Source organism: Nocardiopsis sp. CC223A (genome assembly GCF_030766825.1).
In the GTDB taxonomy this organism is placed as follows: domain Bacteria; phylum Actinomycetota; class Actinomycetes; order Streptosporangiales; family Streptosporangiaceae; genus Nocardiopsis.
This window is the reverse complement of the sequence record NZ_JASFDV010000038.1, coordinates 1-57671: the sequence shown is the minus strand read 5'-3', so window position 1 is coordinate 57671 and position 57671 is coordinate 1. Positions and strand designations below refer to the sequence as shown.

General features: G+C 73.5%; 52 protein-coding genes, 1 pseudogene and 1 riboswitch (1 of these 54 running past the window's edge). Of the genes and pseudogenes, 9 read left to right on the top strand and 44 right to left on the bottom strand.

Features of this window, described 5'->3' with window-relative positions:
- The 5 genes from QJS33_RS16800 to QJS33_RS16780 form a co-directional block, all read right to left on the bottom strand.
- Positions 1–678, bottom strand: the 5' portion of a protein-coding gene (locus tag QJS33_RS16800; RefSeq protein WP_306368930.1) for an RluA family pseudouridine synthase. Its footprint begins 249 nt before the window's first position; 678 of the gene's 927 nt are visible here — the first part of the coding sequence; it begins with the start codon at positions 676–678; its stop codon lies beyond the left edge, outside the window.
- Entirely contained in the window at positions 675–1337 is a 663-nt protein-coding gene (gene lspA, locus QJS33_RS16795; RefSeq protein WP_306368929.1) for a signal peptidase II, read from the bottom strand. Before lspA ends, QJS33_RS16800 begins: the two co-directional genes overlap by 4 nt.
- 29 nt (positions 1338–1366) lie before the next feature.
- Positions 1367–1777: a TraR/DksA C4-type zinc finger protein gene (locus tag QJS33_RS16790; RefSeq protein ID WP_306368928.1), complete on the bottom strand. Its 411-nt coding sequence runs from the start codon at positions 1775–1777 to the stop codon at positions 1367–1369.
- Between the two features lie 147 nt (positions 1778–1924).
- Positions 1925–2473, bottom strand: a complete 549-nt coding sequence (locus tag QJS33_RS16785; protein WP_306368927.1) for a GNAT family N-acetyltransferase — start codon at positions 2471–2473, stop codon at positions 1925–1927.
- On the bottom strand, positions 2470–2730 hold the full coding sequence (locus tag QJS33_RS16780; RefSeq protein ID WP_220562492.1) for a hypothetical protein: 261 nt from the start codon (positions 2728–2730) through the stop codon (positions 2470–2472). The genes QJS33_RS16785 and QJS33_RS16780 overlap by 4 nt, the downstream gene beginning before the upstream one ends.
- A gap of 365 nt (positions 2731–3095) precedes the next feature.
- Between QJS33_RS16780 and ileS the strand changes: the two genes are divergently transcribed.
- The gene (gene ileS, locus QJS33_RS16775) at positions 3096–6299 is read left to right on the top strand and encodes an isoleucine--tRNA ligase (protein ID WP_306368926.1); all 3204 of its coding nucleotides are present in this window, start codon (positions 3096–3098) and stop codon (positions 6297–6299) included.
- Positions 6300–6355: 56 nt separating this feature from the next.
- Here ileS and QJS33_RS16770 read toward each other — a convergent pair whose 3' ends face one another.
- From QJS33_RS16770 to QJS33_RS16700, 15 genes are all read right to left on the bottom strand, one after another.
- Entirely contained in the window at positions 6356–7909 is a 1554-nt protein-coding gene (locus QJS33_RS16770) for a hypothetical protein (RefSeq protein WP_306368925.1), read from the bottom strand.
- 64 nt (positions 7910–7973) lie between these two features.
- Entirely contained in the window at positions 7974–8822 is an 849-nt protein-coding gene (locus QJS33_RS16765; protein ID WP_306368934.1) for a DivIVA domain-containing protein, read from the bottom strand.
- 131 nt (positions 8823–8953) lie between these two features.
- Positions 8954–9253, bottom strand: a complete 300-nt coding sequence (locus QJS33_RS16760) for a YggT family protein (RefSeq protein WP_220562495.1) — start codon at positions 9251–9253, stop codon at positions 8954–8956.
- Positions 9254–9290: 37 nt separating this feature from the next.
- Positions 9291–9821, bottom strand: coding sequence for a cell division protein SepF (locus QJS33_RS16755; RefSeq protein WP_306368924.1), 531 nt, complete (start codon positions 9819–9821; stop codon positions 9291–9293).
- Positions 9822–9956: 135 nt separating this feature from the next.
- Entirely contained in the window at positions 9957–10682 is a 726-nt protein-coding gene (locus QJS33_RS16750) for a YggS family pyridoxal phosphate-dependent enzyme (RefSeq protein WP_306368923.1), read from the bottom strand.
- A 51-nt stretch (positions 10683–10733) separates the two neighbouring features.
- Positions 10734–11459 (bottom strand): peptidoglycan editing factor PgeF, encoded by a 726-nt coding sequence (gene pgeF / locus QJS33_RS16745; RefSeq protein ID WP_306368922.1) that lies wholly within the window; start codon positions 11457–11459, stop codon positions 10734–10736.
- A gap of 133 nt (positions 11460–11592) precedes the next feature.
- Positions 11593–13038, bottom strand: coding sequence for a cell division protein FtsZ (gene ftsZ / locus QJS33_RS16740; protein WP_306368921.1), 1446 nt, complete (start codon positions 13036–13038; stop codon positions 11593–11595).
- A 493-nt stretch (positions 13039–13531) separates the two neighbouring features.
- Entirely contained in the window at positions 13532–14299 is a 768-nt protein-coding gene (locus tag QJS33_RS16735) for a cell division protein FtsQ/DivIB (protein WP_306368920.1), read from the bottom strand.
- Positions 14300–14314: 15 nt separating this feature from the next.
- Positions 14315–15811, bottom strand: coding sequence for a UDP-N-acetylmuramate--L-alanine ligase (murC, locus tag QJS33_RS16730; protein WP_306368919.1), 1497 nt, complete (start codon positions 15809–15811; stop codon positions 14315–14317).
- Positions 15808–16968: an undecaprenyldiphospho-muramoylpentapeptide beta-N-acetylglucosaminyltransferase gene (murG, locus tag QJS33_RS16725; RefSeq protein WP_306368918.1), complete on the bottom strand. Its 1161-nt coding sequence runs from the start codon at positions 16966–16968 to the stop codon at positions 15808–15810. The genes murC and murG overlap by 4 nt, the downstream gene beginning before the upstream one ends.
- Positions 16965–18389 carry a putative lipid II flippase FtsW gene (gene ftsW, locus QJS33_RS16720; protein ID WP_306368917.1) on the bottom strand — a complete coding sequence of 475 codons (1425 nt, stop codon included), beginning with the start codon at positions 18387–18389 and terminating at the stop codon, positions 16965–16967. The genes murG and ftsW overlap by 4 nt, the downstream gene beginning before the upstream one ends.
- 167 nt (positions 18390–18556) lie before the next feature.
- A complete protein-coding gene (gene murD / locus QJS33_RS16715; RefSeq protein ID WP_306368916.1) occupies positions 18557–19993 on the bottom strand; it encodes a UDP-N-acetylmuramoyl-L-alanine--D-glutamate ligase in 1437 nt (478 codons plus the stop codon).
- Positions 19994–19999: 6 nt separating this feature from the next.
- Positions 20000–21073, bottom strand: coding sequence for a phospho-N-acetylmuramoyl-pentapeptide-transferase (gene mraY / locus QJS33_RS16710; protein WP_220562504.1), 1074 nt, complete (start codon positions 21071–21073; stop codon positions 20000–20002).
- On the bottom strand, positions 21070–22512 hold the full coding sequence (murF, locus tag QJS33_RS16705; RefSeq protein WP_306368915.1) for a UDP-N-acetylmuramoyl-tripeptide--D-alanyl-D-alanine ligase: 1443 nt from the start codon (positions 22510–22512) through the stop codon (positions 21070–21072). Before murF ends, mraY begins: the two co-directional genes overlap by 4 nt.
- A gap of 328 nt (positions 22513–22840) precedes the next feature.
- Positions 22841–24502 (bottom strand): UDP-N-acetylmuramoyl-L-alanyl-D-glutamate--2,6-diaminopimelate ligase, encoded by a 1662-nt coding sequence (locus QJS33_RS16700; RefSeq protein WP_306368914.1) that lies wholly within the window; start codon positions 24500–24502, stop codon positions 22841–22843.
- Between the two features lie 105 nt (positions 24503–24607).
- Here QJS33_RS16700 and mmuM point away from each other — a divergent pair, with 105 nt between their 5' ends.
- The gene (mmuM, locus tag QJS33_RS16695) at positions 24608–25537 is read left to right on the top strand and encodes a homocysteine S-methyltransferase (RefSeq protein ID WP_306368913.1); all 930 of its coding nucleotides are present in this window, start codon (positions 24608–24610) and stop codon (positions 25535–25537) included.
- A 13-nt stretch (positions 25538–25550) separates the two neighbouring features.
- Here mmuM and QJS33_RS16690 read toward each other — a convergent pair whose 3' ends face one another.
- The 4 genes from QJS33_RS16690 to mraZ form a co-directional block, all read right to left on the bottom strand.
- On the bottom strand, positions 25551–27515 hold the full coding sequence (locus QJS33_RS16690) for a penicillin-binding protein 2 (RefSeq protein WP_306368912.1): 1965 nt from the start codon (positions 27513–27515) through the stop codon (positions 25551–25553).
- Positions 27512–27934: a hypothetical protein gene (locus tag QJS33_RS16685; protein ID WP_306368911.1), complete on the bottom strand. Its 423-nt coding sequence runs from the start codon at positions 27932–27934 to the stop codon at positions 27512–27514. The genes QJS33_RS16690 and QJS33_RS16685 overlap by 4 nt, the downstream gene beginning before the upstream one ends.
- Positions 27935–27943: 9 nt before the next feature.
- Positions 27944–28984 (bottom strand): 16S rRNA (cytosine(1402)-N(4))-methyltransferase RsmH, encoded by a 1041-nt coding sequence (gene rsmH, locus QJS33_RS16680; RefSeq protein ID WP_306368910.1) that lies wholly within the window; start codon positions 28982–28984, stop codon positions 27944–27946.
- A 272-nt stretch (positions 28985–29256) separates the two neighbouring features.
- Positions 29257–29688 (bottom strand): division/cell wall cluster transcriptional repressor MraZ, encoded by a 432-nt coding sequence (gene mraZ / locus QJS33_RS16675; RefSeq protein WP_306368909.1) that lies wholly within the window; start codon positions 29686–29688, stop codon positions 29257–29259.
- Between the two features lie 433 nt (positions 29689–30121).
- Between mraZ and QJS33_RS16670 the strand changes: the two genes are divergently transcribed.
- The 3 genes from QJS33_RS16670 to QJS33_RS16660 are packed head-to-tail and all read left to right on the top strand — an operon-like array spanning position 30122 to position 34663.
- A complete protein-coding gene (locus QJS33_RS16670; RefSeq protein ID WP_306368908.1) occupies positions 30122–31114 on the top strand; it encodes a MoxR family ATPase in 993 nt (330 codons plus the stop codon).
- Positions 31115–31160: 46 nt separating this feature from the next.
- Positions 31161–32354, top strand: coding sequence for a DUF58 domain-containing protein (locus tag QJS33_RS16665; protein WP_306368907.1), 1194 nt, complete (start codon positions 31161–31163; stop codon positions 32352–32354).
- A complete protein-coding gene (locus QJS33_RS16660; protein WP_306368906.1) occupies positions 32351–34663 on the top strand; it encodes a transglutaminaseTgpA domain-containing protein in 2313 nt (770 codons plus the stop codon). Before QJS33_RS16665 ends, QJS33_RS16660 begins: the two co-directional genes overlap by 4 nt.
- Before the next feature lie 324 nt (positions 34664–34987).
- Here the strand turns inward: QJS33_RS16660 and QJS33_RS16655 are convergent, their stop codons facing one another.
- From QJS33_RS16655 to QJS33_RS16605, 11 genes are all read right to left on the bottom strand, one after another.
- Complete coding sequence (locus tag QJS33_RS16655) at positions 34988–35395, bottom strand: DUF3040 domain-containing protein (protein ID WP_306368905.1); 408 nt, start codon at positions 35393–35395, stop codon at positions 34988–34990.
- A 243-nt stretch (positions 35396–35638) separates the two neighbouring features.
- Positions 35639–36925, bottom strand: coding sequence for a DNA polymerase IV (dinB, locus tag QJS33_RS16650; RefSeq protein WP_306368904.1), 1287 nt, complete (start codon positions 36923–36925; stop codon positions 35639–35641).
- Positions 36926–36957: 32 nt separating this feature from the next.
- The gene (locus QJS33_RS16645; protein ID WP_306368903.1) at positions 36958–37746 is read right to left on the bottom strand and encodes a methyltransferase domain-containing protein; all 789 of its coding nucleotides are present in this window, start codon (positions 37744–37746) and stop codon (positions 36958–36960) included.
- Between the two features lie 67 nt (positions 37747–37813).
- Positions 37814–38227, bottom strand: a complete 414-nt coding sequence (gene nusB / locus QJS33_RS16640) for a transcription antitermination factor NusB (protein ID WP_306368902.1) — start codon at positions 38225–38227, stop codon at positions 37814–37816.
- The gene (gene efp, locus QJS33_RS16635) at positions 38227–38787 is read right to left on the bottom strand and encodes an elongation factor P (RefSeq protein ID WP_306368901.1); all 561 of its coding nucleotides are present in this window, start codon (positions 38785–38787) and stop codon (positions 38227–38229) included. The genes nusB and efp overlap by 1 nt, the downstream gene beginning before the upstream one ends.
- Positions 38788–38927: 140 nt before the next feature.
- On the bottom strand, positions 38928–40028 hold the full coding sequence (aroB, locus tag QJS33_RS16630; RefSeq protein WP_306368900.1) for a 3-dehydroquinate synthase: 1101 nt from the start codon (positions 40026–40028) through the stop codon (positions 38928–38930).
- Complete coding sequence (locus QJS33_RS16625) at positions 40025–40546, bottom strand: shikimate kinase (protein ID WP_306368899.1); 522 nt, start codon at positions 40544–40546, stop codon at positions 40025–40027. The genes aroB and QJS33_RS16625 overlap by 4 nt, the downstream gene beginning before the upstream one ends.
- Positions 40547–40605: 59 nt before the next feature.
- Entirely contained in the window at positions 40606–41787 is a 1182-nt protein-coding gene (aroC, locus tag QJS33_RS16620) for a chorismate synthase (protein WP_306368898.1), read from the bottom strand.
- A 45-nt stretch (positions 41788–41832) separates the two neighbouring features.
- A complete protein-coding gene (locus QJS33_RS16615; RefSeq protein WP_306368897.1) occupies positions 41833–42768 on the bottom strand; it encodes an A24 family peptidase in 936 nt (311 codons plus the stop codon).
- A gap of 370 nt (positions 42769–43138) precedes the next feature.
- A complete protein-coding gene (locus QJS33_RS16610; protein WP_306368896.1) occupies positions 43139–43855 on the bottom strand; it encodes an SseB family protein in 717 nt (238 codons plus the stop codon).
- A 48-nt stretch (positions 43856–43903) separates the two neighbouring features.
- Positions 43904–44413, bottom strand: coding sequence for a MarR family winged helix-turn-helix transcriptional regulator (locus tag QJS33_RS16605; RefSeq protein ID WP_306368895.1), 510 nt, complete (start codon positions 44411–44413; stop codon positions 43904–43906).
- A 148-nt stretch (positions 44414–44561) separates the two neighbouring features.
- On the opposite strand from QJS33_RS16605, the gene QJS33_RS16600 reads away from it, so the two are divergent.
- The 4 genes from QJS33_RS16600 (at position 44562) to QJS33_RS16585 (ending at position 49857) form a co-directional block, all read left to right on the top strand.
- The gene (locus QJS33_RS16600; protein WP_306368894.1) at positions 44562–45104 is read left to right on the top strand and encodes a YceI family protein; all 543 of its coding nucleotides are present in this window, start codon (positions 44562–44564) and stop codon (positions 45102–45104) included.
- 535 nt (positions 45105–45639) lie between these two features.
- Positions 45640–45942 (top strand): DUF2470 domain-containing protein, encoded by a 303-nt coding sequence (locus QJS33_RS16595; protein ID WP_306368893.1) that lies wholly within the window; start codon positions 45640–45642, stop codon positions 45940–45942.
- Positions 45943–46151: 209 nt separating this feature from the next.
- Positions 46152–48875 carry a serine/threonine protein kinase gene (locus QJS33_RS16590; RefSeq protein WP_306368892.1) on the top strand — a complete coding sequence of 908 codons (2724 nt, stop codon included), beginning with the start codon at positions 46152–46154 and terminating at the stop codon, positions 48873–48875.
- Positions 48876–48921: 46 nt separating this feature from the next.
- Positions 48922–49857, top strand: a complete 936-nt coding sequence (locus QJS33_RS16585; RefSeq protein WP_306368891.1) for an aldose 1-epimerase family protein — start codon at positions 48922–48924, stop codon at positions 49855–49857.
- Here QJS33_RS16585 and QJS33_RS16580 read toward each other — a convergent pair.
- From QJS33_RS16580 to QJS33_RS16540, 9 genes and pseudogenes are all read right to left on the bottom strand, one after another.
- Entirely contained in the window at positions 49854–50423 is a 570-nt protein-coding gene (locus tag QJS33_RS16580) for a nucleotidyltransferase family protein (protein WP_306368933.1), read from the bottom strand. The genes QJS33_RS16585 and QJS33_RS16580 overlap by 4 nt on opposite strands.
- 155 nt (positions 50424–50578) lie before the next feature.
- Positions 50579–51739, bottom strand: coding sequence for an XdhC/CoxI family protein (locus QJS33_RS16575; RefSeq protein WP_306368890.1), 1161 nt, complete (start codon positions 51737–51739; stop codon positions 50579–50581).
- Between the two features lie 151 nt (positions 51740–51890).
- The gene (locus QJS33_RS16570; protein WP_306368889.1) at positions 51891–52352 is read right to left on the bottom strand and encodes a PH domain-containing protein; all 462 of its coding nucleotides are present in this window, start codon (positions 52350–52352) and stop codon (positions 51891–51893) included.
- 44 nt (positions 52353–52396) lie between these two features.
- On the bottom strand, positions 52397–52870 hold the full coding sequence (gene ribH, locus QJS33_RS16565; RefSeq protein WP_306368888.1) for a 6,7-dimethyl-8-ribityllumazine synthase: 474 nt from the start codon (positions 52868–52870) through the stop codon (positions 52397–52399).
- A gap of 35 nt (positions 52871–52905) precedes the next feature.
- Positions 52906–54195 carry a bifunctional 3,4-dihydroxy-2-butanone-4-phosphate synthase/GTP cyclohydrolase II gene (locus QJS33_RS16560; protein ID WP_306368887.1) on the bottom strand — a complete coding sequence of 430 codons (1290 nt, stop codon included), beginning with the start codon at positions 54193–54195 and terminating at the stop codon, positions 52906–52908.
- A gap of 68 nt (positions 54196–54263) precedes the next feature.
- Positions 54264–54902, bottom strand: coding sequence for a riboflavin synthase (locus tag QJS33_RS16555; RefSeq protein ID WP_306368886.1), 639 nt, complete (start codon positions 54900–54902; stop codon positions 54264–54266).
- Between the two features lie 114 nt (positions 54903–55016).
- Positions 55017–55147, bottom strand: a riboswitch (FMN riboswitch).
- A 73-nt stretch (positions 55148–55220) separates the two neighbouring features.
- A complete protein-coding gene (locus QJS33_RS16550) occupies positions 55221–56267 on the bottom strand; it encodes a phosphatase PAP2 family protein (RefSeq protein WP_306368885.1) in 1047 nt (348 codons plus the stop codon).
- Positions 56268–56436: 169 nt separating this feature from the next.
- Positions 56437–57105 carry a ribulose-phosphate 3-epimerase gene (gene rpe / locus QJS33_RS16545; protein ID WP_306368884.1) on the bottom strand — a complete coding sequence of 223 codons (669 nt, stop codon included), beginning with the start codon at positions 57103–57105 and terminating at the stop codon, positions 56437–56439.
- 167 nt (positions 57106–57272) lie between these two features.
- Positions 57273–57671, bottom strand: a pseudogene (locus QJS33_RS16540) (rRNA cytosine-C5-methyltransferase); the annotation flags it as partial.

Sequence of the window (57671 nt, the reverse complement as noted above, 5' to 3'; positions counted from 1 at the left end):
CAGCAGGCTGGCGGCCCGGAAGGCCTCCTGGGTGTCGTAGTGGGTGACCGAGGGGCGCCCGCCCGCGACCACGGCCCAGCGGCCGTCGCCCGCCGGGTGGCGGTCGATGGGCGCGTCGACGGTGCCGCGCAGCGGGTCCGGGTGGCCCTGGACGAGGGTGTGGTAGCGCTTGTCCACCGTGCGCTCCTTGAAGGCGCGCTTGAGGACGCTGTAGGCGGTCTCGCTCTTGGCGACCACCATCAGCCCGGTGGTGTTGGCGTCCAGGCGGTGCACGATGCCCTGGCGCTCGGCGGCGCCGCTGGTGGCCACCTGGATCCCGGCGGCCAGCAGGCCCTCCAGGACGCTGGGCCCGGTCCAGCCGACGGTGGGGTGGGCGACGACCCCGACGGGCTTGTCGACCACGATGATGTCGGCGTCCTCGTGGACGATCCGCATGCCCGGAACGGGCTCGGGACGCGGCACGGGGGCGGTGGGCGGCGGCGGGAGGGTGATCTCCAGCCAGGCGCCGGCCTGGACGCGGTCGGACTTGCCCGCCTCGGAACCGTCGACCAGGACGCTGCCGTCGAGGATGAGCTCGGCGGCACGGGTGCGGGACAGTCCGAACAGGCGGGCGATCGCCGAGTCGAGCCGGTCGCCCTCCAGGCCGTCGGGCACGGGCAGGCTGCGGGTGTCGCTCACTGGCCCTTCCCTTCGGTGGTGGTGTCGTCGTCGGGGCGGTCGCCGGAGCCGCTCTCGGGAGCGTCCTCGGCGGCGGTGTCCTGGGTGCCGGTGTCCTCGGTGGCCGGTTCCCCGGCTTCCGCGGCCCTCTCGTCGGGGTCGGACGCCTTGTCGTCGGAGACGACGCTGCCGTCCAGCTCCACGCCCTTGAAGGTCAGCAGGACGACCAGGCAGGCGCCGACCACCACACAGGAGTCGGCGATGTTGAACACCGGGAAGCTCATCACCTTGATGAAGTCGACGACGGCGCCGTGCATCGGCTCCGCGCCGCGGAAGATGCGGTCCACCAGGTTCCCGGCGGCGCCGCCCATCATCAGGCCGAGGGTGACCGCCCACCAGACGCTGCGCACCCGCAGGCCGAGGTAGGCGATCGCGCACACCACGACGATGGCGATGGTGGAGAACACCCAGGTGTGGTCGGTGCCCATGGAGAACGCGGCACCGGTGTTGTACACCAGCGTGAACTGCACGATCTCGCCGATGACGTCGAGCCGTTCGCCCTCCCGGAAGGTCGCCAGGACCCATTCCTTGGTGAGGAGGTCGGCCCCGACGGCGGCGAGCGCGACGAGCACCAGCAGCAGGTAGCGGCGCGGGCGGGCCCCCGTACGGGCGGTGGTCATGTTGCTGTCCCCGGAGGGCTCTACCTCAGTCAGCGACGCTCCTCGCGCTGTTTGCAGGAGACGCACAGGGTGGCCCGCGGGAACGCCTGGAGGCGTTCCTTGCCGATGGGCCGTCCGCATGAGTCGCAGACCCCGTAGGTTCCCGCGTCCATCCGTTCGATCGCCCGCTCGCTCGCGGCGAGCAGGTCACGAGTATTGTAGGCCAACGCCAACTCGTGTTCGCGTTCGAAGGCCTTGGCCCCGGTGTCGGCGGGGTCGTCCCCGGCCCCGTCGACGGGGTCCCCCAGCCGTTCGGCGACCTGCTCCTCGACCTGTCGGATCTCCCTGCGTGCGGCGGCGATGTCGTCGTCCAGGCGTTCGCGGACCTGCGCGAGCTCCTGCCGGGTCCAGGGCTCCTCGCCGGGCAGCACCGGCATGGCCGTCGTCTCGGTGGCCTTCATCGCACTCAACCTCCCGACCGTGCGACCCCGCCCGTACCCCGCCGACCTGCGGGATCACCCCCGTGGGCGAAAGCCGCGAGTGGTGCCGGGAAGCCTAGGCGAGCCCCGCCCCCTTGGCAACGACCCGGGCCCGGGCGGGGCACGTGTTCACAGGTCGCGCCGGTACAGGACGGCGGGCACGGTGAGGGCTCCGCCCAGGATCGGGGTGGGGGTGACCGCGCCGGTGTCCCGCCACCCGGTTGCGGTGTAGAAGCGGCGGGCACGGGCGTTGCCCTCCAGTACCCACAGGACGCCGTGGCCGGTGCCGCCGGCGGTCATGGCGGCCAGGGTCTCCTCCCACAGCCGACGGTTGACGCCGGTGCCCCACACCCCGGGAAGGGAGTAGAAGGTCTCCAGGTCGGCGACGGTGCGGTCGGCGTCGTCGGGGTCGGTGCCGGGGACGAACCCGCTGTAGGCGACGACGCCGTCGGGCCCCTCGGCCACCAGGCAGCCCGCGCCGGGGAGGGTCAGGGCGCCGCCCAGCCTCCGCGCCCAGATCCCGGCCAGGCGGTCGGCGTCCAGGTTCGCCAGGTGCTCCCGGGCGATGAGGCCGTGATAGGCGGCGTGCCAGGAGGCGACGTGGACGGCGGCGATGGCGGGGGCGTCGGCGGGGACCGCTCGGCGGATGCGCGGGGGAACCCCGTTCCCGGCGGTCATTCGGCGGCGGCGAAGCCGCCGTAGTCCTCGGCCAGCGCCGCCAGGTGGGGTTCGTCGAACACCGCCGGGCCGCCGTGCGGGCCGGTGCGCACCTCGATCACCCAGTCGGCGTCCTCGGCGTCGTCCTCCCCCGCCAGCATGTCCCGGTGCACCAGGCACGGCTCGTAGCCCTGTTCCAGGAGCTGTTCGGCCAGTTCCTCGGCATCGTCCCGGTCCGCAAGCGTCACCAGGACGGTGCCGCGCACGTTCTCCGCCACCCGCCTCCGCCCTCCGCGTCGAAAAAGCGCGAGGCGCCGCCCCCCGCTGCGTTATCCTGTGCCCAGGTGTCGATGGGGACGAGTAGTGCCGGCCCCGACCGGACGGACACAGCTTAGAAGCGGTCGATGCGTCCGAGCGACCCGGGGGTGGTGGGAGCCCGGGGGTACGACCGGCACGAAGATCACCCCGGAACCGCCGGAAGAACAGGGCCAGCGCCCCCAGTAGAACCGGCAGACGTGAACGAAGCGGGACCCGTCCCGGCCGCCCTCGCGCGAGCCGGACCGGCGGTGTCCAAGGAGGGTGGTACCGCGGGGCCCGTGCCTCGTCCCTCCGTCAGGAACGACCCTGATGGAAAGGTACGACGGTGGCCAACGAGTCCCGGCCGAGCGCGTCCCGCGCACTCCCCCAGCTGCCCGCGCAGATCGACCTGCCCGCGATGGAGCGCGAGATCCTCGACCGCTGGTCGAAGGAGAACGTCTTCCAGCGCTCCCTCGACCAGACCCGCGGCGGCCCCAACTGGGTGTTCTACGAGGGCCCGCCCACCGCGAACGGCCAGCCCGGCGTGCACCACGTCGAGGCCCGCGCGTTCAAGGACGTCTTCCCGCGCTTTCGCACCATGCGCGGCTACCACGTCGACCGCAAGGCCGGGTGGGACTGCCACGGCCTGCCCGTCGAGGTGGCCGTGGAGAAGGAGCTGGGCCTGTCCGGCAAGAAGGACATCGAGTCCTTCGGCATCGCCGAGTTCAACGCCCGCTGCCGCGAGTCCGTGCTCCGCAACGTCGACGCGTTCACCGCGATGACCGAGCGCATGGGCTACTGGGTGAACATGGACGACGCCTACCGCACCATGGACCCCCAGTACGTGGAGTCGGTGTGGTGGGCGCTCAAGCAGATCTGGGAGAAGGGCCTGCTGGTCCGCGACTTCCGGATCAGCCCCTACTGCCCGCGCTGCGGCACCACCCTGTCCGACCACGAGCTGGCCCAGGGCTACGAGACCGTCACCGACCCGTCGGTGTACGTGCGCTTCCCGGTGACGTCGGGGCCGCTGGCCTCCCCCGAGCACCCCACCTCCCTGCTGGTGTGGACGACCACCCCGTGGACCCTGGTGTCCAACACGGCGGTGGCGGTCCACCCCGACGTGGAGTACGTGGTGGCCACCGACGGGAACGAGCGGCTGGTGCTGGCGCGGCCGCTGTTCGAGAAGGTCCTGGGCGAGGGCTGGGAGCTGACCGGGGAGTCCTTCGAGGGCGACGAGATGGAGCGGTGGACCTACCAGCGCCCCTTCGGCCTGGTGGAGTTCGACGAGCCGGCCCACTACGTGGTGCTCGCCGACTACGTCACCGTCGAGGACGGCACCGGCCTGGTGCACCAGTCGCCCGCGTTCGGCGCCGACGACATGGCGGTGTGCCGCGCCTACGGGCTGCCGCTGGTCAACCCGGTCCGCCCGGACGGCACCTTCGAGGCCGACCTGGACCTGGTCGGCGGGGTGTTCTTCAAGGACGCCGACAAGACGCTGGTGCGCGACCTCAAGGACCGGGGCCTGCTGTTCCGGCACCTGAGCTACGAGCACTCCTACCCGCACTGCTGGCGCTGCCACACGGCGCTGCTGTACTACGCGGTGCCGTCCTGGTACATCCGCACCACCGCGGTCAAGGACGAGCTGCTGGCGCAGAACCAGGCCACCAACTGGGTGCCGGAGAACGTCAAGGAGGGCCGCTTCGGCGAGTGGCTGCGCAACAACGTCGACTGGGCGCTGTCGCGCAACCGCTACTGGGGCACGCCGCTGCCGGTCTGGGAGTTCCCCGACGGGCGGCAGATCTGCGTGGGCTCGCTGGCGGAGCTGGGCGAGCTCAGCGGGCAGGACCTGTCGAACCTCGACCCGCACCGGCCGTTCGTGGACGACATCGTCATCCCCGACCCGGACGCCGACCCGTCCCTGCCCGAGGAGCAGCGGGTGGCCCGGCGGGTGCCCGAGGTGATCGACGCCTGGTTCGACTCGGGGTCGATGCCGTTCGCCCAGTGGGGCGCGCCGCACGTCAACGCGGAGGTGTTCGGGGAGAACTTCCCGGCGCAGTACATCTCCGAGGCGATCGACCAGACCCGCGGCTGGTTCTACTCGCTGCTGGCGGTCAACACGCTGGTGCACGACCGCAACGCGTTCGAGAACGTGGTGGTGCTCGGCCACATCCTCGCCGAGGACGGCCGCAAGATGAGCAAGCACCTGGGCAACGTCATGGAGCCCATCCCGGTGATGGACCGGCACGGCGCCGACGCGCTGCGGTGGTTCATGCTGGCCAGCGGTTCGCCGTGGACGGCCCGCCGGGTGGGGCACGCGGCGCTGGAGGAGATCGTCCGCAAGGTGCTGCTGACGTACTACAGCACCGTGTCGTTCTTCACCCTGTACGCCAACGCGGGTGCGGGCTGGGACCACTCCCGGCTGGCCGACGCACCGGCGCCGCAGGACCGGCCGCTGCTGGACCGGTGGCTCCTGTCGGAGCTCAACGAGGTCGTCCGCGACGTCACCGAGGCCCTGGACGCCTTCGACACGACGGCGGCGGGCCGCCGCCTGACGGCGTTCGTCGACGACATCTCGAACTGGTACGTGCGCCGGTCGCGCCGCCGGTTCTGGGGCGGTGCGGACACCCCCGAGGGCACTGCGGCGTTCGCGACGCTGTTCGAGGCCCTGGAGACCGTGACGCTGCTGATGGCGCCGGTGGTGCCGTTCCTGACCGACCACGTGTGGACGGCGCTGCGCCGGCCGGACGCCCCGGAGTCGGTGCACCTGGCGTCGTGGCCCGAGGTCCGCGAGGACCTGATCGACCCGGAGCTGTCGGCGCACATGGCGCTGACCCGCCGCCTGGTGGAGCTGGGCCGCTCGGCCCGGGTGGACTCGGCGCTGCGCACCCGCCAGCCGCTGGCGCGGGCCCTGGTGGGCGCCGCCGGGTTCGCGGACCTGCCCGCGCAGCTGCGGGACCAGATCGCCGACGAGCTGAACGTGGCATCGCTGGAGTCGCTGTCGACGGTGGGCGGCGACCTGGTGGACTACCTGGTCAAGCCGAACTTCCGGGCGCTGGGCAAGCGGTTCGCCAAGCGGACCCCGCTGGTCGCCAAGGCGATCGAGGCGGCGGACCCGGCGGAGCTGGTGCGCCAGGTGCGCGACACCGGGTGGGCGCAGGTCCGGGTCGAGGACGAGCCGGTGGAGGTCAGCGCCGACGAGGTGCTGGTCACCGAGCAGCCGCGCGAGGGCTGGGCGGTCGCCTCGGGGGCGGGCGAGACCGTGGCGCTGGACCTGGAGCTGACGCCGGAGCTGCGCCGGGCCGGGCTGGCCCGCGAGATGGTGCGCATGCTCCAGGAGGCCCGCAAGCAGAGCGGCCTGGAGGTGTCGGACCGCATCCACGTGTGGTGGGCGGTCACCGACGAGACCACCGCGCTGGCGCTGGACGAGCACGCCGCGACCATCGCCGGTGAGGTGCTGGCGGACGCGTTCGCCGCGGGCGAGATCGGCGCGGACCTGCACCGCACCGAGTCGGAGGAGTTCGGGGTGGCCTTCGGCTTCCGCAAGGCCTGAGCGAACGCGACGGGCGCCGCCCCCGGTGGGGCGGCGCCCGTCGTCGTCGCCGGGTGTCAGTCGCGGGTGAAGGCCGCCGTGGCGTCCGGGTCCCCGGGTTCCCCGGGCTTGCGGTAGGAGAACGCGGTCGTGGTGTCGGGGTCCTCGACGCGCTGCGGGATGCTGTAGGAGAAGGGCTTGGGCTCCGCGGCGGCGGACTCCCCGGGGCCGTCCCCGCCGGTCGGCCGGGAGCCGTCGTCCTCCCCGCCCTCGTCCGCGGGCTCCTCGGTGTCGTCGGGACCGTCGGTGTCCGCGGGGCGGATGTCCGCCGCGGCCGGAACGTCGTCCTTCCCGGCGGGCCCGGCGTCCCCGGTGCCGTCGTCGTCGGGACCGTCGGTGTCCGCGGGGCGGATGTCCGCCGCGGCCGGAACGTCGTCCTTCCCGGCGGGCCCGGCGTCCCCGGTGCCGTCGTCGTCGGGACCGTCGGTGTCCGCGGGGCGGGAGTCCGCCGCGGCCGGAACGTCGTCCTTCCCGGCGGGCCCGGGTCTCCCGGCCGTCTCGGCGTCCCCGGTGCCGTCCGGAGCGTCCGCACCGGTGTCATCGGCCGCGGTGGCCTCACTCGCGTCGGGTACCTCGGCGGTCTCACCGGCCTCCTGTGCCTCGGGCTCCGCCGAGACCCGTGCGGTCCCGTCGTCGGTCCCGGGGGCGTCGGCGTCCTCGCCGTCCCGGCCCTCGACCGGTACGTCGTCGTCGGTCCCGGTGCCTGCGGCGCCGGTCTCCGGCGCGGGCGCGTCGTCGGGGGCCTCGGGCCGGTCGAACCAGGAGAGCCGGGCGTCGGCCGCGTCGTCCTCCTGCGCGGTGTCCTGCTCGGCCTCGCGCCGGGCGAACCAGGAGAGCTCTGCCCCGTCGCCCTCGACGGCCCGCGCCGTCTCCTCGGTGTCCGCCGGGTCCCCGGTCCGGGCGGCCTCATGCCCGGCGGGCCGGGCGGGCTCCGTCTCGTCCTCGTCGGTGTCCTCGGACCCGGCGGCGGAAGCGGAGGGGTCCTCGGTCCGGGCGGACCACGCGGGCCCGGCCCCGTCGGCCTCCGGCTCCGCGGCGGCGGGTTCGGCGGGCTCTGCGGCGGCCGGACCGGGGGTCCGGTCCGGAACGTCCTCGAATGGTCGGTGGGTGAACCAGGAGTCCTCGGGGGCGGGTGTCTCCTCTGCGCGGGAGCCGTGCTCGACCGCGGGTGGTACCGACGGGGCGGGGGCAGGCGCCGCCGTGTCCGGTTCCGGCCACTCCCGGGCCGTGGGCGTCTGCCAGCGCGGCAGATCGTACTCCGGCTCCCCCGGTCCGGAGTCCTCGGCCCAGGCGCGGGGTTCCCGCACCGGCTCGGGAGCCGGTGCGGGTACGCGCCCGGAGTGGTGCTCCGGCGTCGTGTGCACGGCCGCGGGAACGGACGACTTCCCCAAACCGTCCGTTCGATCCGCTCCGGTCCTCCCCTGGATGAGCGCGCCCACCAGGAGCAGCACGCTCACGGCGGCCAACCCCAGGGCGATGAACACCAGGGTGGTCTCGGCGAACACCAGGGCTGCCACGATGACGGCGATGGCCGCCAGCACCGCGACGGATGCGAGGACGCTGAGGATCACGGGTCGACCAGGACCTTTACACGTTGCCGGAGTCTTCAGTTGTGGAGCCTACCGCCGACCGGGGTCAGCGGCGCTCGTGCGGGGCCTCGCCCGGGTGGAAACCGCCGTGCTGGACGGGCTCGGGCTGGCCGAAGGGGTTGCCGCCGGGGCCGTGCTGTAGCGCCGGGGTGGGTCCGGTCGGCGGGGCCATCGTCTGGAAGCCGCCCGTGGTGTTCGGGTTCGGCTGCTCGATGCCCGCGCCCTCCTCCAGCTCGCGCAGCTGGCGCTCGAAGTAGTCCTTCAGGCGGCTGCGGTACTCGCGCTCGAAGTCCTTGAGCACGTTGACCTTGTGCTCCAGTTCCTCGCGCTGCTGGACGAGGCTGCCCATGACCTGGCGGTGGCGCTCCTGGGCGTCCCGGTCGAGGTTCTCCGAGCGGACGCGGGCCTCACCGATGATCTGCTCCGCCTGGCGGCGGGCCTTGCCGAGGATGTCCTCGGACTCGTGGCGGGCGCGGCCCAGGGTCTCGTCGGCCTCGCGGCGGGCGTCGGAGATGGCCTGGTCGGCGGTCTGCTGGGCCAGGGCCAGGACGCGGGCCGCCGTGTCCATGTTCTCCTCGCCGCCCATGCCCATGTGCATGGGAGCGGGCGCCGGAGGCTGGGGCTCGACGACGGCCTGCGGCGGCTGAACGGGCTCGGGGCGGGGCGGCTCGGGCTGCTCCTGGGGCTGCTGGAAGTCCTGCATCCCGGCGTTGGGCACCTTGCCGCGCAGGCACTCGGCGAGCTTGCCGCGCAGTTCCTCGTTCTCCTGGATCAGCCGGTCCAGCTCGGACTCGACCTCGTCGAGAAAGGCATCGACCTCTTCTTCGTCGTAGCCCGGCCGGAGCCGGGTCGTGCTGAACTGCTTGTTCCGCACATCAGCGGGTGTCAGCGGCATCTTCGTCTCCTTGGCGCGCTTGGAGTCCATCCGTAGGGACGCTACCTGATCGTGACCTTACGGCAATCCGGATCATGACCAAGACCACATAACGGAATCGGGGGCGACTTTTTTCGCCCCCGTCCCTTGCTCTAGGCGACCGAGAGCGCCAGGCTTCCCAGAAGGCTCGCAGCGATCGACAAGCCCAGGAACAGCACCAGGACGCTCAGGTCGAGCGCGATGCTGCCGAGCCGGACGGGCTTGATGAACCTGCGCAGGAAACGCAGCGGTGGGTCGGTGAGCGTGTACACGATCTCGGCGATCACGAGCAGGAACCCCGAGGGGCGCCAGTCCCTGGAGAAGGACTGCACCATCTCCAGCACGACACGCGCGAGCAGCACGAAAACGTACAACCGCAACGCGATGACCAGCACGGACAGGACGATACTCACGGTCTAATCGACCCAATCTCTGGACAAATCTGATGGTCTAGCTCTGATTGAAGAACCCTCGCTCAGCGATCCGCGCCTTGTCTTCCGCGGTCACCTCGACGTTGGCCGGGGACAGTAGGAACACCTTGTTGGTCACGCGTTCGATACTGCCATGCAGACCGAAGATCAGACCAGCCGCGAAGTCGACCAGACGCTTGGCGTCGCTGTCGACCATCTCGGTCAGGTTCATGATCACCGGCGTACCCTCCCGGAAGTGCTCTCCGATCGTACGCGCCTCGTTGTACGTGCGCGGATGGAGCGTGGTGATCCTCGCGAGGTCGGCGGTGGAGGCAGAGGTCGTGGTCGTGCCACCGCGCCGTTCACCCGTGCCCGAGTGGTCGCCGGTGTCGTTCACGTCCTCGCCCCGTGTTCCCTCGCCGCGCGGGGAGTCGGCGCCGCTTTCGCGGTGCTCCTCCACGCCCTCGTCGAAATCGTCGAACTCATCATATTCGTCCGCATAACGGTGATCGTAACGGTCGTCCTCCACGAGGCCGAGGTAGACCGCCATCTTGCGCATCGCGCCGGCCATCTCATGTCCTCCGTCGTCCCCGCGGCCTGCACCGCAGCCGACTCCTCCGTACCGCCCCGTCTTCCCTAGTGCAACGGGGTGCGCCGCCCTTTCGGGCGAACTCCACAGACGGGTTCCAAGGTCTATGTGGGGACATTACCCCACGATCGGTCCGCGATCGCCGAGCAACGCCGCACCGAGCCGAAGGTGTGTCGCGCCACGTTCGATCGCGGCCTCCAGGTCCCCGCTCATACCCGCGGAGACCATCGTGGCCCGAGGATAACGATCACGAATGAGACACGCGACCTCATAAAGACGACCGAAAGCCGCATAAGGATCACCCTCCCGGGGTGCCACGGCCATCACACCGCCGAGTTCGAGCGCCTCGTGCCCGTCGATCCGGGCGGCCAGCTCCACCGCGTCGGCGGGATCGACCCCGCCGCGCGGACCCAGCACACCCGCCTGCGAGTCGTCGTCGAGGTTGACCTGGACCAGGCAGGTGAGGCGGCGTTCGGCGGCCGCGGCCCGGTCGCCCAGCGCGCGGGCCAGCCTGGCCCGGTCCACCGAGTGGACGACGTCGGCGTAGGCGGCCACCGACTTGGCCTTGTTGGTCTGCAACTGGCCGATGAAGTGCCAGGTCAGATCGAGGTCCGCGGTGGCGGCGGCCTTGGGCGCGGCCTCCTGGTCGCGGTTCTCCCCCACGTCGGACAGTCCCAGGGAGGCCAGGATGCGCACGTCCTCGGCGGGGCGGGTCTTGGTGACCGCGATCAGGGACACCTCCGCGGGGTCCCGGTCGGCCTTGTGGCAGGCCGCCTCGATGCGGGCGCGGGCCGCCGCGAGGTTCTCCTTGATCCGCTCGACGCGGGCCGGGTCGTGTGACACGTCGTCCTCATCCATCTCTCGGTGGCGCCGGTCCGTGCGGTCCGGACCGGTTCAGTCCTGTTCGTGCCAGATGAACGACGCGAACCGTCCGGTGGGGGCGCCGCCCCGGTGCGAGAACAGTTCGGGTGTCTCCAGGGTGCAGCGGCCGTCGGCCCGGATGTCGGTGACCCCGGCGCGGCGCAGCTGGGCGGTGACGGCGGCGACCATGTCCACCCCGGGGGTGCCCTGCCGGGTGGTGGAGGCGGCCTCGGGGGTGTCGCGGGCGGTCTCGTCCCGGAGTTCGGCCGGGACCTCGTAGCACTTGCCGCAGATGGCGGGGCCCAGGAGAACGGTGGTGCTCTCGGGGCGGGCGCCGCGGTCGGCCATGGCCGCGATGAGGTTCCCGGCCACGCCGTGCGCGGTGCCCAGGCGGCCGGAGTGGGCGGCGCCCAGGACGCCGCGTTCGCCGTCGGCGGCCAGGACGGGCAGGCAGTCGGCGGACAGGGAGGCCAGGACCAGGCCGGGGGTGGTGGTGACGACGCCGTCGCAGGTCCCGGCCCCGCCGGGGGCGTCGGCGACCAGGACGTCGGCGCTGTGCACCTGGTTCATCCAGACGACGCGGTCGGCGTCGAAACCGAGGTTCCGTGCGGCGATGCGCCGGTTGGCCAGGACCGCCTCCCGGTCGTCCCCCGAGCCCAGGCCCATGTTGAGCGAGTCATAGGGCGGGGAGCTGGTCCCGCCGTGGCGTTCGGTGACGGCGGCACGGACCCCGTGCCCGAGGTCGACGATGATGCCCATCCCTGTGACCGCTGTCCTTCCCTCGGCCCGGTCGGGACGGCGCGGTGGGCGCCGGACCCCCGGAGCGGCGACGGCCCCGCCCACCCGGGTCGGGGCCGCTGACACGTCGATGGTACCGGGGTGCCGGTGCGCGCTACTTCAGGAAGTCGGGGATGTCCAGGTCGTCCGGCTCCTCGAACACGACCCGGCGCCGGGGCGTGGGAACGTCGGCGCGCCGTTCGGCGACCGACTCCGAGACCACCTGGACGGGCCGGGGCTCCTCGGCGGGCTCCTCCCGGACCGGGGCCGGCTCGGGCTCGGCCGGGTCGGCCTCGGCGAACCGGTCGTGGTCCGGGGCCTGCGGCTCCGGCTGCGGCTCGGGCTCGGTCGCGGCGACCGGCTCGGGCTCGGCCGGGGCCGCGGGGGCCGCCGGGGCCGGGTCCCAGTGGGCCGGCGGCGGGGTCTGCTGCGTACGGGCCGGCTCGGCGCTGTGCCGGCCGCCGAGCCACGGCAGTTTCTCGGCCGACGCCCCGCTCGCGTCCGCGGCGGGGGTCGTGGACGCCCCCGGTCCGCCGGTCGCGGCGCCCGCAGTGGGGGCGACGGCCTTAGGAGGGTCCACCGGCTCGCGCCGGTGCAGCGTGGGCCCGGTGACCTCGGGCTCGTCGAAGCCCGCGGCGATGACGGTCACCCGGACCTCGTCGCCCAGGGCGTCGTCGATGACGGCGCCGAAGATGATGTTGGCCTCGGGGGCCGCCGAGTTGGAGACGAGCTGGGCCGCCTCGTTGATCTCGAACAGTCCCAGGTCCGATCCGCCCTGGATGGACAGCAGGACGCCGTGGGCGCCGTCGATGCTGGCCTCCAGCAGCGGGGACGAGATGGCCATCTCCGCGGCGGCCACCGCCCGGTCGTCGCCGCGCGCCGAGCCGATGCCCATGAGCGCGGACCCGGCACCGGACATGACCGACTTGACGTCGGCGAAGTCCAGGTTGATGAGGCCGGGCGTGGTGATCAGGTCGGTGATGCCCTGGACACCGGAGAGCAGCACCTGGTCGGCCGCCTTGAAGGCGTCCAGGACACTGACCTGCCGGTCGGAGATGGAGAGCAGCCGGTCGTTGGGGATCACGATGAGTGTGTCGACCTCCTCACGGAGCATCGCTATCCCCGACTCGGCCTGGGTGGCGCGCCGCTTGCCCTCGAAACCGAAGGGGCGGGTGACCACACCGATGGTGAGGGCCCCCAGGGATCGGGCGATGTTGGCGACCACGGGTGCGCCGCCGGTACCGGTGCCACCGCCCTCCCCGGCGGTGACGAAGACCATGTCGGCCCCCTTGAGGACCTCCTCGATCTCCTCCCGGTGGTCCTCGGCGGCCTTGCGGCCGACGTCGGGGTTGGCTCCGGCTCCCAGGCCGCGGGTGAGTTCACGGCCGACGTCCAGCTTGACGTCGGCGTCACTCATCAGCAGCGCCTGGGCATCGGTATTGATCGCGATGAACTCGACGCCCTTGAGCCCCTCTTCGATCATTCGGTTGACGGCGTTGACACCGCCGCCGCCGATACCGACGACTTTGATGACCGCGAGGTAGTTCTGCGGTGCTGCCACGACGAGGGGCCTTTCCGCTCGCATACGCCGTTCCCGCCCGTGTCCGGCGGTGGTGACCGCCGGGCCGGTGGGTCCGGCTCCGGTTCTACAGTGTGCGTTTCGGGTTCTCCGACGGGGCGTCCTGGGACGCCGGGGCGGGGGACCCGGGGCCGCGTGAACCGTGGGGTGCCGATCCGGGGCGGCTCGGCGCCTCCCTCTGGCTCGGCGGGAGAAATACGGTTCCCGCGTACCCCGAAAAGCGTGTTCTGTACTTTGTTGACGGTGGTCGTGACTCTCGACAGTAAGCCGACCGCCCACCACCGGCAACCGATGACGGCTTCAGCCTAACGTCGTATAACACGAGGAAGCGATGTGCTGACTCGGCGCGTCGCGTCTGGAATGTCCCCGCGTCGTGCCCGTGACCGCTCCCCTGGGGCCCGTCGGCCCTCCGAAAGCAGCCTCCGGTCCGGCTTCGCCCGGCTTTGCCGTCCTTTCCGACGGCCTGACCGCCGCTTCACCGGACGATGGCCAGGTCGGGAGTGGAGAGGTCGTACACGGTGCCGTCCCCGGGGGGGTGCTCGCGCATCAGCACGCGCAGAATGTCGCTCTTGTCACCGGTGTCCTCGGCGGTCCCCCACTCGATGACGGCGCCCTCGGTGATCTCGATCCGGATGGCGTCGGTGTCGGTGGCGTCGATGAGCCGGATGCGGGCCAGCAGCGAGTCGGGGGCGGTCTCGACGATGGCCGCGGCCGCCCGGACCGCGTCGCTGCCCTCGATCTCGCCGGTGACCCGGACCAGCGGATGGGTGCCGGGCCGGGTCGGGGAGTCCTCGATGCGGACGCCGTCACGGTCGACCAGCCGGTACTCCTCCCCCACCCGCACCGCGAGCAGGGGGCGCCGTTCGACGACCTCGACCCGCAGGGTCGCGGGCCAGCCGCGGCTGACCGTGGCCGACTCCACCAGGGCGAGGTCGCCGACGCGGTCGGCGCCCGCCCCCAGGTCCACCCGGATGAGGGGGGTCCCGGTGGGGACGTCGACGGCGGCGACGACCTCTTCGCGGCCCACCCGGTCCAGTCCGGTCACGGCGACCTCCCGCACCACGAGCAGGCGCGAGCCCAGGAGTATCCAGATGACGACGCAGACGAGGGCGACCACCAGGAGGGCCACGAAGGCGACCTTCCAGGGGTCGGACCGTTCACGTGCCGCCGCGGCGGCGGGTGGCTCCGCGGTCCCGGTACCGGCCCCGGTGCCGCCGTCCGGTCCGTCGTGGTCTGCCCTCACCCGTGTCCTCCGACGTCAGTCCCGGTCCCGTCCGCCGACGCGGCCGAGGGATTCGGCCACTTCCTCCACGTCGGCGGCCTCGGCGAGCCGGTCCACGATGAGCGGGCCCAGCTCGGTGACGTCGCCGGCGCCCATCGTCAGGACGATGTCTCCCGGGCGCGCCAGTTCGGCGGCCAGGCGGACGGCGTCGGCGCGCCCGGGGACGTAGTGCACCCGGTCGTGGCCCACCTCGGAGGTGATCAGTTCGGCGGTGACCCCGGGTTCGGGGTCTTCGCGGGCGGCGTAGATCTCCAGCACCACGACCTCGTCGGCCAGGGTGAGGGCGGCCCCGAACTCCTCGGCGAAGATCCGGGTGCGGCTGAACAGGTGGGGCTGGAAGACGGCGATGATGCGGCCCGGTGCCTGCTCCTCCCCGGCCTCGCGCGCCTCTTCGGCGAACGATTCCAGGGCGCCGCGGGTGGCGCGCAGGTCGGCGTCCAGCTCGGTGGGGTGGTGGGCGTAGCTGTCGTAGACGCCCACGCCGCCGGCCGCGCCCTTGGGCTCGAACCGGCGGGCGGCGCCGCCGAAGTCGGCGATGCCCTCGACCGCGACCTCCAGGTCGTGGCCGAGCTCGTCGGCGACGGCGACCGCGGCGGCGGCGTTGAGCACGTTGTGGCGGCCAGGGACCGCGACGGTGCCCTCGATCTCGCCTTCGGCGGTGGCGAGGGTGAACTCGGTGGTGAACCCGCGGGGGCGGATGCGGGTGATCCGGTAGTCGGCCTCGGGGTCCTCGCCGTAGGTGAGGACCTTCCTGCCGCGCTCGCGCGCGGTCCGGGCGACCCGGCGGGCGCCCTCGTCGTCGATGCCGACGATGAGGGTGCGCTCCACGCGGTCGACGAACGCGTCGAAGTTGGCGTGGATCTCCTCGATACCGCTGTAGTTGTCCAGGTGGTCGGCCTCGACGTTGGTGACCACGGCGATCTTCGGGGAGAGCATGAGGAAGGAGCCGTCGCTCTCGTCGGCCTCCACGGCGATGGGGCCGCCGATGCCGGCGTCGGCGCCCAGGCCGGTGGTGACCAGTTTGCCGCCGATGACGTAGCCGGGGTCGACGCCCAGGTGCTGGAGGACGACGGTGACCATCGAGGTGGTGGTGGTCTTGCCGTGGGTCCCGGCGATGGCGACGCCCTCGCGGCCCAGCAGCAGGGCGCCCAGGGCGGCGGCCCGGGGCAGGATGCGCAGGCCCCGGCGCCGGGCCTCGGCGAGTTCGGGGTTGTCCTCCCGGACGGCGGAGGAGACGACGACGGTCTCGGCGTCGCCGAGGTGCTCGGCGGCGTGGCCGACGTGGGCGCGGGCGCCCATCTCCTCCAGCTCGCGCAGGGTGTCGCTGTCGCGGGCGTCGCTGCCCGAGACCTCGACGCCGGACTGGAGCAGCACCCGGGCGATACCGGACATGCCGGCGCCGCCCAGGCCGATGAAGTGGGTGCGTCCCAGCTTGTCGATGGGGACGGGGTCGGTCGGTCGCACCAGGCTCATCGGTCGTCCTTCCCGTCGTCGTAGTAGGCGTCGTCGTCGCCGTCGTCGGCGACGGGCAGGTCCTGGTCGGGCCGGTCGCCGCGGGCGATGGCCATGACCTCGCGGGCCAGTTCCATGTCGGCGTCGCGGCGGCCCATGCGGGCCGCGGCCTCGGACATGGCGACGACGCGGTCGGTGTCGGTGAGCAGCGGGATGAGCGTGCCGGTGATCCACTCGACGGAGACGTCGGCGTTGTTCACCATGAGGCCGCCGCCCGCCTGGACGACGGGTTCGGCGTTGAGGGCCTGCTCGCCGTTGCCGATGGCCAGCGGCACGAACGCGCCGGGCAGGCCGACGGCGGTGAGCTCGGCGCAGGTCAGCGCACCGGAACGGCACATGGCCACGTCGGCGGCGGCGTAGGCCATGTCCATGCGGTCGACGTAGGGGACGGCGACGTAGGGGATGCCGTCCTGGGTGAGGTCCTGGGGCTCGTCGGCGTTCTTGGGGCCGACGACGTGCAGGACCTGGACGCCTTGGTCGCGGAAGGCGTCACGGGCGGCGAAGGCGGTCTCGTTGATGCGCTGGGCGCCCTGGGAGCCGCCGAAGATCAGCAGGGTGGGCAGGTCCGGGCGCAGGCCGAAGTAGGTGCGGGCCTTGTCTCCCATGGCCAGCCGGTCCAGGGTGGTGATCTGCTGTCGCAGGGGGATGCCGACGAACCGGCCGTTGCGGATCTGGGTGTGGGGGTGCCCGGTGAAGACGTGGGGGGTCAGCCGCGCGCCCAGGCGGTTGGCCAGCCCGGGCAGGGGGTTGGCCTCGTGGACGACGATGGGCACGCGCCGCCGCCGGGCCGCCAGGTAGCCGGGGGTGGCGACGTAGCCGCCGAAGCCGACGATGACGTCGGCCTGGAGCCGGTCCAGGTGGTCGCCCGCTGCACTGAGGGCCCCGGCGAGCTTGCCGGGGACGCTGAGCAGCTGCGGCGTGAGCCTGCGGGGCAGGGGGACGGCCGGGATCAGGCCCAGTTCGTATCCGCGCATGGGCACGAGGCGGGTCTCCAGTCCCCGCTCGGTGCCCAGGCAGAGGATCTCCGTGTTGGGATCGATGCGCCGCAGCGCGTCCGCAAGGGAGAGCGCGGGCTCGATATGCCCGGCCGTGCCGCCTCCGGCAAGGGCTACCCTCATCGTCGCCGATTCCTCCTCGACCGGTCCCCGGACGGGATCGGTCCGCTGTCGTTCGTGGGCTTGGTCCTGCCGCCCCGCGGAGCCGGCGTGCGCGGGCTCCGCACCGTGGCGGCGCGCCCGGAGGACGTGGTGCCCCCGCGGCCGGCGGCCGTGGTGGTGTTCTCCAGGCCCAGCCAGCTTAGAGCCCTTTGCACCCGACCGGGACCCCGGGCCGCCAGGGCCCGCTGCGCCTGGGGCTCGGCCTTGGCCAGGGACAGCAGGACGCCCAGGGCGACCATGGTGGTGATCAGCGACGAACCCCCGTACGACACCAGGGGCAGCGGAACGCCGGTCACGGGGAGCAGCCCGATGACGGCGCCGATGTTGATCATGGTCTGGCCCATGATCCAGGTCACGATGGCGAAGGCGGCCAGGCGGGGGAAGGGTTCCTTGACCCGGGAGGCCACGCGCAGCCCGGCGTAGCCCAGGACGCCGAAGAGCGTCAGGAGGAGCAGGGTGCCGATGAGGCCGAACTCCTCGCCGATGATGGCGAACACGAAGTCGGATTCGGCGAAGGGCAGGAAGCCCCACTTCTCGCGGCTGGCGCCGATGCCGACGCCGAAGATGCCGCCGGTGCCCAGGGCGTAGAGCCCGTGCAGCGACTGCATGTTGTCGCCCAGCGGGTCGGCGGTGGGGTCGAACAGCGCGGTGACGCGGGCCATCCGGTAGGGCTCGATGGCGATGGCGATGACGGCCAGCCCCAGGACGAGGCCGAACATGGCGACGAAAAGCTTGCCGGGTGCGCCGATGACCCACAGCAGCCCGAGGAAGGTGACGAGGAACACCAGGGCGGTGGACAGGTTGGAGCCGAGCAGCACGAGCAGGACGAGCAGGCCGCAGCCGGGCAGCAGCGGGAAGAGCAGGTGCCGCCATTCGGTGAGCTCGTTGAGCTCGTCCTTGCGGGCCAGGATGCCGGCGCCCCACAGGACGAAGGCGAGCTTGGCCGGCTCGGAGGGCTGCACGCGCAGGCCGCCGATGTCGAGCCAGCGGGTGGCGCCGTTGACCTCCACGCCCTGGAAGACGGTGAGGAGCAGGAGCGCGGCCGAGACGATCATGGCGGGGTAGCCGACCAGCCGGAACGCCTGCTGGGGCAGGTGGGAGGCGAGGATCATCAGGGGCAGGCCGATGGCGGCCGACACCAGCTGCTTCTGGAAGAGGGAGAAGGAGGACCCGGTCTCGCTGATGGACTTGACCATCGTGGAGGAGAGCACCATCACCAGGCCCAGGGCGATGAGCAGCACCGCCGTGCCCAGGATCAGGTAGTAGGAGGTCAGGGGCCGGTCCAGCGCCCCGACCCAGTCCCGCCACAGGGCACGCTCGCGCCCCTCGGTCACCGTCGTCCCCCGGGTTCGGGCCACCCCGGGGATCGTCGTCGTCGCCATCCGCACCCACCCTCCGCACCTGCGCGCCTCAATAGTGGCGAACGGCGGGGCGGGAACCGTGGACATTTCCCGCGTGTTGGCCATCTTCGGTGCGGAAGGGGGTGGCACCGCACACACCGATCACCGCCCGTGCGCGTACGATCACGCAGGGGCGGCGACCGGGTCGATCAGCGCAGTCGGTGGACGGCTTCGGCGAACAGGCGTCCGCGTTCGGGGTAGTTGGCGAACATGTCCATGGACGCCGCGGCCGGGGCCAGCAGGACGGTGTCGCCCTCCCGGGCCAGGTCCGCCGCGGCGGCGACGACCGCGTCCATGACGGTGTGCCCCTCGGGCGCGCCGGGGGCCGGCCCCTCGATCTCCACGACCGGGAGGTCGGGTGCGTGCTCGTCCAGGGCCTCGCGCAGCCGGGCGCGGTCGGCGCCGATGAGCACCGCGCCGCGCAGCCGGCCGGCGGCCGCGGCCACCAAATCGTCCACGTCGGCGCCCTTGAGCAGGCCGCCGGCGATCCACACCACCGTGTCGTAGGCGCCCAGGGACGCGGCGGCGGCGTGCGGGTTGGTGGCCTTGGAGTCGTCGACGTAGTCGACCCCGGACACCGTGGCCACGTGGGCGATCCGGTGCGGTTCGGGGGCGAACGCCGCCAGTCCGGCCTTGACGGAGGCGGGGGCGACCCCGATGGAGCGGGCCAGCGCGGCCGCGGCCAGGGCGTTGGCGACGTTGTGCGGGGCGGGCGGCCGCACGTCGGCCAGGGTGGCCAGTTCCTCGGCGCTGGACGCCGGGTCGTCGACGAAGGCCCGGTCCACCAGCAGGTCCTCGACCACGCCGAGTTCACCCGGGCGCGGGGTCTTCGTCCCGAAACCGACCAGCGGGGTGTGCGGGTCCCCGTCCTCCTCGGCCAGGCGCACCGACCAGGGGTCGGCGAGGTTGACGACCCGGATGGTGCCGGGGGCGAACACCGAGCCCTTGGCCCGGGCGTAGGGTTCCAGGCCGCCGTGCCAGTCCAGGTGGTCGGGGGCCACGTTGAGGACGGCCGCGGCGTACGGGCGCAGGCTCCAGGACCAGTGCAGCTGGAAGCTGGACAGCTCCACGGCCAGCACCCGGGGGTGGTGGCCGTCCGCGTCGGGGCGGACCGCGTCGATCACGGGGGTGCCGACGTTGCCGACGGCGAGCGCGTCGCGCCCGTCGGCCCGCAGCATCGCCTCCAGCATGCGCACCGTGGTGGTCTTGCCGTTGGTGCCGGTGACCGCCAGCCACAGCTGGTCGGCGGGTTTGATCCGCCAGGCCAGTTCGACGTCGCCGATGACCTCGACGCCCGCCTCGGCGGCGGCGACCAGGAGAGGCGAGTCGGGGCGCCAGCCGGGCGAGGTGACGACGAGGTCGCACTCCGCGGGCAGCGGGGTGCCGCCCAGGACGACCTCGGCCCCGGCCGCGGAGAGTTCGGCCGCCACCGGGCGGACGGTGTCGTCGTCACGCCCGTCGACCACGGTGACGCGGGCCCCGTGCTCCAGCAGGAGCCGGACCACCGGCGGCCCGGAGACGCCCAGGCCCGCGACGCAGACCCGCAGGCCGGCGAAGGGGGTGGCGGTGGTGGAGTGGTGGGACATCCGGGGTTACCTCGGCATCCATTCGAGGTAGAACAGGCCGATGGCGACCGCCACGAACAGCCCCTGGATGATCCAGAAGCGGATGACGATGGTCGGTTCGGCCCAGCCCTTGAGTTCGAAGTGGTGCTGCAACGGCGCCATGCGGAACACGCGCTTGCCGGTGAGGCGGAACGACGTGATCTGGATCATCACGGACATGGTGATGATGACGAACAGGCCGCCGATGAGCAGCAGCAGGAGCTGGGTGCGGGTGGTGATGGCCAGGCCCACGATGAGGCCGCCCAGCGCCAGGGAGCCGGTGTCGCCCATGAAGACCTTGGCGGGCGGGGCGTTGAACCAGAGGAAGGCGATGCAGGAGCCGAGCACCGCCGAGGCGACGACGGCCAGGTCCAGGGGGTCGCGGACCGTGTAGCAGTTGCTCGACAGGTAGGACACGCAGGACTGGCGCAGCTGCCAGTTGCCGATGATCACGTAGGCGACCAGCGACAGGATGGTGGCGCCGGTGGCCAGGCCGTCGAGGCCGTCGGTGAGGTTGACGGCGTTGGAGAAGCCGACGATGAGGAACAGCGCCCAGATGACGAACAGGCCGATCATCAGCGGGGGGCCGAAGTCCCGGAGGAAGGACAGGCTGGGGGCGGCGGGGGTGTAGCCGTAGCCGTTGGGGAACATGGTGACGCCGTAGGCGAAGCCGACGCCGACCACGGCCTGGCCGACCATCTTGGCGCCGCTGCGCAGGCCCAGGCTGCGGCGCTTGTAGATCTTGATGAAGTCGTCCAGGAAGCCGACACAGCCCATGCCGACGAACAGGAACATCACCAGCAGGCCGGAGGCGGTGGGCCCGGTGGCGGAGGGCTGCACCAGCGCCAGCACCAGGTGGGAGCCGAAGTAGCCGATCACCGCGCCGAGGATGATGACGATGCCGCCCATGGTGGGCGTGCCCTGCTTGGTCTTGTGGCCCTCGGGTCCGTCGTCGCGGACCTCCTGGCCGAACTTGAAGCGGTACAGAAGCTTGATCAGCGGCGGCATCAGCGCCATGGAGACGATCAGCGACAGCGCCGCCGCAATGGAGATGCCGATCACCGGGCATCACCTTCGGCGATGAGGTCGATAACCTTTTCGAGTGCTGCCACCCGTGATCCCTTCACAATGACGACGTCTCCCGCGCGCATCCGTGCGCGCAGGGCCGTGGCGGCCGCCGCGGCGTCCGCGACCCGGACGGTCTCGCCCGCCCACAGGCCCTCTCGGCCGGTGCGCTCGGCTCCGGCCGCGATCCCTTCGGCCTGATCGCCGACCACGATCAGGTGGGCCACCCCGGTAGCGGCGGCGAGTTCGCCGATCTTCTCGTGTTCGATGCGTCCCCCGTCGCCGAGTTCGGCCATGTGGCCCAGGACGGCGATGGATCGGCGGCCCCGGGCGAGGGCGCCCAGGGTGGTCAGTGCGGCCCGCATGGACTCGGGGTTGGCGTTGTAGGCGTCGTTGACGAGGGTGACACCGTCGTGCTCGGTGACCTCCATCCGCCAGCGGCTGACCGGGGTGGCCGCGCCCAGGGCGGCGGCGATACCGGGAACGTCCATGCCGAGTTCGCGGGCGACGGCGGCGGTCGCCAGCGCGTTGTGGACCTGGTGGGAGCCGACCAGGGCGAGTTCCACCGGGGCCGTCGCGCCGTCCGCGTGCAGGGTGAAGGAGGCGGCGCCGTCGGCGCCGATGACGACGTCGGTGGCACGCACGTCGGCGTCCTCGCCGGTGCCGTAGAACACGGTGCGCGCGGCGGTGCGCGCGGCCATGGCCTTCACCTTGGGGTCGTCGGCGTTGAGGATCGCCACACCGCCGCGGCCGCCCGCGGCCGCGGGCAGCGCCTCGACCAGTTCGCCCTTCGCCTTGGCGATGGCGTCCCGGTCGCCGAACTCGCCCATGTGGGCGCTGCCGACGTTGAGGACGACTCCGATGCGGGGCGGGGCGACGCGGCACAGGTGGGCGATGTGGCCGATGCCGCGGGCGGCGACCTCCAGCACCAGGTGGCGGGTGCCGGTGTCGGCGCGCAGCACGGTGAGGGGGTGGCCGATCTCGTTGTTGAACGAGCCGGCGGGCGCGACGGTGGCGCCCAGGCGCCCGACGACCTGGGCGATGAGGTCCTTGGTGGTGGTCTTGCCGGAGGAGCCGGTGACCCCGATGATCTCGGCGGCGTCGGCGCCGCGGGCGGGGGCGGCGAGGGTGTCGGCGGTGTACCGGGCGAGCCGGGCCAGTGCCTCGACGACCGCGTCGTCACCGCCCCGCACCAGCAGGTGGGGCGCGTCGACGGGGCGGGAGACCAGGGCGGCGACCGCCCCCGCCTCGACCGCGGCCCGCGCGTAGTCGTGCCCGTCGACCCGCTCGCCGCTCAGGGCGACGAACAGGGAGCCGGGTTCCACCAGCCGCGAGTCGACGACGACGGGGCCGTCGACGGTGGTGTCGGGGCTGGCGGGTCCGCCGAGGGCGGTTCCGGTGATCTCGGCGATCCGATCGAGCGTGAGCGCGATCAAATCCACTCCTCAGGTCAGGCCCGACCCGCGGCGACCACGGGATGACGGGAGGCCACCCGGCCAAGGGACTCGGGTCGGGGGATGGCACCGCGGGCGGGCGCGCACACGGTGCCACGCCATGTCCCATCGCGGTGGTGACGGGGGCGACCACGTCCATGGCGCCACCGGTGGGCGGCGGGTGTTCGGGCTGCGATTGCCGCACCCACCTTAGAACATGTTGGGCCGTCCGGGGTCCCGGCAGGGCCTGTGCTCGGCAATATCCGCCACTTCGTGACCCTGGGCCGCGCCCCGTGCGCCAAGCGCACGGGGCGGGTGCGCCGGTGCCGCCTCAGCCGCCGTCGGTGGGCTTGTGGACGTCCAACAGGGCGACGCCCAGGCGTTCGCGAACGTTCACGGACAGGTGCTCCTCGATGGCGGCGCGCAGGACCTCGCGGTCGTCGAAGGGCAGGACCTCGCCCTTGACGTACTGGCCGGTCTCGTGGCCCTTGCCCGCGACGACGATGACGTCGCCCGCCCGGGCGCGGGAAACGGCCAGGCGGATGGCGTCGGCACGGTCGAGTTCGACGGTGACGCGTGCGCGCTCGTCCTCGGGGACGCGGGCGACGCCCTCCAGCATCGCGGTGGCGATGGCGACGGGGTCCTCCGAGCGCGGGTTGTCGTTGGTGATGACGACCTGGTCGGCGAGGCGGGCCGCGGCCTCCCCCATGAGGGGGCGCTTGGCGCGGTCGCGGTCGCCGCCGCAGCCCAGGACGACGGTGACGCCGCCCTCGGTGATGGAGCGGACCGAGGACAGGACGGCCTCGACGGCGCCGGGTTTGTGGGAGTAGTCGACCAGGGCGGTGAAGTCCTGGAAGGAGGAGGGGACCTCGCGGGCGACGACCTTCTCCATGCGGCCGGGGACCCCGGGGGCGGCGGCGACGCCCTCGATGGCGGTCTCCAGGGGCAGTCCGGCCTCGACCAGGCCGACGATGGCGGCCATGGCGTTGGAGACGTTGAAGGGTCCGGGCAGGCCGACGGAGGCCTGCGCCTCCATGCCGCCGGGGCCGACGATGCGGAAGGTGCTGCCGACGGCGCCCAGGCGCACGTCGACGGCCTTCCAGTCCGCGGTCAGGGCGGTCTCGGGGTCGGCGTCGGAGCACCCCTGCACGCCGAAGGTGGTGACGGGCACCTTGCCCTCGCCCTGCACCATGTCCACGAGGGCGCGGCCGAAGCGGTCGTCGGCGTTGACGACGGCGATGTCGCAGTACTCGGGGGTGAACAGGCGCGCCTTGGTCTCGAAGTAGTCGCGCAGGTCGCTGTGGAAGTCCAGGTGGTCCTGGGACAGGTTGGTGAAGATCGCGACGTCGAAGCGGGCGCCGCCGACCCGGCCCAGGGCCAGGGCGTGGCTGGAGACCTCCATGGCGGCGCCGGTGACGCCCTGTTCGCGCATGAGGGCGAACAGGCCGTGCAGGTCGGTGGCCTCAGGAGTGGTGAGGGAGGAGGCGACGCGCTCGTCGCCCACCCGCATCTCGACGGTGCCGATGAGGCCGGTGCCCATCCCGGCCCGGCGCAGACCCGACTCCAGCAGGTAGGAGACGGTGGTCTTGCCGCTGGTGCCGGTGGTGCCGATGAGCAGCAGGTCGCCGGAGGGGTCCTTGAAGATCCAGGAGGCGACGGTGCCCAGGGCTGCGCGCACGTCGGGGACGACGAGGGTGGGCAGGCCCGTGGCCGCGGCCCGGTCGGCGCCCTCGGGGTCGGTGAGGACGGCGGCGGCCCCCGCCAGGGCGACCTGGTCGGCGAACTCGGCGCCGTGGACCCGGGTTCCGGGCAGGGCCGCGTACAGGTCGCCGGGGCCCGCCTGCCGGGAGTCGTGGGTGATACCCCGCACTTGGACCTCGCGGGCCGGGACCGGGTGGTCCGGGGCCAGGTCCGGGCGCAGCAGGACGGCGTCCGGGCCGAGCAGCGGCACGAGGGCGGACAGGGGACGCAGTGGCGTGTGTTCAGGTCGCATTACCGGTGGCACGTGTGGAGGGTAACCGTTGGAGCGGAGCGGCCGGTAATTTCCACGCTGGTGCGGGGCCGATCCCGTCCCGCGCCAATACCGTGGTGGGAGGGGGTGAGGCGGGTGGACCGGGTGGCGCAGGCGGTGGCCGGGGGACGGCCGGTGGTGCTGGACGGCGGGTCGGCGACGCTGTTGGAGGAGTACGGGTACGACCTGTCGGGCGGACTGTGGTCGGCGCGGCTGCTGGCCGAGGACCCCGACGCGATCCGGCGGGTGCACCGAGCCTACTTCGCGGCGGGCGCGGAGGTGGCGACGGCGGCGGGCTACCAGGCGAGCGTTCCGGCGCTGGTGGCCCGGGGGTGGTCGCGGTCGGCGGCGCTGGGTCTGGTGCGCCGGTCGGTGGAGCTGGCCCTGGCCGAGCGCGACGCGTTCGGGTCGGGGCTGGTGGCGGCCGGTGTCGGGCCCTACGGTGCGGCGCTCGCGGACGGTTCGGAGTACACCGGCGCCTACGACCTGGACGAGGACGGCCTGTACGCCTGGCACCGGGAGCGGTGGCGGGTGCTGGCCGACTCGGGGGCGGACCTGATGGCCTGCGAGACGGTGCCGTCGGCGGCGGAGGCGCGTGCGCTGGCGCGGCTGATCGGCGAGACGCCGGGGGTGCGGGCGTGGCTGAGCCTGTCCTGCCGGGACGGGGAGCGGTTGGGCGACGGCACGCCGGTGCGGGAGCTGGCCGCGGAACTGGCGGCGTCCGGGGCGGCGGGGTCGCTGGTGGCGGTGGGGGTGAACTGCACGGCGCCGCGGTTCGTGCCGGACCTGGTCCGGGCGGTGGCGGCGGCCGGGTTCCCGGCGGTGGCCTACCCCAACTCGGGGGAGGTGTGGGACGCCCGGGCGCAGCGCTGGACGGGGGTGTCGGAGCCCGCGGAGTTCGGCGCGGCCGCGGTGGAGTGGCACCGGGCCGGGGCGGTACTGGTGGGCGGGTGCTGCCGCACCGGACCGGAGCACGTCCGGTCGGTGCGGCGGCACCTGCACGGCGGGGACGCCTGAACGCCGTTCCCGGTCAGTCCCCGCCCTCCTCCTCGAAGAGGCGGATGGCGGGCGGGTCGGTCTCGGTCGGCGGGACCTTCAGGGTCTTGAGCGCGAACGACATGATGTCGTTGAACACCGGGCCGGCCGCCTCGCCGCCGTAGTAGGTGCCCTGCGGGTTGTGCAGCACCACCTGGACGACGATCTCCGGCGCGTCGGCCGGGGCGAACCCGGCGAAGGTCGAGGTGTAGTGGTCGGGCGCGTAGGTGCCGGTCTCGGGGTCGACCCGGTTGGCGGTACCGGTCTTGCCCGCCACCCGGTAGCCGTCGATGCGGGCCTGGGGCGCGGTGCCCTCGTCGCTGGTGACGGCCTCCAGCATGAGCGCCAGGCTGTCGGCGGTCTCCTCGCTGATGACCCGGGTGCGCCCGGGTTCGTCGGCGGCGGTGAAGTCCCCCTCGGTGTCGACGGTCCCGGCGACCACGCTCGGTTCCACCCGGACGCCGCCGTTGGCGACGGTGGCGTACACCGACGCCATCTGGACGGCGTTGACGGTGACGCTGTGCCCGATGGACACCGACGGCAGCTGGGTGCCCCACCAGTCCTCGGGGTCGGTGAGGATGCCGGTCTCCTCGCCGGGCAGGGCCAGGCCGGTGGGCCGGCCGAGCCCGAACTCGGTCATGTAGCGGTGCAGGACCCCGGCGCCGACCTGGTCGGCGATCTTGATGGTGCCCACGTTGCTGGACTGGGCCATGATGCCGTTGACCGTGAGGCGCTGGGTGCCGTGGTCGCTGGAGTTGCGGAAGGTCCGGTCGTAGTACCGGAGGGCGTAGGGGACGGTGTAGACCGTCTCCGGGGTGGTGAGGCCCTCCTCCAGGGCGGCCCCGACGGTGATGACCTTGTTGGTGCTGCCCGGCTCGAAGGTGTCGGCGACCGCGCCGTTGATCCACTGTGCGGGGTCGGCCGCGGAGATGTCGTTCGGCGAGTAGGTCGGGTAGTCGGCCATGGCGATGATCTCGCCGGTGTCGGGGATCATGACGATGGCGCTGCCGCCGTCGGCGTCGAGCTCCTCCACCCGGGCCGCCAGGGTCTGGGCGACGTACCACTGCACGTCCCGGTCCAGGGTCAGGCGCACGTCCTGCCCCGGGACGGGGTCCCTGACCAGGCCGCCCGCCATGGGGATCTGGGTGCCGTCCACACCGACCTCGACCTGGCGCTTGCCCGCCTCGCCGGCGAGCACCCCGTCCATGTAGGCCTCCAGGCCCTCCAGGCCGTGGCCCTCGCTGCCGACGAAGCCGACCAGGTCGGCGGCGCCGGTCTCCTCCGGGTAGACGCGCTGGTAGTCGACCTCGGCGCCCACGCCGCGCAGTTCCAGCTCGCGCAGCTCCTGCCAGTCGTCGGGCGGCACCTGGCGGGCGACCACCTGGTAGCGGCTGGGCCTGGCGTCGACCTTGGCGGCGACCTCCTCCTCGTCGAGGTCGAAGCGGGCCACGAGTTCGTCGATGAGCTCGTCGCGCTCGTCCTCGCGGACCTCCTCTGGGTCGACGAAGACGGTGCGCACCTCCATGGACAGCGCGAACGGGTCGCCGTCGGCGTCGGTGATCGCCCCCCGCAGGGTCGGGATGTCCATGGTCTGTAGGCGCAGCTCGGCGGCGGCCTCGGCGTACTGCTCGGCCTCGAAGCCCTGGATCTGGATCAGGCGCCCGGCGAACAGCACGAGGACCGCCAGGACCAGGGCGCCGCCGAACCTGATGCGCTTGCCCGGCGCGCCGCGCCGGAAGGTGCGGCGCAGCAGCGGCGGGGGCGGGGGCGGCGATGCCGGGCGGCGGCGTCTGCGCTCGGTGGGCGCGGTGCGCGCCTCGCGCGGGGACCTGCCCTCGCCCTTGGAGCCCCGCGCGCCGCGCGGGGAGCCGTTCTGGGAGGTGCTGCGGGCCGGGCGGGATCCGGACCTGCCGGTGCCGCCGGGCCTGCGGGGGTCACGGGGGCGTCGGGGAGTGCTCAATCGGTGCCCCCGGTGACCTCACCGCTGTCGGGGTCCAGGAACTGCGGCGCGTCGCCCTGCTCCATGCCCATGCCCTCGGCCTCCTCGGCGATGCGCTCGGAGGTCTCCAGGTGGGCGACGGAGCCCCGCAGGCTCTGCTCCTCGTAGGACAGCTCGCGGTTCTGGGTCTGGAGGCTGGAGATGGCGAACGCCTCCTGGGCGATGACGCCGCGCAGCAGCAGGAGGCTGACCAGGGCGCCGCCGAGCAGGCACAGGATGAGCAGGACGAACGGGATCCTGGGGGCACGCGCGCGCGCCGCGGCGGCCGGGCCCCGCGCGGGCGCGCGTACGGCCGGGGACGCCGGGCGCTCGGCGGCGCGCCGCGGCGCGGATGCCTTGCGCTCGCCGGTGCGGCGGGTGTCCGTCCTGGTCGTGGTCATGTGTTCTCCCTACTGCCGCGCGGGCCGCACGCGTTCGGCCGCCCGTAGGCGGGCCGACTGGGCGCGGGGGTTGCGTTCGTTCTCTTCGTCCGTGGGGAGTTCGGCCCCCCGGGTGAGGAGCCGGAGCTCGGGCTGCCGGTCCGGGAGGGGGACGGGCAGGTCGGTGGGTGTGGTGTCGGTGGCCAGGGCCGCGAACGCCTTCTTGGTGAGGCGGTCCTCCAGCGAGTGGTAGGACAGCACGGCGATGCGCCCCCCGACGGCCAGCCGGGAGAGGGCGGCGGGCAGGGTGCGTTCGAGGATGGACAGCTCGGCGTTGACCTCGATGCGCAGTCCCTGGAAGGTGCGCTTGGCCGGGTGCCCGCCGGTGCGGCGGGTGGCGGCCGGGATGGCCTCGCGCACCAGCTCGGCGAGTTCGCGGGTGGAGTCGATGGGGCCCTGGGCCCGGCGGCGCTCGATGGCGCGGGCGACACGGGAGGCGAACCGCTCCTCGCCGTAGGTGCGCAGGACGCGGGTGAGCTCGGCGACCGGGTAGGTGTTGACGACCTCGGCGGCGGTGAGCGGCTGGGTGCGGTCCATGCGCATGTCCAGCGGTGCGTCGTGGGCGTAGGCGAAGCCGCGGTCGGTCTCGTCGAGCTGGGGCGAGGACACGCCCAGGTCGAGCAGGACGGCGTCGGCCCCGGCCGCCCCGGCCTCGTCGAGGGCGCGGGGGATCTCGGAGTAGACCGCGTGGACCAGGTGGACGCGGTCGGCGTAGGGGGCCAGGCGGGCGGCGCTGCGCTCCAGTGCGGTGGTGTCGCGGTCCACGCCGACCAGGCGGGCGTTCGGGCAGGCCGCGAGGATCGCCTCGGAGTGGCCGCCCAGGCCCAGGGTGCCGTCGACGAACACGGCGCCGGGCCGGTCCAGTGCCGGTGCCAGCAGGTCCACGATGCGGTCGAGCATGACCGGGACGTGCAGGGGGTCGGCCCCCGTGCGGGCGGCCGCGACGCGGTCGTCGCCGGTCCCCCCGCCGTCCGCGCCCTCGTTCCCGCGTCCCCGGGTGTGGTCCCCCATGCGGTGCCGTTCCTCCACGCTGTCGCGCTCCCCCTCGTTCCGCCGCGGTCGCGCCCGGTCCTGCGGTCGCGCTCCGCGGTGTGGCGTGGCCTCACCGGGTTCCGGCGGGCCTCCGAACACGGCCGCTATTGTCCACCTTTCGGCGGACCGGCGTTGACGGTCTGGCACCGGGGAAGTCGCGCCAGCTCGTGTCACCGCGTTCGGAGGCCGTCGCCGGACCCCGACTGCGAGGGTGTGGACTCGCCGGTGCCGCGGGTCCGGGGTGTCCGGACTCACAGCACCCCGGGCAGCACCTCCTCCGCCAGGTCCGCGAACTCGCGTTCGCGTTCGGCCTCGTACTCCGACCAGGACCGGGCGTCCCAGATCTCCAGCCGGGTGTTGGCCCCGATGACGGCACAGTCGCGGGTGAGCCCCGCGTAGGCGCGCAAGGGGGCCGGAACGGTGACCCGGCCCTGGCTGTCGCAGGTCTGGTCGGAAGCGCCGGCGAAGAAGACACGGCTGTAGTCGCGGACCGTGCGGTCGGTGACCGGGGCCTGGGCGAGGGAGTCGGTGATGCGCGCGAACTCCTTGGCCGGGAAGACGTAGAGGCAGCGCTCCTGGCCCTTGGTGATCACCACACCCCCCGACAGCTCGTCGCGGTACTTCGCGGGAAGGAACAGGCGCCCCTTCTGATCCAGGCGGGGCGTGTGGGTGCCGAGGAACACACTCCCGACCTCCCCTCGATGTGGAGAATTCGCCCTCTCCACGCTGCTCCACCTTACTCCACTCTTCCCCACCGTCAACAGCTCCGATGCGGGCACAATGGCGGATTGGCGAATGAATTCGCAGGTCACAGCGGTGGTGTGCAGGTGGGGGGCGGGCGGGACCCCGGGCGTGCCGCGCCCTCCGGGGTCCGGGCGGGGGCCGGCGCGGCACCGGGAAGGCCACGGCGGCCGCTTCGCCCTCCCTTATTCACCACCGCCCCGTTCGCCCTCCCCGGGACGCCACGAATGATCAGATGATCAATTCTCACGCTTTAGTCCACTTTCGTCGCACTGGCCCGCATTCGACGACCGATTCCGGCACTTTGGTTTGCAATCGCTCTGATTGGCCCTAGCTTTGGTTCCGAACACCGACACACGCAGCGGGAGGGGTCTCGTGTCACTCGGCACACACCACGGCGGCCGCGGGGGCGGCGTCCAGGCGGACGTGGGAGAGGTCGTCGCCGTGGCCGACCGCATCCGCGGCGCCATCGAAACGGTCATCGAGGGCAAGCCGGAGGTACTGCGCGTCGCGCTGACCGTCCTGCTGTCCGAAGGCCACCTGCTCATCGAGGACGTCCCCGGCGTCGGCAAGACCATGCTGGCCAAGGCCCTGGGCCGGGCGGTGGACTGCTCCGTGCAGCGCGTCCAGTTCACCCCGGACCTGCTGCCCGGCGACATCACCGGGGTCAGCGTCTACCACCAGGAGCGGCGCGAGTTCGAGTTCGACCCCGGACCGATCTTCGCCAACATCGTGCTGGGCGACGAGATCAACCGCGCCTCGCCCAAGACCCAGGCCGCCCTGCTGGAGTGCATGGAGGAGCGACAGGTCAGCGTCGACGGGCGCACCCGCCCCCTGGAGCGGCCGTTCATGGTCGTGGCCACCCAGAACCCGGCGGACATGGAGGGCACCTACGCGCTGCCCGAGGCCCAGCGGGACCGGTTCATGGCCCGTGTCTCCGTGGGCTACCCCTCCCCCCAGGCCGAGCTCGACATGATCGACTCGCACGGCTCCCACTCGCCGCTGGAGGGCCTGGCCCCGGTCACCGACGCGGGCACCGTCCGCCGCCTGGCCGACCTGGTGCGCGGGGTCCACCTGGCCCCCGGCATGCGCCGCTACATCGTGGACCTGATCAACTCCACCCGGACCAGCCCCGAGCTGGACCTGGGCGCCTCCCCGCGGGCCACCCTGCACCTGGTCCGGGCCGCCCGCGCCCACGCCGCCCTGGAGGGCCGCCACTACGTCGTCCCCGACGACGTCCAGAGCCTGGCCGTGCCCGTCCTGGCGCACCGCCTGCTGGTCGGCCCGCAGGCGCAGATGGAGCGCACGACCCCCGAGCAGATCGTCGCCAAGCTGGTCGCCGGGCTGCCGGTCCCCGCGCCCCGCTGACCCCACGCACCGGTCCAACGAGCCGATTTCCTACGAGAGAGGGTCCATGCGCCCGCGACGAACCCTCACCGCCCGAGGCGTGTGCATGCTGCTCCTGGGCCTGGTCGCGCTGGTCGCCGGGTTCGTCGTCGGGCAGCGGGAACTGGTCGCCCTGGGCGTGCTGACGGCGGCACTGCCGCCGGTGGCCGCGCTCTTCCTGATCGGGGCCGCCGACCGGGTGGTGCACAGCCGCAGCGTCACACCCTCCCGGGTCCGGGCGGGACACGACGCCCGGATCATGATCCGGATCGGCGACTCCTCGCACACCTGGCCGGTGACCGGGGTGTCGGTCAGCGACACCCTGCCCACCCGGCTGGGCCACGAACCCCGCTACTCCATCGGGTTCCTGGGCGCGCGCGGGGTCCGCGACCTCGCCTACCTGGTCCGCCCCGCCGTGCGCGGCAACTACCCGCTGGGCCCGCTGCGGGTCGCGGTCACCGACCCGCTGGGCCTGGTGCGGGTGGAGCAGCGCCCCGGCGCCCCCGAGCACCTGCTCGTCACCCCCGCCACCGTCCCCCTGGGCCGGACCGGTACCTCCGACGGCTCCCAGGGGGACGATTCGCCGCGCCGCACGCAGAGCGGGATCGGCGAGCAGGACCCGGTGCCCCGCGAGTACCGGTACGGCGACGAGCTGCGCCGGGTCCACTGGCGGTCCACCGCCAAGCACGGCGAGCTGATGGTGCGCCGCGACGAGCAGCACCGGCGCGAGTACGGCACCGTCCTGCTCGACACCCGGCGCCGCGCGCACGCGGGCAGCGGCCCCGCCGACTCCCTGGAGACCGCCGTGGGCGCCGCCGCCTCCGTCGCCCTCCACCTGCTCGACCAGAACCACGAGGTGCGGCTGTACACCGACCGGGGTCGGATGCCCGCGGCCGTGCCCGGCGCCCTGCTGGACGGGCTCGCCGTCCTGGAGGCCTCCGACACCACGGCCCTTCCCGCCCTCACCGCGTCCGGCGCCTCCCTGACCGTGGCGGTGCTGGGCGCGCTCACCGCCGAGGAGGCCGCCGCCCTGGCCGGGAGCGGCGGCGGGCACCGGGTGGCCGTGCTGTGCACGCGGGCCGCCTGGCCCTCCGACCGGGCGCGCACCGGCGCCGGCGAGATCCTGGCCTCCGCCGGATGGCGGGTCGTGCACCTGCCGTCCCTCTCCGAACTGCCCCCGCTGTGGCGCGACGCCGCACCCCTCGGGAAGGTCCCGCGTTGAAAGCCCTGATGCCCCTGGCCACGCTGGTCTCCCTGCTGTGCGCCCTCCCCCTCATCGCGCCGCTGGTGCGCGGCGACGACTGGTGGCTGCCCGCGGCCCTGCTCATGGGCGCGGCCACCGCCGTGTCGGTGCTCTACCGACTGCTGACCGGGTGGATCGGCCTGCTCGTGCCCGTCCTGCAACTGGTCGTGGTGGCGCTGTTCGTCGTGCCGCTGTTCGCCGGGCACCTGGCCCCCCTGGGCGTCGTGCCCTCCGGTGCCGCGATCGAGCACGTGTTCACCGTGTTCTCCCAGGGGCTGGGGGTCATCGACACCAACCGGCCCCCGGTGACGGCGACCGCCGGGGTGATGCTGATCATCGCCCTGGCGTTCGCGGTGTTCCTCGTCGCCGCCGACTTCCTGGCCGCCACCGCCCGCTGTCCCGGCATGGTCGGCGGGCTGCTGCTGGCCCTGGCCGTGGTGCCGCTGGTGGTGGAGGAGTCCGGGATCGGCGCCGGGGCGCTCATCGCGTGCGCGTTCGGGTTCGTCCAACTGCTGGCCGTGGACATGTGGGTGCGCGGCCGCGAATGGGGGGTGGTGGTCCCCACACCGCCGCTGGGCGTCCTCCAGCACGGGCTCACCGCGACCCTGGCCGCCGCCGCGGCCGTCGTGCTGGCGCTGGCCCTGCCCGCCGCGGTGCCCGGCCTGCGCACCGACTCCTTCCACACCCTGGCCCAGGGCACCTACGTCGGCCGCCAGAACGACGTCATCACCACGACGCACCCGCTGGTGTCGATGCGCCGGGACCTGCTGTCGACCTCCGACCGCACCGTGCTGACCTACCGCACCGATGCCGAGGAACCCGGGTACCTGCGCCGGTACGTGCTGGACGAGTTCGACGGCGTCAACTGGACGATGAGCCCGGTGGACGCCTCCGGGGACACCCGGGTCCAGGACGAGCTGCCGCTGCCCACCGGGTGGCCGTCCGCACCGCGGGAGGACACCGTGGTGACCCGGGTGTCCCTGGACTCCGACGTCGAGGGCATGGACTTCCTGCCGCTGCCGTACTGGGCGCGGTCCGTCGACGTCTCCGGCGACTGGTACGTGCACCCCGACAGCCTCATGGTGTTCACCACCGAGCGGCCGCCCACGGGCCTGAGCTTCACCGTGGAGACCACCGACCGGGAGGTCACCGCCGAGGACCTGGCCCGGGCACCGGGGTCCCCCCGGTCGCTGCCGGGCGACTTCCGCTCGGTGCCCGCCGGTGTCGGGCCGGAGGTCCAGGAGGTGACCGACGAGCTCACCGGCCACATCGACTCGCCCTACCTCAAGGCGCTCGCCCTCCAGGAGTTCTTCACCTCGGGGGACTTCACCTACAGCCTGCGCCCGACGGAGGTCCCCGGCGACGCCGACCCGCTGGTGCACTTCCTGACCGTGGACCGGACCGGGTACTGCCAGCAGTTCGCCGGGGCGATGGCCGTGATGGCCCGCCAGGCGGGCATCCCCGCCCGGGTCGCGGTCGGCTACACCGCGGGCGAGCGCACCGGCGACGGCCGCTGGACGGTGAGCAGCGGCGATGCCCATGCCTGGCCGGAGCTGTACTTCGAGGGCGCCGGATGGGTGCGGTTCGAGCCGACCCCCGGCGGGGTGGGCGGCCAGGGCTCGGCGACCGAGCCCGAGTACACCGACGGGAGCGGGGGCGAACCCGAGCTCCCCGACCCCGAGCCCACCCCCGATTCCCCGGAGGAGGAGCCGACCTCGGAGCAGGAGGAGCCGGAGCCGACGCCGGAGGCCTCCCCCTCCGCCTCCGCCGGGGAGGACGAGGAGATCGCGGCCGCCCCCGCCGGGAACGACCGGGAGTCCCCGGACCTGTCGTGGCTGCCCGCCGCGGCGGCCGTGGCGGGCCTCCTGCTGCTGCCCTTCCTGCCCGCCGCGGTGCGCGCGTCCGTGCGCCGGTTCCGCCTGGGCCGCCCGGAGGCGGCCTGGCGGGAACTGCGCGACACCTGTGTGGACCTGGGCCTGGGCTGGGACCTGGCGGAGAGCCCCCGCGGCACGGCGGCCCGCCTGTCCGCCCTGCGCGACGGGGACCGGGTACCGCTCGCGGAGGAGGTGCGCGCGGCCCTGTACCGCCTGGCCCTGGCCGAGGAACGCGACCGGTACGCCCCGGCCGCCTCCTGGGGCGAGGAGACCGGCGCGGACCTGCGCGTCATCGTGCACGGCCTGCCCGCGGTGCTGCCCCGCGGCGTGCGCCTGCGCGCGACGCTGCTCCCCCGCTCCCTGTGGGACCGCCCCCGCCGCCCGGCCGCGGACCCCACCCCGCAGAACGCCTGACCGGCTCGGGGCGGGGGGGCACGCCTCCCCCGTCCCGAGCGGAGGCGACCCGCTCAGGCCCCGGCTCCACCTGCGCGACCGGGAGACGGTGTCCCACCGGGTGGTACGACTTCGCTCGGCCCCCGACCCCGAAGGCGGCGACGCACCACCCGGCGACCCGTTCCCCGCCCCGAAAAGCCGGTGTTCTCACACCACCCGGCGAACACGACCCGGGGAGAGCCGACCACGGGTCACCGGTGCGGCCGCGGCGGCGCACAGAGACGACGAGGGCCCCGCACCACGTGCGGGGCCCTCGTCGTCATCCGGTGGATCTGGGTGGCGAGATCACTCGTCGCCCTGCTGGCGGCGGCGCCAGCGCTCCTCGAAGCGATTCATCATGCCCGGGCGGTCGCCCTTGCGGCGCTTGGGCTCGTCGGGCGGGGCCTCCGCCGTTCCGCCGACGGCGGCCCGGCGCCAGGCGTTGAGCCCCCACAGCAGACAGGCCAGCATCACGAGGAAGCCGCCCACGCTGACGGTGACACCGACGGCGAGACCGACGCTGCTGCCGAGCAGCAGGCCCGTCAGCATCAGCACGAGGCCGAGGACGAACCCGAGCCCGGCCTTGATGATCCGGCGCTTGTGATGGACCACGGGGTTCGTCTGCCGAACGGTGTTCGCGAACTTCGGGTCCTCGGCATACAGCGCCTGCTCGATCTGGTCGAGCATGCGCTGCTCGTGTTCAGAGAGCGGCACGGCGCCTCCCTACAACAGTCCCCGGTTGGGGTGACGGGTACTGATCAATGATCTCTTGGTCAGTGGTATGCCCAGAATACGATGCGCTAGCGCACCGTGGAAGGAAAAGCTGCGTGCGGACCTGACCGACCAAGGCCACGATACCCCCGCGCTGTATCGGAAACACCGGCTTCCATGCCTCTCTGTCTACCCTGACTCCGGTCCTACCCGTATAACGTTGGGAACGGTCCGGAAGTTGCGGCATCATACGTCGTTTTCGTCACGCTTGGCCAATACCGCCGACTGTAGCGCGCCCGGTCCGAATCGTTCCGCCACCCGGTCCATGACGCGCTCGACGTCGCGCCACCCCGTGTCCTGCTCGTCCAGGGCCAGTTGGCGGTGCACCCCGGAGGCGGGAACGATCCCTTCCATACGAACGCCGACCAGGCGCATCGGGGTTCCCGCCAGACCGGATTCGGCGTAGAGGGCGCGGGCGACGGCGCTGATCTCCCGGCCGACGTCGGTGGCGTCGGGCAGGGTACGGGACCGGGTGATCGTCGAGAAATCGCCACGGCGGAGCTTGACGCTCACCGTGCGCCCCATCCGTCCCGAGGCTCTCAGGCGTCTCGCCACCTTCTCGGAGAGCCGCAGCAACTCCCGGCGCACCTCTTCGGGCTCGGCCACGTCGACGTCGAAGGTCTCCTCGGCGCCGATGCTCTTGTCCTCGCTCTCGGGCTCCACCGGGCTGTCGTCGATGCCGTGGGCGAGGTCGGCCAGCCGGGCGCCGTGTTTGTCGCCCAGCTCCATGCGCAGCAGGTCGCGGTCGTACCGGGCCAGGGCGCCGACGGTGCGCACGCCCATCCGGGCCAGGGTCTGCTCGGTCCTGTCCCCCACCCCGGGCAGCGCGCCGACCGGCAGCGGGTCCAGGAAGGAGCGGACCGCGGCGCTCGTCACCAGGAGCAGGCCGTCGGGTTTGCAGTGGGTGGAGCCGAGCTTGGCGGTGAACCGGGTGGCGGCCACCCCCACCGAGCAGGTCAGACCCTGTTCGCGGCGGACCCTCTCGCGGATCATCGCGGCGATCCGCACCGGCCCGCCCAGGCGGCGGCGCGCCCCGGACACGTCCAGGAACGCCTCGTCCAGGGACAGCGGCTGCACCAGCGGGGTGACCGACCGCAGAATCTCCATGACCGCCCGGGAGACGTCCCGGTAGGCGCGCCCGTCGGGCGGGAACACGGCGGCGCCGGGGCACAGGCGCAGCGCCTGCGCCATCGGCATCGCGGAGTGGACGCCGCGGGCGCGGGCGAGGTAGTCGGCGGAGGAGACGACGCTGCGCGGACCGGTGCCGCCGACGATGATCGGGGTGTCCTCCAGACCGGGGTTGTGCAGCCGCTCCACGCTGGCGAAGAACGCGTCCATGTCCAGGTGCAGGACGTTGCAGTCGGAGTCCGGACCCGACCCGTCGCACGGGAAGTCCGCGCCCAGCGGAACGATGCCGCTCGGGGTGACCATGCCCCGCAGCGCGGCCCCGCGCTCCAGTTGACGTCGGCTCATAAGGTCAGGTTACGCGCCGCGGAGGACGGTGCTCAGGGCCGGTGGGCGGTGACGTGCAGCTGGGTGGCGATGCCCAGCAGCTCGGGGTGCTCGGCGGCGGCCTTCTCCAGTTCCACCAGGTGGCGGCCGGCGTGCACGTCGCCCTCCCAGGCGTGGCCGGGGACCAGGTCGGTGAACACGCGGACGCCGCGGACCCGCTCGTCGGTGAGACCGGCGGCGCCGATCAGATCCAGGACGCCGCGGCGGGTGAACCGCCGCGGGATGGGGTCGCCCGGGCCCCAGCGGCCCTCCGTGTCCTCCAGCAGTGCGCGGGCGTCGGTGAGGTGCCCGGCCAGGGCGCGGTGCAGGGCCCCGGCGACGGCGTTGGTGACCAGCAGGCTGATCGCGCCCCCGGGCCGGGTGATGCCGACCACGTCGTGCAGGGCGGCGGCGGGGTCGTCGACGTACTCCAGCACGTTGTGGACCAGGACGAGGTCGGTGCTCCCCTCGGGGAACAGGGAGGCCAGGTCGCCGGTCTCGCCCTGCACGCCGCGCACCCGCACCCCGCGTTCGGCGGCACGGCGCTCCAGGGCGGCCAGGGAGTCGGGGCTGGGCTCGACGACGGTGACCCGGTGGCCGAGTTCGGCGAGCGGGACGGCGGCCCCTCCGGTGCCGCCCCCCGCATCGACGATGTCCAGGGGGGAGCCGCCGCCGAGGCGGTCCAGCAGCCCGGCCAGGGCCTCCCACACGACGGCGGTCCGCGCGGCGTTGGCCGCCCGGCCCGGTCCGGTGGCCCCGCCCTCTCCCAGACCGCTCACTGCCGCATCGCTCCTGTCACCCACCGGTCCCCCACCGTGCTCGTCCCACCCGGCCCGTCCCAAACCCGCACACGCGCCGGTCCGCGCCCGCCTACAGGGCGAGCGTCGACTTGTTCTCCATCAGCCTGGACAGCAGCCCGTTGACGAAGTTGGGAGACTCGTCGGTGGACAGTTCCTTGGCGACCCCCACGGCCTCGGCGATCGCCACCGCGTCGGGGATGTCCTCGGCCCACAGCAGCTCGTAGGCGCCCATCCGCAGGATGTTGCGGTCCACGACCGGCATCCGCTCCAGGGTCCAGCCGATCGCGTAGGTGTCGAGGAGTTCGTCGATCCGGTCCCGGTGTCCGTCGACGGCGCGGGCCAGCTGCTCGGTGAACTCGTTGATCGGCGGTTCGGGCTGGGCCCGGCGGCGGCGGATGACCTCTTCCACCGAGATGCCGCGCACCTCGGCCTCGTAGAGGACCTCGACCGCGCGCCGCCGCGCCTTGCGCCGTGCTCCGCTCATCAGTTGACTCGCCCGAGGTAGTCGCCCGTGCGGGTGTCGACCTTGACGCGCTCGCCCTGGGAGATGAACAGGGGCACCTGGATGGTGGCGCCGGTCTGGACGGTGGCGGGCTTGGTGCCGCCGGTGGAGCGGTCGCCCTGGACGCCCGGGTCGGTCTGGGTGATCTCCAGCTCGACGGCGGCGGGCAGCTCGATGTAGAGCGGGTTGCCCTCGTTCGTGGCCACCGTGACCTTGGTGTTCTCCAGCAGGAAGTTGCTGTCGTCGCCGACGACGGCCTCGGGGACCGGCAGCTGGTCGTAGGTCTGGGTGTCCATGAAGATGTAGGACTCGCCGTCGTGGTACAGGTACTCCATGTCGCGGCGGTCGACGTTGGCGAACTCGACCTTGGCGCCGGCGTTGAAGGTCCGGTCCACGATCTTGCCGGTGAGGACGTTCTTCAGCTTGGTACGGACGAACGCGCCGCCCTTGCCCGGCTTGACGTGCTGGAATTCGAGGACGTTCCACAGAACGTTGTCGATCCGCAGGGTCGTGCCGTTCTTGATGTCGTTCGTCGTGGCCACTTCGGTCGTCTCTCCCAGGGGTTTGACACGTCGGGGACCGGAACCTCGCAGGGCCCGGTCCGGTGATTCGGTGGGGCCGGCCGCGGGCGCCTCGGGAGCCGTCCCGAGCGCACCGGTGCGCAGGCCGCCTGGCTGCCAGTCTAGTGGCTTCCCGGAACCGGGGCGTCGCCCGCGAGGGCGGCGTAGGCCGCGTCGAGCAGCTCCGGCGCGGGCCCGGCCAGGATGGCCGGCTTCGCGAGCCCGTCCAGGACCACGAACCGCAGGGTGGCGCCGCGGGTCTTCTTGTCGATGCTCATGGCGGCGCGCAGCTGCGGCCAGACGGCGGCCCCGTAGGAGACGGGCAGGCCCACGGAGGTGAGCAGCGCCCGGTGGCGGGCCACCAGGTCGGCGTCGATGCGTCCGTCGAGCCGGGCGAGCTCGGCGGCGAAGACCATGCCGATGGAGACGGCGTACCCGTGCCGGAACGTGTAGTTCTCGGCGCGTTCGATGGCGTGGCCCAGGGTGTGGCCGTAGTTGAGGATCTCGCGGAGGCCGCTCTCCCGGAGGTCGCCGGAGACCACCTCGGCCTTGACCCGGATGGCGCGTTCGATGAGTTCGCGGGTGTGGCGGCCCTCGGGCAGGGCGGCGCCCTCGGGGTCGTCCTCGACCAGGTCGCAGATGACGGGGTCGGCGATGAACCCGGCCTTGATGATCTCGGCGAGCCCGCCGATGTAGTCGGCCCGCGGCAGGGTGGGCAGGGTCGCCAGGTCGCACAGCACCCCGGCCGGGGGGTGGAAGGCGCCGACGAGGTTCTTGCCCTCGGGCGTGTTGATGCCGGTCTTGCCGCCGACGGCGGCGTCCACCATGGCGAGCAGGGTGGTGGGGACCAGGACGGCGCGCACGCCGCGCAGCCAGGTGGCGGCGACGAACCCGGCCAGGTCGGTGGTGGCGCCCCCGCCCACGCCCACGACGGTGTCGCTGCGGGTGAACCCGTGCAGTCCCAGCCGGGTCCACAGGTCGGCGGCGACGGCCGCGTTCTTGGCCGCCTCGCCGTCGGGGACGGGCATGGGGTGGACGGTGTACCCGGCGGCCTTGAGGGCCCTGGCGACCGGGCGGGCGACGGCGTCCATGCCCTCGGGGTGGATCACCGCGACGCGGGCGGCCTCCCCGATCAGTGAGGGCAGTTCGGCGAGCACGCCGCTGCCGACGACGACGTCGTAGCGGCCGGCGTCGTCACCGACACCGATGCGGGTGGCGGTCACGGGGCGGCCTTCCCGGTGTCGAGGGTGGGCACGATGGCGTCGACGACCTCCTCCGGGTGGAACCCGGTGGTGGGCACCGTCACCGTGGCGAGGGATTCGTAGACCGGCAGCCGCTCGTCCAGGAGTTTGCGCAGCCGGGCCCGGGGGTTGCCGACCAGCAGCGGGCGGGCGGTGTCCATGCCGACGCGCTTGGCGGCCTCGGCGAAGTCCACCTGGAGGTAGACCACGTGGTGGTCGGCCAGGTCGCGGCGGGTGTCCTCGTCCAGGACGGCGCCGCCGCCGACGGCGATGACGCCCTCCCAGGAGCGCAGCCCCTCGGCGACGACCTCGCGCTCCAGCGCCCGGAAGTACTCTTCGCCCTCCTCCAGGAAGATGTCGCCGACGGGCTTGCCGGCCCGCTTCTCGATCTCGGTGTCGGTGCACAGCAGGTCGGCGCCCAGACGTCGGGCCAGGGCCTCTCCGACCGTGGACTTGCCCGAGCCGGGCGACCCGATCAGGACCGCGATCGCTCGTGACACGCTACTTCCCACCTTCGTCTCGGTCCCGGGACCCGCCGCCGGGGCGGGTCCCGGGCGGGTCAGCGGATCTCCAGGGAGTCCAGGTAGCCCCGGAGGTTGCGGGCGGTCTCCTCGACCGAGTCGCCACCGAACTTCTCGATGGCGGCCTCGGCGATGACGAGGGCGACCATCGACTCGGCGACCACACCGGCGGCCGGGACCGCGGTGACGTCGCTGCGCTGGTGGTGGGCCTGAGCGGGCTCACCGGTCTCGGTGTCGATGGTGTCCAGCGCCCGCGGCACGGTGGCGATGGGCTTCATCGCGGCGCGCACCCGCAGCGGGTCGCCGGTGCTCATGCCGCCCTCGACGCCGCCGGCGCGGTTGGTGCGGCGGCGCACCCCGTCGGGGCCGGGCTCGATCTCGTCGTGGGCCTGCGAGCCGCGGCGGGCCGCGGTGCGGAACCCGTCGCCGACCTCGACGCCCTTGATGGCCTGGATGCCCATGAGGGCGGCGGCCAGCCGTGCGTCCAGGCGCCGGTCCCAGTGGACGTGGGTGCCCAGGCCCGGGGGCAGCCCGTAAGCGAGGACCTCGACGACGCCGCCGAGGGTGTCCCCGGACTTCTTGGTGTCGTCGACCTCCTCGACCATGCGGGCGCTGGTCTGCGGGTCGAAGCAGCGCAGCGGGTCGGCGTCCACCGCGGCCAGGTCCTCCGGACGCGGCTCGGGGGCGTCCTCGGGGACCGAGACCGGGCCCATGGACACCACGTGGCTGAGGATCTCCACGCCCAGCGCCTGGCGGCAGAACCGCCGGGCGACCTCGCCGATGGCGACGCGGGCGGCGGTCTCCCGGGCGCTGGCGCGCTCCAGGACGGGCCGCGCCTCGGTGTGCCCGTACTTCTGCATGCCGACGAGGTCGGCGTGGCCGGGCCGGGGCCGGGTGAGCGGGGCGTTGCGGGCGATGCCGTCCAGCACCTCGGCGGGCACCGGGTCGGGGGACATCACCTGCTCCCACTTGGGCCACTCGGTGTTCCCCACCTCGACCGCGACCGGACCCCCGAGGGTGCGGCCGTGGCGGATGCCTCCGATGACGGAGACCTGGTCCTGTTCGAACTTCATCCGGGCGCCACGACCGTACCCGGCGCGGCGGCGGAGCAGCGCGGCGGCGATGTCGTCAGAGGTGACGGACACACCGGCCGGGAGGCCCTCCAGAATCGCGACGAGTGCCGGCCCGTGGGATTCCCCTGCGGTCAGCCAACGCAACATGGGACCGATCTTTTCACGGATCGGTCCGAGGGGTGGCATCCGGTCTCATAGTTCGGGCAGCAGGGGTTCGGCGGCCAGGACGGTGGCGAGGGTCGCGGCGAGCATGAACGGCCCCAGTGGGAAGGTCGAGCCCGGGGAGGCGCGGCGCAGCGCCATCAGGACCAGACCCACCACGGAGAAGGCCGCGAACGCCCAGAACACGGCGGTCAGCGCGCCCAGCGGCCCGGCCGCCCACCCGGCGTACAGGCCGGTCAGCCCGGACAGGCGGACGTCGCCCAGGCCCATCCCCCGCGGGTGGATCCGCCACAGCAGCCAGTACAGGACCGTGACGAGGACCATGCCCAGCAGGGCGTCCAGGAGCCGCCCCGGGGCCGGCCCGCCGGGCGGCGCGAGGGAGGCCAGGGCGATGAGGGCGGCGGCCACCGGGTAGGCGGGCCGGACCAGGGCGTCGGGCAGGCGCTGGACCCGCAGGTCGATGACGGACAGGGCGGAGCCCACCGCCACGAGCCAGAGCACCGCGGGCAGCCACAGGGGTGTCCAGTCCGGGTGCAGGACGGCGGCGGCCCCGGCGAGGGCGGCGGCGGGCACGGCCAGCAGGACGGCGCCGGGGTGGGAGCGCACGGTCTGCTCGCAGTGCGGGCAGCTTCCGCGGCCGTGGAAGGCGCGGTCGGCCACCAGGGGGAACCACGGCCGGAACCGGACCTCGGCCCGGCAGTGCGGGCAGCGCGGCGGTGGCGGGCCGTCCTCGCCGGGCGGGGTGTCGGGGTCCGGTGCGCCTGCGCCCCCGGCCCGGTCGGACCCGGCATCGTCCCTGGCGGCGGCCGCGTCGACGAAGGCGGTGACGTGCGGGCCCGCCGGGCCGAACAAGGGCACCAGGCGGCCGCCGACGTGTCCGGCGAGCAGGCCGACCAGGGCCGCGGCCGCGATGACGGCGACCGCCCAGGGTTCGGTGAGGGTGGCGAGGGCCGAGGGGGTGGGCATGATGCGAAGCTACCCCGCGGCGCGCCGCGCCGACAGGCCCGGGCCGCGCCTGTGGAGAACCTGATGCCCTCCTGGGCCGCCGCACCTCCTGAGACCCGTGCCCGTCTTCCGGGCGCATCGGGGGGAACAGGGCTGCGGCCGCCAGGCCGTCCGTAAAAGGGAAGTACGTCGGCCGCAGGCCGTCCCTAAGAGGGAGATGCGTCGGCCGCAGGCCGTCCCTAAGAGGGAGATGCGTCGGCCGCAGGCCGTCCCTTGAGGGTGGTGGTGGGCGACGGGCGGACGGCGGTGGGCGACGGGCGGACGGCGGTGGGCGACGGGCGGACGGCGGTGGGCGAGCCACAGCGGAGCGGAGTCCCGGCGGGCACTCGGACTATTCGGACCCGTCGGTCTCGCGCCGGGCGCGCACGACCGCGCTGAGCTCGATCCCGCCGGGCAGGACGTGGCGGAGCTCGGCGGCCAGGCGTTCGGCGACGCGGCGCAGGGATTCGTCGTCGCGCTCCTCCAGCTCCAGGCGGATGCCGATGTCGGCCCGCTGGGAGGGGTGGATGCGCACGCGTTCGATCCCGAACTCGGTGTGGGCGACCCGGTAGACGAGGGCGAGGACCTGGGGGTCGTCCTTGGGTTCGGGGACGGCGCCCTGCTCGGCGAGCATGGTCAGGAAGCGGCCCTGGACGGTGTAGGGCACGGGTCCGGACACGTCGATGACCAGGGCGTCGGCGCCCTCCTCCACGGCGGCCTGGCAGGCGTCCCTGGTGGAGAAGGGGACGGGGCGGGCGTCGGAGCGCCAGCGGCGGACGGCGTCGACCGAGGTGAAGGCCAGCACGCCGCGGCGGCCGTCCTTGCCGGTCATGACGGGGACGGCGACCTCGCTGTTCTTGTCCTTGGTGAGCCCGCCGACGCCCTGCTCGGTCTCGGTGGCCACGGCGACCACGGGGATGAGGACGCGGGAGCCGCTCAGGGCGGCCAGTACCTGGCGGTCGCCGATCTCGCCGGCGGCGTGGGCGCGCAGGCGGGATTCGACCTCGGGGTCGGCGCTCCCGTCGTCGTCACGGAAGTTCTGGGCACCGATGATCGTTGGTCTGCTCACGACCCTCGACTCTACCCGGGCGGGGGTCGGGGCGTGTCGGCGTCGTACTCAGTCGTTACCGACGGTGGCCTTGTGGACGCCGGAAGGCCGCCTGTCGGTCGCCGGGGTGTCGCCGGCCGGTTCCAGGACGGCGAGGAGGTCCTCCAGGGCGGCGGTGCGCCGTGGTCCGAGGCGGTCGAACATCAGGGCGCGGACCCGGGCGGCGTGCCCGGGGGCGACCGCGGCCAGCAGGCGGGCGCCCTCTTCGGTGAGGACGGCCCACAGGCCGCGCCGGTCGTCGGCGCACTCCTGTTTGCGGACCAGGCCGTCGCGTTCGAGCCGGGCGATCTGGTGGGAGAGGCGGCTCTTGGAGACGATGACGCTGTCGGCCAGGGCGCGCATGCGCATGCGCCGTTCGGGGGCCTCGGACAGGTGCGCGAGGATCCCGTACTCGATGAGGCTGAGGCCGCCGCGCTCGCGCAGGTCGCGTTCGAGTTCGTCGTAGATCCAGGCGTTGACGCGCAGGAAGCCCCGCCAGACCCGTTGTTCGTCGTCGTCGAGCCATGCCGGGTTCTCCATGGGTCGATTCTAGTGGCCACGGTTGCGTGTGGGGCGTCGAACACATAAGCTTCTTCCCAGGAAGATATTTCTGAGGTACTTTGTTCCTAAGCAAGTAGATGGGCCCGAGTACCCGGGTCCGCGACCCGAGACAGGGAGATGCAGGCAGATGGCAGCGCAGGAACTGAAGGCCGGCACCTGGAAGATCGACGCCGCCCACAGCACCGTCGGGTTCTCCGTCCGCCACATGATGGTGAGCAAGGTCCACGGCCGGTTCGAGAAGTTCGACGCCACCCTGACCGTGCCCGAGGACCCCACGCAGTCCTCGGTCGAGGCCACGATCGACGCCTCCTCGATCAACACGGACAACGCCGACCGTGACAACCACATCCGCTCGGCGGACTTCTTCCACGTGGAGGACAACCCCGAGTTCTCCTTCCGTTCCACCGGCCTGGCCGCCGACGGCGAGGACTTCGTCCTCAAGGGCGACCTGACCATCAAGGGCCGCACCAACCCGGTCGAGCTGAAGCTGGAGTTCAACGGCTCCACCCTCGACCCCTACGGCCTGGACCGCGCGGGCTTCTCCGCCACCACCCAGATCAGCCGCAAGGAGTTCGGCGTCGACATCGAGATGCCGATGGACGGCGGCGGCGTGGTCATCGGGGACAAGATCACCATCACCATCGACGCCGAGTTCACCCACCAGGCCTGACCGGCCCGGCCACGCACGTCCCCCGGCCACGGGGGCGGGGCGGGAGGCCGCACTCGAAGGCGCCCGCGGGACATCCGTCCGTCCCGCGGGCGCCTTTCCCGTTTCCCCGGCACCCGCACACGACCGACGACCGGAGTCCAGGGTCCGGAGCCCGTGTTCCCGCGGCGCCGTGCCACCGCCCCGGAACGCCCGGCCGCCGACGGTCGCACGGTCGCACGGTCGCGACGAAGACCCTCCCGCCCTCTTCGCCCGCCCCGCACCCCGCCTTCCGGAGCCCGTGTTCCCGCGGCGCCGTGCCACCGCCCCGGAACACCCGACCGCCGACGGTCGCACGATCGCGGGAACAGTCCACCGCCCCCCGCCCGCCCCGCACCCCGCCTTCCGGGGCCCGCCCGGCGACAGGACTCCCCGGCGCCCCCGTTTTAACGACACCGTGTCGCCACCTTCCGGAGGGCTCGGCTATCGTCGACCGGGGCGGACGCGTCCCCGCCCCGCCCTCCGCCCCGCGCACCCGCGCCCGACAGGAAGGACCGCCATGGCCGGCCCCTTCGCCCCCGAGGTCGTCACCGCCGTCACCGCCCACATGAACGGCGACCACCCCGAGGACACCCTGATCATCTGCCGCGCCCTGGGCGGTCACCCCGACGCCACCGCGGCCCGGATGACCGGCCTGGACGGCGAGGCCGGGGAGTACGCCGTCACCGTCGGCGGCACCGAGCACACCGTGCGCATCCCCTGGGCGCAGCCGCTCACCGAGCGCGCCCAGATCCGCCACGAGGTCGTGCGCATGTACCGGGAGGCCTGCGCCGAACTCGGCGTCGCCCCGCGCGGCCACTGACCCGGCCTGTGAGCGAACGGACCGGCGCCGCGGGAACCCGGAGGGCGTGACCGGAGTCCTACAGGGTGAAGGACGGGGAGAGGCGCGCACCGTCGACGGGGGTCCGCGGGCGCACGGCCGGCACCGGCCGCCGCCGGGCACCTACTCTGGAAACGGCCCGCCGATCCCGGCCACGACACCCACGCAACCGAAGGACGGCACCGACCTCCATGGTCACGCCCCACACCGGTGACGACAACGCGCCGACGCAACGGATCGAACCCACCGCGCCCACCGCCAAGGCGGACCCCGCCCCGAGGGCCACGCGGTGGGTCACCCGCGTCCTGCGACCGGGCTCCGGCCGCGACGCGACCCCGCCCACCCGCGTCCAGGGCCCCGGCCCGGCGGCCCCGCCCACCCGGGTGGACCGGCCCGCCGCGGCCACCGCCCGGTTCGGCGGCGCCGCGGACCCCGGCGGCGCCCGCACCCCCTGGTGGCGCACCCTGTTCGGCCCCTTCCTGGACTGGCTGGCCCGCCTCCTCTCCCGGGTCGTCGTCGGCCCGGCCAGCGACCTGGACTACGCCGTCCCCGCCGAGCTGCGCCGCCGCTACCAGGTCCTGGACCGCATCGGCGCGGGCGGCGAGGCCGTCGTCTACCTCGTCGAACCCACCGACTCCCCCGGCCGCCGCCTGGCGCTGAAGGTGTACCGGCCCGGCCACGACATCAACCGCGAACTGCTGGACCGGCTGCGCGCCCGCGGCACCGCCTCCCCGCACACCCCCGCCGTCCAGGGCTACGGCCACGCCAAGAGCTCCTGGGAGGAGGACCTGGCCTGGGAGGCCCAGGAGTACTTCGAGCACGGCTCGCTGCGCGCCGTCATCGACCAGGCCCCCCTGGACGACGCCCGCGCCCGCGCCGTCGTCTCCGCCGTCGCCGAGTGCCTGCACCACTGGCAGGACGACCTCCAGCACAACCACACCGACGTCAAGCCCGAGAACCTGCTGGTCCGCTCCCTGGACCCGCCGGTGCTGGCGCTCACCGACTTCGGCGGCGCCGTCCGCGCCACCATGAGCCGCGTCTACGGCGGCCTGGCCATCACCGAGGACTACGCCGCCCCCGAGGTCGTCGAGGGCCGGCGCGAGGCCCCGGCTGCCTGGTGGTCCCTGGGTGTGATGGCGCACGAGCTGGTCACCGGCCGCCGCCCCGACCGCGGCGGCAACTGGCTCACCGCCCGCAACACCGAGGTGGACATCTCCGCCGTCACCGACGAGCACTGGCGGCTGCTGGTGCGCGGCCTGCTCGCCCCCTCCCCCGGCGCCCGCTGGGGGTACGCCGAGGTCGCCCAGTGGCTGGCCGGGGAACGGCCCGCCCTGCGGACCGCACGGCGGCTGCGCCCCATCGTGTTCGCCGGGGCCTCCCACGAGGACCCGCCCAGCCTGGCCTTCGACCTGCTGGACCGCTCCGAGACCGGCGCCATGTGGCTGCGCACCCACTGGTCGGAGCTGCGCACCTGGCTGGACCGCGAGGTCAAGGACCACACCTTCGACCGCGCCTACCTCACCGGCCTGGAGGGCCACCCCGAGCGCGCCCACATCGCCATCAGCGCCCTGGCCGCCCGCTACGTACCGGGCATGCCGCCGCGCTACCGCGGCCACGAGATCAGCGCCGACGGCCTGCTGGAGCTGTCCACCGGCGAGGCCAGCCGGCACGCCGTGGTGCGCGAGGCCCTGGAGTCGGGCGCGGTGGGCCTGGCCGCCCAGCACTGGTGCCCCCACCCGGGCTGCCGCAGCGACGGCTCGGGCCGCTGCGTCCTGCTCGAACGCGTCCAGCACGAGGTGCCCCTGCTGATGCGCCGGGTCACCGAGACCCTGGACCGCATCACCGGCCCCGGGGCGGACCGGCCGGACCGGCCCGCCGCCCACGAGATCGACACCACCTGGGCGCGCGCCGTGGAGCTGGTCCTGGAACCCGACACCGCGTCCCGGCACCGCGCCCTGCTGCGCCGCCAGTCCTGGCACCCGGCCCAGCGCAGCCCCGCCCCGCACGCCCCCTGGTGGAACGAGCAGCGCCGCACCGGCCTGCGCGACGGCGGCGGCGACCCGATCGCCCCGCGCGCCGCCCTGCTCACCGCCGTGCTCCTGCTCCCCGAAGCGGTCCGCATCGGCGGCTCCATCGCCGACCGCGAACGCGCCGACGGCCGGGCCCGCCGCCAGGACCGGTGGGCGGCGCTGACCGGCTCGGCCCGGGCCCGCTGGGACGAGACGCGCGGCCGGATCTCCGACGCCCGCCGCCGCCGGGCCGAGGCCGCCACCGGCGACACCCCGGTGGTCGGCGGCGCCGCGCCGCCGGACGCCGCCCGCCCCCGCTGGAACCGCTGGGGCACCGCCGCGCAGAACCCCGACCCCCGCGACCCCGGGGCACCGCACCCCGGGGCGCAGAACCCCGAGGCCACCCGCAGGCAGCAGGAGCGCGCCGCCAAGCGGGTCCAGCGCACCATGAACCAGATCCAGAAGGCGATGACCGCGGGCAGGTGCCGCCGCTTCGCCTACCCGGCCGCCCTGCTGGGCCTGGTCGACGGACTGGGCCGGGCGCTGCGCCCGCAGGACGGCTTCTACCCCGAGACCCCCTTCGTCACCGACGCCTACACCGGTCTGCTGGACGCCTCCCAGGGGCCGGTCCTGGGGACGCTGGCCGACGCCGCCGGAACCGTCACCGGGCTGCTGCCCGGGGACACGGGCGCCGCCTGGTGGCTGCCGGTGCTGCTGTCGGTCGCGCTCATCGCGATGGGCCGCACCGCGGCGAGCAGGAGGGAGTCCTCGCGGGCGCGCCGCCGCCTGGCCGCGTTCCGGATGGCCGTGGCCGGGTCGGTGCTCATGCTCGTGGTGCTGCTGTCCACCGGACTGCTGGCCCTGGGCTCGGGCGTGCTCATCCCGCTGGACGGCCTGCTCGGTTAAGATCGCCCGGTTCGGCGAAGGGCCGGACCGTGGTGGGGAACCGGGCATGAGAGAGAGACCGCACGTGGGAGAGACCATCGAACTGCGCTCGGGGGACTTCGGTGCCCGCATCGCCACCGAGGGCGCCGCACTCCAGGCGCTCACCTGGCGGGGCGACGACCTGGTGTGGCCCTACACCGGCGCGCCCACCGCGTTCCAGGGACAGGTGCTCGCCCCCTGGCCCAACCGGATCGGCGACGGCCGCTACCGGTTCGGCGGGGACGAGTACCGGTTGGAGGTCAACGACCCCGCCACCGGGTCGGCCATCCACGGGCTGGTCCACGACCGGGTGTGGACGCCGGTGCGGACCTCCGAGGCGGAGGCGGAGCTGCACCTGGACCTGCCCGCCTCCGCCGGCTACCCCTTCCCGCTGGCGCTGGACCTGGCGTACCGGCTCGACGGGGACGGCCTCACCGTCACCACCACTGCGCGCACCACCGGGGACTCCCCCGCGCCGTTCGGGCTGGGCTTCCACCCCTACCTCGACCTGGGCGAACCCGTGCGGGGCCTGGCCGACCGCGGCGAGCTCACCGTGAACGCCCCCGTCGACCGCCGCCTGCCGGTCGACGGACGGCTGCTGCCCGACGGGGACCCCGTCGCCGTGGACGGCACCGACCTGGACTTCCGGCCGCCGGGCCGCAGGCTGGGCGGCACCGTCCTGGACACCGCCTTCACCATCGGCGAACGCGACGCCCACGGCCGCGCCTGGACCCACCTGGACGGGCCGCACCGACGGGTGTCGGTGTGGTGCGACGAGAGCTTCGGGTACCTCCAGCTGTTCAGCTCCGACACCCTCACCGGCGCCGACCACCGCGCCCACCTGGCCGTGGAGCCGATGACCTGCCCGGCGAACGCGTTCGACACCGGCACCGGCCTCATCGTCCTGGAACCCGGCGCGGCCACCCGCCACGTCTTCGGGATCACCGCCTCGGCGACGCCCTAGCGGCCGATCAGGTCGCGCAGGCGCAGCAGGTCCTCTTCGGTGTCGATGTCCTCGGGGCTGGCGACGTCGTCGCAGGCCACCGGGGTGACCACGTGGGAGTACGCGCGCAGGAACGGGCGCGCTCCCACGTCGTCGACGGCCATGGCGTGCACCGTGGACCAGTGCTCGCGGCCGATGAGCACCGGGTTGCGCTGGTTGCCGCGGTAGGTGGCCACCGCGGCGCGGGCGCCCTCGGCGTGCGCCGCCACCAGCCGCGCCACCGCCCGGGGGGTGACCAGCGGCTGGTCGGCCAGGGAGATCAGGACCGCGTCGACCCCGTCGGGCAGGGCGTCGATCCCGGCCCGCAGCGACGAGCCCATCCCCGAGGCCCACTCCGGGTTGAGCACCGTCCAGGCGTCGGGGACCGCCGTGTCCGCGGCGCCCAGCACCACCACGACGGGTGCGCAGCCGCCGGCGCGCAGGGTGCGCACCCCCCGGTCGACCAGGCGTTCGCCGCCGACCTCGACCAGTGCCTTGGGCCGCCCCAGCCTGCTCCCGGCCCCTGCAGCCAGCAGCAGCCCCGCCACCCGGCCGTGTTCCCCCTCACCACTTCCCATGACGCGATGATGCCACGCGCGGGCACCGCGCACCGGCCGCCCGCGGAACCCCGTCCCGAGGCTTTTCCAGACCCTCTCCACCCCCCGGACACGACCTGCGCTTTCCCCCGCCCCCGCGTTTCGGTTCACCTGTCGACGTGACCGAATCCGGCCGGAACGAAGGGATCCACGGCGACGTCCCGATGGATCCGGCCCGTGGTCTCGCTCAACGCCCGGCCGCTGCCGCCCCAGCGGGAGCGCACCAGCTCGGCGGCGATCGACACCGCCGTCTCCTCGGGGGTCCGCGCCCCCAGGTCCAGGCCGATCGGCGAGTGCAGCCGCGCCAGGTCGTCCTCGGACAGGCCCGCCTCGCGCAGCCGCGCCATCCGGTCCTCGTGGGTGCGCCGCGACCCCATCGCACCGATGTACCCGGCGCGGGTGCGCAACGCCGCCGTCAGCACCGGCACGTCGAACTTGGGGTCGTGGGTGAGCACACAGATCGCCGTGCGCTCGTCGACCCGGTCGGCCACCTCGTCCAGGTACACGTGCGGCCACTTGACCACCACCTCCTCCGCGGCGGGGAACCGCTTGGCGGTGGCGAACACCGGGCGGGCGTCGCACACCGTCACCCGGTAGCCCAGGAAGGCGCCCATCCGGGCCACGGCCGCCGCGAAGTCGATCGCGCCGAACACCAGCATCAGCGGCGGCGGCGCGAACGCCTGCACGAACACCTCCAGCTCGTCGCCGCGCCGCTGCCCGTCCGCACCGTAGTGCAGCAGGCCCGTGGTGCCCTGGGCCAGCATGCCGCGCACGTCGTCGTCCAGGGCGTCGTTCAGCCGGTCGCCGCCCACGTCGCCCTCGGCGTGCCCGGGCCACACGATCCGGCGCCGCCCCACCCGGTCCTCGCCGGAGGGGTCCGACACGACGGTGGCCACCGCCACCGGCTGGTGCTCGTCGACGGCGCCCAGCACCGAACCCAGCGAGGGGTAACGCTCGCGGTCCACCGGCTCCACGAACACGTGCAGGGTTCCACCGCAGGTCAGACCCACGCTGAAGGCGTCCTCATCGGCGACCCCGTAGGTCCGGCGCACCGGGACCCCGGTGCGGATCGCCTCCATCGCCTCCTCGTAGACCGCGCCCTCCACGCAGCCGCCCGACAGGCTTCCGACGACCTCGCCCGAGGCGCTCACCGCCATCGCCGCCCCGGCCGGGCGCGGCGCGCTCTTGAAGGTGTCGATCACCGTCGCGACGGCGAACCTCTCCCCCGAGGCGTACATCTCCGCCACGGCCTCTCGGATATCGCGCACGCGGCACCCCGCTCCCGGTCGGCTTCCACGCTCTGTGGCCTTCACCACCAAACTATGCGCTCCGCCCGGTACGACGGGAGCCTCCGTTCCGTCAAGAAACGAAGGCTCCCGTTAGACGTTCGCACAAAGCGGGCGGAACCAGGGGCGGGGGTCAGTCCCGGTCAGGCTCCTCGGCCTCACCGCGCCGGCGCAGCAGCTCCCGGAACTCCGCCAGATCGGCCCGGGCCCGGTCGCCGTCCGCGCTCTGGATGCCCATCACCGCCAGCGTCGTCCCGTCGGACAGGTCCACCGACGGCCACGGCTCGCCCTCGGGCATCCGCACGTCCACGATCTCCGCCCACGACAGCACGTGCGTGCGGATGCCGTTGACCACCGTCACGCCGTCCCGTGCCGCCACCAGCCGGGGCCGGGCCAGCAGGTGCAGGGTCGCGGCGATCGCCAGGCCCACGCCCACGAGCAGCAGCCGGTCCGTGAACCGCCAGTCGCCCGGCAGGATCGACGCCAGGACGACCATCGTGGCCACGATCAGGAGCCCCAGCCCGTAGGCGACCACCCGTACCGCCCGGGGGCGCCAGACCCGGGGCCGCTCCGGCCGCTGTGCCGCCTCGTCCACGGTCTGTTCCCTCGTCCGCACCCGTACTCCCACTCCCGAACGGCCTAGATCCGCAGTCCGCGCAGGACCGCGGCCGCCTCCAGCGCGGCCAGGGCCGCCTCCGCGCCCTTGTCCTCTGCGCTGCCCGGCAGCCCGGCGCGGTCCCGCGCCTGTTCCAGGGTGTCACAGGTCAGCACGCCGTTGCCCACGGGGGTGGACTGGCGCAGCGCCACGTCGGTGAGCCCCTGCGTCACCGACTGGCACACGTACTCGAAGTGCGGGGTGCCGCCGCGGATGACCGCTCCCAGCGCGATCACCGCGTCGTGGCGGCGGGCCAGCTCCTGGGCCACCACCGGGATCTCGACCGCCCCGGCCACCCGGACCACCACCGGTTCGGCGGCCCCCGACTCCTTGACCACCGCCAGCGCGTTGGCCAGCATCGGCTCCACGATCGGCGCGTTCCACCGGGTCACCACGATGCCCACCGACATACCGGAGGCGTCGACCCCCTGCCCCTGCGGGCGTCCTTCACCACTCATCGCTTCTTCGCTCCCAGTCGTCTCGTACTCGTGGATCAGCCGGTGACGCCGGACAGGTCGTGCCCCATCCGGTCGCGCTTGGTCCGCAGGTAGGCGGCGTTGTCGGCGGTGAGGAACGCGGGCGTCGGCACGCGCTCCTTGACCCGCACCCCGTGCCGCTCCAGGCCCTGGGCCTTGTCCGGGTTGTTGGACAGCAACCGCACCGAGGAGACACCCAGGTCGGTGAGGATCTGCGCCCCCGCGCCGAACTCCCGGGCGTCCGCCGGCAGCCCCAGCCGCAGGTTCGCGTCGACGGTGTCCACACCCTCGTCCTGTAGGGCGTAGGCCCGCAGCTTGTGCAGCAGCCCGATGCCGCGCCCCTCGTGGCCGCCCAGGTAGACCAGCACGCCGCGGCCCTCACGGGCGATGTCGGCCATGGCCGCGTCCAGCTGCGGACCGCAGTCGCAGCGGTGCGACCCGAAGGCGTCCCCGGTCAGGCACTCCGAGTGCAGCCGCACCAGGACGTCGGTGCCGTCGCCCAGGTCGCCCATGACCAGGGCGACGTGCTCGGCGCCGTCGGCCGTGCCCTTGAACCCGACGGCGCGCCACTGCCCGTGCCGGTTGGGCATGCGGGTCTCCACCAGGCGGGTCACCAGCGGCGGGTGGGCCTCCTCCTCGGTGAGGGACTCGCCCAGCGACAGCCGGTACGCGGCCAGCTGCTCCACCGACACCAGCTTCAGGCCGTGCTCGTCCGCGAACTCGCGCAGCCGCGGCAGCCGGGCCATGGTGCCGTCGTCGTTGACCACCTCGGCCAGCACCCCGGCGGGGCGCAGCCCGGCCAGCCTGGCGAAGTCCACCGACGCCTCGGTGTGGCCGCGCCGGGCCAGCACGCCGCCCGGCCGGGCCCGCAGCGGCAGGATGTGCCCGGGGCGCACGAAGTCGGTGGGTCGGCTCCCGTCGGCTGCCAGCAGGCGGATCGTGTGCGCCCGGTCGGCGGCGGAGATACCGGTGCTGACGCCCTCGCGGGCGTCCACCGTCACGGTGTAGGCGGTGCGCAGGCTCTCCTCGTTGCGCGCCGTCATCAGCGGCAGGTCGAGCCGGTCCAGGTCCGGGCCCTCCATGGGCACGCAGACCACGCCGGAGGTGTGGCGGATCATGAACGCCAGCAGCTCGGGGGTGGCGAGTTCGGCCGCGAAGATGATGTCGCCCTCGTTCTCGCGGTCCTCGTCGTCGACCACCACGATGGCGCGGCCTGCGGCGAATTCGGCGATGGCGTCCTCGATCGGGTCGAGGACCACGGGCCGCTCGGCGTCGGTCGCGGCCGGGGTGGTGTCGGTGACGGTCATTCCCGCTCCAGGTGTCGGTGGGTGGTGTGGGATCGGTGGCGGCCCGGCGGGGTCCGCTCCGGTGGGGATCAGGTGCGCGCGCGGCCCTCGGCGGCGGCCACGGCGGTGATGCGCTCGACGTACTTGGCGACGACGTCGACCTCGATGTTCACGGTGGCGCCGACGGCCAGGGAGCCCAGGGTGGTGGCGCGCAGGGTCTCCGGGATGAGGCTGACCTCGAAGAACGCCGCGTCGGCGCCGGGCGCGCTGACGGCCGACACGGTCAGGCTGGTGCCGTCGACCGTGATCGACCCCTTCTCGACCACGTACCGGGACAGCCCGGCGGGCAGCTCGAACCGTAGAACGTCCCAGTTGTCGCCCGGATTCCGGGAGAGCAGGCGGGCGGTGCCGTCCACGTGGCCCTGCACGATGTGCCCGCCCAGGCGCGAGTCGACGCGTGCGGCGCGTTCGAGGTTCACCGGGGAGCCGGCGGCCAGGGAGCCCAGGGAGGAGCGGTCCAGGGACTCCTTCATGACGTCGGCGGTGAAGGTGCCCTCGCCGCGGTCGACGACGGTCAGGCACACGCCGTTGACGGAGATGGAGTCGCCGTGGCCGGCGTCGGAGGAGACCAGGGGGCCGCGCACGGTGAGCAGCACGGCCTCGCCCGCCGGTCCCGCGGGGGTGAGGGAGACGACCTCACCGAGCTCTTCCACGATTCCTGTGAACACGCCCTTGCCTTCCCTGTCGCCTGGTACGGCTCCGGGGCGTGTGTGGAACGTGCGTCCACGGCGGGTCGGCGAAGGGCCGCGGGCACGGGGCACCACGGCGCACAGACCGTCCCGACGCGTGCTGCCTCCCATCCGGACTTTCACCGTCGGTACCGGAATTCCACCGGTTCAACCGGCCGATGGACTCGGCCGGGTCGCGGACTGTCACCGCCGGTTCGGACTTTCACCGACCCCGGAGCACGCATTCTCAACTCATGTCTGAGACGCCAACGATCTTAACGCCGCAGTAGCAACCGCGCATAGTTCGTGTGATGGGGATCATGCCCCGGGCGTGCCGTCGGCCGGTTCCCGCGCGTGTTCCGCCTGCTCGTCCGGGGCCGCGGGGCGCTGCGCCAGGCCGCTGCGCAGGAACAGCTCCGGCGCTCCGAAGGTCGCCCAGAACGCGATGGCCCCGTAGACGAGGAAGGACACCACCGCCTCGGTGAACCCGGAAAGGCCGCCGAACAGCACGTCCTCGAAGGCCAGTACCGCGACCACCACGGAGATGCCCAGCACGAACCGTGCGACCCGGGCCGGGACGGTCCCCCGCGCGCTGTACCAGCCGCGCCGGTCCAGCAGGGTGAGGCCGACCAGCCCGCCCAGCAGCGCCCCGCCCAGGGTGAACAGGCCGGCGAGCGTGTACCCGGCCGGATCGGGCGGGGTCGCGCCGATCCACTCCACCGGGACCTCCCGGCCGCCGTACACCGTGTACCGCCATACCGCGCCGACCACACAGGGCACCAGGGACGCGGCCAGGGCGACACCGATCCAGCGCGGGGTGTCCAGCCCGCGCCACCAGGCCAGCACCCGCTCCTCCCAGCGCAGGAACGCCCACAGGGTGGCGGCGCCCAGCAGCACCCCCACCGCCACGTCGCTGATGAAGTGGGCGCCCAGGTACACGCGCGACAGGCAGATGAGCGCGATCAGGGCGATCGCCGCCCACAGCGGGCCGCGCCGCCCGGACCTGATCCCCAGATAGCCCCACAGGACGGTGGAGCCCTGGGCGTGCCCCGAAGGCATACCGAAGCTGGACTCGGCGACGTGCGCGGTGACCCCCGCGTCGTACCAGGAGGGACGGGATCCGAACACCAGGCCCTTGAACAGGTGGTTGAGCACCCCGGTGCCCACGCAGAGGACGAACAGGCGGGCGCCCAGCGCCGAGTCCACCGACCACAGGACCAGGGCGAGCAGGGCGATGACGAAGGTCTGGGAGCCGAGTCCGGTGACCGCCTCCAAGGGCAGGAGGGGCCACTCCCCCACCCCCTGGAGCCACCGGATGGGGGCGGTCTCGGCGTCCCACAGCACGTCCAGGTTCACAGCGAGCACTCCAGGTGTCCGTGCCTGGCAACGTGCTCACGCCGCGCCGCTCCCCCGGTCCGCGCCGCGCGGGGGGAAGACGGAGCCGCGACCAAGCGGAATCGACGACTACGGGGCGAAAGCCTAGAGGGTGCGGCGCCGGTGTGACCAGTCGCACACCGGCGCCGCGCCGGGATCGTTACCCGCGTGCGGCGGCCTCGATCGCCTGGGCGCGCAGGGAGTCGATGGCCTTGGCGGGGTCCTGGGCGCCGTAGACGGCGGACCCGGCGACGAAGACGTCGGCCCCGGCCTCGGCGGCGCGTTCGATGGTCTCGTCGCCGACGCCGCCGTCGACCTGGAGCCAGACGGAGGCCTCGCGGCCGTCGAGGATCTCGCGGGCGCGGCGGATCTTGGGCAGGACCAGGTCGAGGAACCTCTGGCCGCCGAATCCGGGCTCGACGGTCATGAGCAGGAGCATGTCCATCTCGCCGACGAGGTCGGCGTAGGGCTCGACCGGCTCGGCGGGGTTGAGGGCCAGTCCGGCGCGGGCGCCCAGCCGGCGGATCTCGCGCAGGGTGCGCACGGGGGCGCTCGCGGCCTTGGCGTGGATGGTGACGCTGCCCGCCCCGGCCTCGGCGTAGGCGGGCGCCCAGCGGTCGGGGTCCTCGATCATGAGGTGGCAGTCCAGGGGGGTGTCGGTCGCCTTGAGCAGGGACTCGACGATGGGCAGGCCGAGCGTGAGGTTGGGGACGAAGTGCCCGTCCATCACGTCGACGTGCAGCCAGTCGGCGTTGGGGACGGCGGCGGCCTCGTCGGCCAGGCGCGCGAAGTCGGCGCTCAGGATGCTGGGTGAGATCTGGATTGCCACGCCTGGCAGTGTAGCCAGACCGGCCGCCGGTCCCGGGGCGGGGCACCCGGTCGGACCTGGAATGCTTCCCCGAAAAGCCCCAACTTGACGATGTAGATCATGATTTGTCCGATTTAGCCGGAGGCGGCCGCGGCACCCCGGACAGGGCACCGCGGCCGGGCGCCGGGTCAGTTCCGGCGCAGCAGGGCCAGGAACATGGCGTCGGTGCCGTGCCGGTGCGGCCAGAACTGCACGTACTTCCCGTCCTCCCCGGCGGCCAGGCCGGGCACCTCGTCCAGCAGGTCGGCGGCGCGCAGCAGGGTGAGGTCGTCGCGTTCGGCCAGCACACGGCGCACGATCACGTCGGTCTCGTCCAGGTGCGGCGAGCACGTCACGTACGCCACCACCCCGCCCGGGCGCACCGACTCCACGGCGTTGGCCAGCAGGTCGTGCTGGAGCGGGGCGAGTTCGGCCGCGGAGTCCTCGGTGCGCCGCCAGCGCGCCTCGGGACGGCGGCGCAGCGCGCCCAGACCCGTGCAGGGCGCGTCGACCAGGACCCGGTCGAACGTCCCCGGACGCCAGGCCGG

Coding starts and splice junctions, on each gene's coding strand:
- lspA (WP_306368929.1), bottom strand. CDS start 1,337: ATGACCACCGCCCGTACGGGGGCCCGCCCGCGCCGCTACCTGCTGCTG.
- QJS33_RS16790 (WP_306368928.1), bottom strand. CDS start 1,777: ATGAAGGCCACCGAGACGACGGCCATGCCGGTGCTGCCCGGCGAGGAG.
- QJS33_RS16785 (WP_306368927.1), bottom strand. CDS start 2,473: ATGACCGCCGGGAACGGGGTTCCCCCGCGCATCCGCCGAGCGGTCCCC.
- QJS33_RS16765 (WP_306368934.1), bottom strand. CDS start 8,822: ATGCCGCTGACACCCGCTGATGTGCGGAACAAGCAGTTCAGCACGACC.
- QJS33_RS16755 (WP_306368924.1), bottom strand. CDS start 9,821: ATGGCCGGCGCGATGCGCAAGATGGCGGTCTACCTCGGCCTCGTGGAG.
- pgeF (WP_306368922.1), bottom strand. CDS start 11,459: ATGGGCATCATCGTCGACCTCGGGCACGGGGTCCGTGCCGCCGTCACC.
- murC (WP_306368919.1), bottom strand. CDS start 15,811: ATGAGCCTGGTGCGACCGACCGACCCCGTCCCCATCGACAAGCTGGGA.
- murG (WP_306368918.1), bottom strand. CDS start 16,968: ATGAGGGTAGCCCTTGCCGGAGGCGGCACGGCCGGGCATATCGAGCCC.
- ftsW (WP_306368917.1), bottom strand. CDS start 18,389: ATGGCGACGACGACGATCCCCGGGGTGGCCCGAACCCGGGGGACGACG.
- murD (WP_306368916.1), bottom strand. CDS start 19,993: ATGTCCCACCACTCCACCACCGCCACCCCCTTCGCCGGCCTGCGGGTC.
- QJS33_RS16700 (WP_306368914.1), bottom strand. CDS start 24,502: ATGCGACCTGAACACACGCCACTGCGTCCCCTGTCCGCCCTCGTGCCG.
- QJS33_RS16685 (WP_306368911.1), bottom strand. CDS start 27,934: ATGACCACGACCAGGACGGACACCCGCCGCACCGGCGAGCGCAAGGCA.
- rsmH (WP_306368910.1), bottom strand. CDS start 28,984: ATGGGGGACCACACCCGGGGACGCGGGAACGAGGGCGCGGACGGCGGG.
- QJS33_RS16665 (WP_306368907.1), top strand. CDS start 31,161: ATGCGCCCGCGACGAACCCTCACCGCCCGAGGCGTGTGCATGCTGCTC.
- dinB (WP_306368904.1), bottom strand. CDS start 36,925: ATGAGCCGACGTCAACTGGAGCGCGGGGCCGCGCTGCGGGGCATGGTC.
- nusB (WP_306368902.1), bottom strand. CDS start 38,227: ATGAGCGGAGCACGGCGCAAGGCGCGGCGGCGCGCGGTCGAGGTCCTC.
- aroC (WP_306368898.1), bottom strand. CDS start 41,787: ATGTTGCGTTGGCTGACCGCAGGGGAATCCCACGGGCCGGCACTCGTC.
- QJS33_RS16615 (WP_306368897.1), bottom strand. CDS start 42,768: ATGCCCACCCCCTCGGCCCTCGCCACCCTCACCGAACCCTGGGCGGTC.
- QJS33_RS16605 (WP_306368895.1), bottom strand. CDS start 44,413: ATGGAGAACCCGGCATGGCTCGACGACGACGAACAACGGGTCTGGCGG.
- QJS33_RS16600 (WP_306368894.1), top strand. CDS start 44,562: ATGGCAGCGCAGGAACTGAAGGCCGGCACCTGGAAGATCGACGCCGCC.
- QJS33_RS16595 (WP_306368893.1), top strand. CDS start 45,640: ATGGCCGGCCCCTTCGCCCCCGAGGTCGTCACCGCCGTCACCGCCCAC.
- QJS33_RS16590 (WP_306368892.1), top strand. CDS start 46,152: ATGGTCACGCCCCACACCGGTGACGACAACGCGCCGACGCAACGGATC.
- QJS33_RS16585 (WP_306368891.1), top strand. CDS start 48,922: ATGAGAGAGAGACCGCACGTGGGAGAGACCATCGAACTGCGCTCGGGG.
- ribH (WP_306368888.1), bottom strand. CDS start 52,870: ATGAGTGGTGAAGGACGCCCGCAGGGGCAGGGGGTCGACGCCTCCGGT.
- QJS33_RS16560 (WP_306368887.1), bottom strand. CDS start 54,195: ATGACCGTCACCGACACCACCCCGGCCGCGACCGACGCCGAGCGGCCC.